This is a genomic window from Mycobacterium gordonae, assembly GCF_001417955.2.
GTDB lineage: Bacteria > Actinomycetota > Actinomycetes > Mycobacteriales > Mycobacteriaceae > Mycobacterium > Mycobacterium gordonae_B.
Map to the genome: position 1 here is coordinate 1 of NZ_LKTM01000343.1, position 40520 is coordinate 40520.

At 68.1% G+C, this 40520-nt stretch carries 41 protein-coding genes, 1 tRNA gene, 1 other RNA gene and 1 pseudogene; 22 read left to right on the plus strand and 22 right to left on the minus strand.

Going from position 1 to position 40520, the window contains the following annotated elements; all coding sequences use genetic code 11:
• The coding region (locus AO501_RS40355) for a glycoside hydrolase family 16 protein (protein ID WP_197419944.1) at nucleotides 1-1108 on the plus strand (1108 nt) is incomplete at its 5' end.
• Here the strand turns inward: AO501_RS40355 and AO501_RS24925 are convergent.
• Nucleotides 1081-2502, minus strand: coding sequence for a wax ester/triacylglycerol synthase family O-acyltransferase (locus AO501_RS24925; RefSeq protein WP_055580290.1), 1422 nt, complete (start codon nucleotides 2500-2502; stop codon nucleotides 1081-1083). The two genes, AO501_RS40355 and AO501_RS24925, sit on opposite strands and share 28 nt — an antisense overlap.
• Nucleotides 2503-2641: 139 nt before the next feature.
• Between AO501_RS24925 and AO501_RS24930 the strand changes: the two genes are divergently transcribed.
• On the plus strand, nucleotides 2642-4888 hold the full coding sequence (locus tag AO501_RS24930; protein WP_231752606.1) for an acyltransferase family protein: 2247 nt from the start codon (nucleotides 2642-2644) through the stop codon (nucleotides 4886-4888).
• On the opposite strand, the gene AO501_RS24935 is transcribed toward AO501_RS24930, so the two are convergent.
• Nucleotides 4878-5501 (minus strand): isochorismatase family cysteine hydrolase, encoded by a 624-nt coding sequence (locus AO501_RS24935; RefSeq protein WP_055580260.1) that lies wholly within the window; start codon nucleotides 5499-5501, stop codon nucleotides 4878-4880. The two genes, AO501_RS24930 and AO501_RS24935, sit on opposite strands and share 11 nt — an antisense overlap.
• Nucleotides 5502-5547: 46 nt before the next feature.
• Between AO501_RS24935 and AO501_RS24940 the strand changes: the two genes are divergently transcribed.
• Nucleotides 5548-8703, plus strand: coding sequence for an adenylate/guanylate cyclase domain-containing protein (locus tag AO501_RS24940; protein WP_055580261.1), 3156 nt, complete (start codon nucleotides 5548-5550; stop codon nucleotides 8701-8703).
• Nucleotides 8700-9479: an SMP-30/gluconolactonase/LRE family protein gene (locus tag AO501_RS36300; protein WP_082658827.1), complete on the plus strand. Its 780-nt coding sequence runs from the start codon at nucleotides 8700-8702 to the stop codon at nucleotides 9477-9479. Before AO501_RS24940 ends, AO501_RS36300 begins: the two co-directional genes overlap by 4 nt.
• Here the strand turns inward: AO501_RS36300 and AO501_RS24950 are convergent.
• A complete protein-coding gene (locus AO501_RS24950; protein WP_055580262.1) occupies nucleotides 9476-10462 on the minus strand; it encodes an SDR family NAD(P)-dependent oxidoreductase in 987 nt (328 codons plus the stop codon). The genes AO501_RS36300 and AO501_RS24950 overlap by 4 nt on opposite strands.
• Nucleotides 10463-10593: 131 nt before the next feature.
• On the opposite strand from AO501_RS24950, the gene AO501_RS24955 reads away from it, so the two are divergent.
• The gene (locus AO501_RS24955) at nucleotides 10594-10980 is read left to right on the plus strand and encodes a PPOX class F420-dependent oxidoreductase (protein ID WP_055580263.1); all 387 of its coding nucleotides are present in this window, start codon (nucleotides 10594-10596) and stop codon (nucleotides 10978-10980) included.
• 18 nt (nucleotides 10981-10998) lie between these two features.
• A complete protein-coding gene (locus AO501_RS37415) occupies nucleotides 10999-11148 on the plus strand; it encodes a hypothetical protein (protein ID WP_156452772.1) in 150 nt (49 codons plus the stop codon).
• On the opposite strand, the gene AO501_RS24960 is transcribed toward AO501_RS37415, so the two are convergent.
• The 6 genes from AO501_RS24960 to AO501_RS24985 form a co-directional block, all read right to left on the minus strand.
• The gene (locus AO501_RS24960) at nucleotides 11143-11841 is read right to left on the minus strand and encodes a cutinase family protein (RefSeq protein WP_055580264.1); all 699 of its coding nucleotides are present in this window, start codon (nucleotides 11839-11841) and stop codon (nucleotides 11143-11145) included. The genes AO501_RS37415 and AO501_RS24960 overlap by 6 nt on opposite strands.
• A 117-nt stretch (nucleotides 11842-11958) precedes the next feature.
• Nucleotides 11959-12132, minus strand: a complete 174-nt coding sequence (locus AO501_RS24965) for a CsbD family protein (RefSeq protein WP_055580265.1) — start codon at nucleotides 12130-12132, stop codon at nucleotides 11959-11961.
• Nucleotides 12133-12201: 69 nt separating this feature from the next.
• Nucleotides 12202-12390 carry a CsbD family protein gene (locus AO501_RS24970; protein ID WP_063892919.1) on the minus strand — a complete coding sequence of 63 codons (189 nt, stop codon included), beginning with the start codon at nucleotides 12388-12390 and terminating at the stop codon, nucleotides 12202-12204.
• Between the two features lie 36 nt (nucleotides 12391-12426).
• A complete protein-coding gene (locus AO501_RS24975; RefSeq protein ID WP_055580267.1) occupies nucleotides 12427-13485 on the minus strand; it encodes a dihydrodipicolinate reductase in 1059 nt (352 codons plus the stop codon).
• Between the two features lie 30 nt (nucleotides 13486-13515).
• A complete protein-coding gene (locus AO501_RS24980) occupies nucleotides 13516-14619 on the minus strand; it encodes a hypothetical protein (RefSeq protein WP_055580268.1) in 1104 nt (367 codons plus the stop codon).
• Nucleotides 14616-15944 carry a hypothetical protein gene (locus AO501_RS24985; protein WP_055580293.1) on the minus strand — a complete coding sequence of 443 codons (1329 nt, stop codon included), beginning with the start codon at nucleotides 15942-15944 and terminating at the stop codon, nucleotides 14616-14618. The genes AO501_RS24980 and AO501_RS24985 overlap by 4 nt, the downstream gene beginning before the upstream one ends.
• 84 nt (nucleotides 15945-16028) lie before the next feature.
• Between AO501_RS24985 and AO501_RS24990 the strand changes: the two genes are divergently transcribed.
• Nucleotides 16029-16403, plus strand: coding sequence for a hypothetical protein (locus AO501_RS24990; protein ID WP_231752607.1), 375 nt, complete (start codon nucleotides 16029-16031; stop codon nucleotides 16401-16403).
• Nucleotides 16404-16405: 2 nt separating this feature from the next.
• Here AO501_RS24990 and AO501_RS24995 read toward each other — a convergent pair whose 3' ends face one another.
• The 3 genes from AO501_RS24995 to AO501_RS25005 all read right to left on the minus strand — a co-directional run bounded on the left by AO501_RS24995 (nucleotide 16406) and on the right by AO501_RS25005 (nucleotide 20099).
• Entirely contained in the window at nucleotides 16406-17776 is a 1371-nt protein-coding gene (locus AO501_RS24995) for a CHAT domain-containing protein (protein ID WP_082658830.1), read from the minus strand.
• A complete protein-coding gene (locus AO501_RS25000; RefSeq protein WP_055580270.1) occupies nucleotides 17773-19518 on the minus strand; it encodes a hypothetical protein in 1746 nt (581 codons plus the stop codon). Before AO501_RS25000 ends, AO501_RS24995 begins: the two co-directional genes overlap by 4 nt.
• Nucleotides 19519-19595: 77 nt before the next feature.
• A complete protein-coding gene (locus tag AO501_RS25005) occupies nucleotides 19596-20099 on the minus strand; it encodes a lipoprotein LpqH (protein WP_197419947.1) in 504 nt (167 codons plus the stop codon).
• Nucleotides 20100-20175: 76 nt separating this feature from the next.
• Between AO501_RS25005 and AO501_RS25010 the strand changes: the two genes are divergently transcribed.
• Nucleotides 20176-20544 carry a hypothetical protein gene (locus tag AO501_RS25010; RefSeq protein ID WP_055580295.1) on the plus strand — a complete coding sequence of 123 codons (369 nt, stop codon included), beginning with the start codon at nucleotides 20176-20178 and terminating at the stop codon, nucleotides 20542-20544.
• An 8-nt stretch (nucleotides 20545-20552) separates the two neighbouring features.
• Here AO501_RS25010 and AO501_RS25015 read toward each other — a convergent pair whose 3' ends face one another.
• Nucleotides 20553-21404 carry a hypothetical protein gene (locus AO501_RS25015; RefSeq protein WP_055580272.1) on the minus strand — a complete coding sequence of 284 codons (852 nt, stop codon included), beginning with the start codon at nucleotides 21402-21404 and terminating at the stop codon, nucleotides 20553-20555.
• 97 nt (nucleotides 21405-21501) lie between these two features.
• A tRNA-Ser gene (locus AO501_RS25020) sits at nucleotides 21502-21587 on the minus strand.
• A 79-nt stretch (nucleotides 21588-21666) separates the two neighbouring features.
• Here AO501_RS25020 and ffs point away from each other — a divergent pair.
• From ffs to AO501_RS25040, 5 genes are all read left to right on the plus strand, one after another.
• An RNA gene (gene ffs / locus AO501_RS34590) (signal recognition particle sRNA small type) lies at nucleotides 21667-21763 on the plus strand.
• Nucleotides 21764-21802: 39 nt separating this feature from the next.
• Nucleotides 21803-23071, plus strand: a complete 1269-nt coding sequence (locus AO501_RS25025) for an aminotransferase class I/II-fold pyridoxal phosphate-dependent enzyme (RefSeq protein ID WP_156452773.1) — start codon at nucleotides 21803-21805, stop codon at nucleotides 23069-23071.
• Between the two features lie 240 nt (nucleotides 23072-23311).
• Nucleotides 23312-25126, plus strand: coding sequence for a DNA polymerase III subunits gamma/tau (locus AO501_RS25030; protein ID WP_055580273.1), 1815 nt, complete (start codon nucleotides 23312-23314; stop codon nucleotides 25124-25126).
• Nucleotides 25127-25296: 170 nt separating this feature from the next.
• The gene (locus AO501_RS25035) at nucleotides 25297-25626 is read left to right on the plus strand and encodes a hypothetical protein (protein WP_055580274.1); all 330 of its coding nucleotides are present in this window, start codon (nucleotides 25297-25299) and stop codon (nucleotides 25624-25626) included.
• Between the two features lie 71 nt (nucleotides 25627-25697).
• Nucleotides 25698-26135, plus strand: coding sequence for an SRPBCC family protein (locus AO501_RS25040; RefSeq protein ID WP_055580275.1), 438 nt, complete (start codon nucleotides 25698-25700; stop codon nucleotides 26133-26135).
• Here AO501_RS25040 and AO501_RS25045 read toward each other — a convergent pair.
• The gene (locus AO501_RS25045) at nucleotides 26132-26857 is read right to left on the minus strand and encodes an Rv3717 family N-acetylmuramoyl-L-alanine amidase (protein WP_055580276.1); all 726 of its coding nucleotides are present in this window, start codon (nucleotides 26855-26857) and stop codon (nucleotides 26132-26134) included. The genes AO501_RS25040 and AO501_RS25045 overlap by 4 nt on opposite strands.
• A 134-nt stretch (nucleotides 26858-26991) precedes the next feature.
• Between AO501_RS25045 and AO501_RS25050 the strand changes: the two genes are divergently transcribed.
• The gene (locus tag AO501_RS25050) at nucleotides 26992-27339 is read left to right on the plus strand and encodes a YbaB/EbfC family nucleoid-associated protein (protein WP_082658828.1); all 348 of its coding nucleotides are present in this window, start codon (nucleotides 26992-26994) and stop codon (nucleotides 27337-27339) included.
• Between the two features lie 8 nt (nucleotides 27340-27347).
• The gene (gene recR, locus AO501_RS25055) at nucleotides 27348-27959 is read left to right on the plus strand and encodes a recombination mediator RecR (protein ID WP_055580278.1); all 612 of its coding nucleotides are present in this window, start codon (nucleotides 27348-27350) and stop codon (nucleotides 27957-27959) included.
• 7 nt (nucleotides 27960-27966) lie between these two features.
• On the opposite strand, the gene AO501_RS25060 is transcribed toward recR, so the two are convergent.
• Entirely contained in the window at nucleotides 27967-28596 is a 630-nt protein-coding gene (locus AO501_RS25060) for a C39 family peptidase (protein WP_063892918.1), read from the minus strand.
• Between the two features lie 133 nt (nucleotides 28597-28729).
• Between AO501_RS25060 and AO501_RS40360 the strand changes: the two genes are divergently transcribed.
• The gene (locus AO501_RS40360) at nucleotides 28730-29194 is read left to right on the plus strand and encodes a PE family protein (protein WP_082658831.1); all 465 of its coding nucleotides are present in this window, start codon (nucleotides 28730-28732) and stop codon (nucleotides 29192-29194) included.
• Here the strand turns inward: AO501_RS40360 and AO501_RS25070 are convergent.
• Nucleotides 29191-29880, minus strand: a complete 690-nt coding sequence (locus AO501_RS25070) for a type 1 glutamine amidotransferase (RefSeq protein ID WP_082658832.1) — start codon at nucleotides 29878-29880, stop codon at nucleotides 29191-29193. The genes AO501_RS40360 and AO501_RS25070 overlap by 4 nt on opposite strands.
• A 16-nt stretch (nucleotides 29881-29896) precedes the next feature.
• Nucleotides 29897-31126: a Mur ligase family protein gene (locus tag AO501_RS25075; RefSeq protein ID WP_055580281.1), complete on the minus strand. Its 1230-nt coding sequence runs from the start codon at nucleotides 31124-31126 to the stop codon at nucleotides 29897-29899.
• Nucleotides 31127-31198: 72 nt separating this feature from the next.
• Between AO501_RS25075 and AO501_RS25080 the strand changes: the two genes are divergently transcribed.
• Nucleotides 31199-32191 (plus strand): DEDDh family exonuclease, encoded by a 993-nt coding sequence (locus AO501_RS25080; protein WP_371934989.1) that lies wholly within the window; start codon nucleotides 31199-31201, stop codon nucleotides 32189-32191.
• Nucleotides 32192-32209: 18 nt separating this feature from the next.
• Here AO501_RS25080 and AO501_RS25085 read toward each other — a convergent pair whose 3' ends face one another.
• Complete coding sequence (locus AO501_RS25085) at nucleotides 32210-32878, minus strand: LuxR C-terminal-related transcriptional regulator (RefSeq protein ID WP_055580282.1); 669 nt, start codon at nucleotides 32876-32878, stop codon at nucleotides 32210-32212.
• Nucleotides 32879-33044: 166 nt separating this feature from the next.
• Between AO501_RS25085 and AO501_RS25090 the strand changes: the two genes are divergently transcribed.
• Both AO501_RS25090 and AO501_RS25095 read left to right on the plus strand, forming a co-directional pair.
• Nucleotides 33045-33605, plus strand: a complete 561-nt coding sequence (locus tag AO501_RS25090; RefSeq protein ID WP_055580283.1) for a hypothetical protein — start codon at nucleotides 33045-33047, stop codon at nucleotides 33603-33605.
• Nucleotides 33602-34000, plus strand: coding sequence for a hypothetical protein (locus tag AO501_RS25095; protein ID WP_055580284.1), 399 nt, complete (start codon nucleotides 33602-33604; stop codon nucleotides 33998-34000). Before AO501_RS25090 ends, AO501_RS25095 begins: the two co-directional genes overlap by 4 nt.
• Before the next feature lie 58 nt (nucleotides 34001-34058).
• Here AO501_RS25095 and leuA read toward each other — a convergent pair whose 3' ends face one another.
• Nucleotides 34059-35861 carry a 2-isopropylmalate synthase gene (gene leuA, locus AO501_RS25100; RefSeq protein ID WP_055580285.1) on the minus strand — a complete coding sequence of 601 codons (1803 nt, stop codon included), beginning with the start codon at nucleotides 35859-35861 and terminating at the stop codon, nucleotides 34059-34061.
• Between the two features lie 319 nt (nucleotides 35862-36180).
• On the opposite strand from leuA, the gene AO501_RS25105 reads away from it, so the two are divergent.
• From AO501_RS25105 to AO501_RS25115, 3 genes are read left to right on the plus strand one after another with little or no spacing between them, the layout of a single operon-like run.
• Nucleotides 36181-37446: an aspartate kinase gene (locus tag AO501_RS25105; RefSeq protein ID WP_055580286.1), complete on the plus strand. Its 1266-nt coding sequence runs from the start codon at nucleotides 36181-36183 to the stop codon at nucleotides 37444-37446.
• 2 nt (nucleotides 37447-37448) lie between these two features.
• Nucleotides 37449-38483 (plus strand): aspartate-semialdehyde dehydrogenase, encoded by a 1035-nt coding sequence (locus tag AO501_RS25110; RefSeq protein ID WP_055580287.1) that lies wholly within the window; start codon nucleotides 37449-37451, stop codon nucleotides 38481-38483.
• Between the two features lie 7 nt (nucleotides 38484-38490).
• The gene (locus AO501_RS25115; RefSeq protein WP_055580288.1) at nucleotides 38491-39624 is read left to right on the plus strand and encodes a DUF4185 domain-containing protein; all 1134 of its coding nucleotides are present in this window, start codon (nucleotides 38491-38493) and stop codon (nucleotides 39622-39624) included.
• Here AO501_RS25115 and AO501_RS25120 read toward each other — a convergent pair.
• Nucleotides 39621-39932: a hypothetical protein gene (locus AO501_RS25120; RefSeq protein ID WP_156452774.1), complete on the minus strand. Its 312-nt coding sequence runs from the start codon at nucleotides 39930-39932 to the stop codon at nucleotides 39621-39623. The two genes, AO501_RS25115 and AO501_RS25120, sit on opposite strands and share 4 nt — an antisense overlap.
• A gap of 100 nt (nucleotides 39933-40032) precedes the next feature.
• A pseudogene (locus AO501_RS40365) lies at nucleotides 40033-40520 on the minus strand (PE family protein); the annotation flags it as partial.

The following is a 40520-nucleotide window of genomic DNA, read 5'->3' on the forward strand; positions in this document are numbered from 1 at the left end:
GAGCGGCGGTACCGGCGGCACCGGCGGAGCTGGTGGGGCCGGCGGTCGCGGTGGGCTGTTGTTCGGCAACGGTGGGACGGGCGGCTCCGGCGGAGTCGGGGGCACCGGTGGGCTTGCGGGCCCGGCCGACGGCTCAGGGGCGGTTGGTGCCGGCGGCAAGGGCGGCACTGGCGGCCTCGGCGGCGCGGGTGGCGCGGCGGGCCTGTTCGGCACCGCCGGTCCAGCGGGCGTCAGCGGGAACACCGGTGCCACCGGTGGCGGCACGGGCGGCGGTACCGGTACCGCCGGCTTCACTGAAATCTTCCGCGACGATTTCACTGGGGCCGCGGGTTCGACCGTCAACCGCTCGAACTGGATCTACGACCTCGGCACGCAGTATGGATTCGGCAACTCAGCGCCCCAATGGGGCACCTGGGAGATCGAGACAATGACCGACAGCACCCAGAACGTCTACCTCGACGGCAACGGCCACCTCGCGATCAGCCCGATCAGGGACCCCGCCGGGCATTGGACATCGGGCCGGATCGAGACGGTGCGCACCGACTTTGCCGCACCGACGGGCGGGGTGATGCGCATCGAGGCGTCGATTCAGCAGCCCAATGTCAACCCCACCAACGGTCAGGGCTACTGGCCGGCGTTCTGGGCGCTCGGCGAGGCGGCGCGGCCCGTTGGTGCCACGAACTGGCCATCGATCGGCGAGATCGACATCATGGAGGCCATCAACGGCCGCGGCTCGGTGTGGTCGACGCTGCACGGCAACATCTGGGCAGGCGGGCCGCCGTTCAACGAGCCCACCGGAATCAGCTCCGGCGAACACGCCGTGCCGAACGCGGGCACGAGTTTCCATACCTACGCGGTCGAATTGGACCGCAGTACGAGCGTTGAGCAGTTGCGCTACTACCTGGACGGCAACAACTACTTCACCATCAACTCCAGCCAGGTCTCCGCGACCGACTGGAACAACGCCACCCACCACGGGTTCTTCCTCATCCTGGACGTGGCGATGGGCGGCTCCTTCCCGAACGCGTTCGGCGGTGGTCCCACCGGCGCAACGGTTTCCGGGCAGCCGATGCTCGTCGATTACGTGTCGGTGTCCACCAAAGGCTGATCCTGCCGAGGTGTTATCGACATACTCTGTGCAGACTTCTTCAGCTCCTCGTAGGCCTGCAGCGTGTAGTGGGCCAACCGCGACATGTCGTCGATCGCCGCGGCGTTGCCGATGAAGCCGAAGTCCATGCTGTCGTGGTACGACGCCAGCGTGGCGTTGAGCCCGATCGAGGCGGCCAGGGCGGATACCGGGTAGATGCCCAGCAGGCGTGCGCCGTTGAGATACCTGGTCTCCCTGGCGCCTGCGACGTTGGAGATCACCAGGTTGCAGGCGGGATGGCCGACCCGGTCCAGGTGCGTGGACGCGCCCAGACCCGCGAGCGCGACGAGTCCCACCGCGTAGGTCATCGCCGCCTCCGTCGACATGGCGGCCAACTCCTTCTTGGCGGCGGCCACCGACGACGCCACCTGCCCGATCCGGTCCGTCATCTCGGCTTCGGGTTCACCCAGTCGTACGAACAGCGCCGAGACCCGGGTCCCGATCGCCGTGTCATCGCCGCCCCGCAGCGACACCGGACACATCGCGATGAAGGGATGCCCGAAGGCGCGTCCGGTCTCCCGCAGGTAGGTGTGCAACCCGGCGTCGACGATGCTGACCGCGACGTCGTTGAGGGTGGCCCCGAAGTGCCGCCCGACGTCATGCATCTCCTCGAGCGGCAGCGACAGTGTGGCGAAGCTGCGCCCGATCTTGAGTGGTTCGTTGGTGGGGGCGTGGTGCGCCGCGAACGGCAGGCTGCCCTCGAGGTGAGACCGGAACATACCGGCGAACACCTTGCGCAACGCGGTGACCGACACCTGGTTGAGCGCCCCGACCTGGGTGAGCGCGCCCCGGATCGAGTCGGTGATGCGCCCGAGGAGCGGTGTCGGCGGGTGCGGCGCGGACGCCGGCACGTCGAGCGCGAAGGCGGGCTTGGGGATGGTCGGCTCGTCGGAGAGGTTCAGGCCGTCGTACAGCCGCCTGAGCCCGGACTCGCCGTCGATGATGCAGTGGTGGGTCTTGGTGTAGATCGCGAACATCCGGTCCGGCAGGCCATCGATGATCCAGCAGCGGAACAGCGGCCGGCTGCGGTCGAGTTGCGTCTCATGCAGGTCGGCAACCAGTCGCAGCAGGTCGTCATAACTGGATCCGGCAGGCAGCGCGAGGTGCTCGACGTGGTAGTGCGGGTCCCAGTTGTCCACTTCGCGGAAATGGGGGCCGCCGCGGCCCAGCAACTCGGGAACGTAATTGAACGGGGGCGCCGGCGAGCAGGCCCGGTAGAAGTCCACGATCTCGCGCACCAGCGACTCGCTGTCGGACGGCTTCTGGAACAGCAGCATCGCGCCGACGTGGGTAGTGCTGCCCGGCGACTCGATCAGCAGCCATGAAAGGTCGAGCGGCGGAATCGGTTTGGTCATCACGCATCTCCTGTCCAGGGGAGATGCTGCGCTGTGCCCGTCTTTGCCGGGAGGGCATTTGGGCCCCGTTCGGGCACCCTTTAGTCACTTGCCGCCGTTCAGGCTTGTATTCGCGCCCACTTATATACAGTGGGGGATCGTGCGTCAGTCCGAGAACGTGAGCTCCGCTCGTAGCGTGCTGCCGTCGCCGGACGCGCAGGCGAAGCACACGCCGCAGAGCGGATTCCGCGACGACATCGAGGGCCTGCGCGGATTCACCCTGTTGGCCATCGTCGGCTGGCACATCTCCATGCCCGGTGTCAGCGGTGGCTTCGTCGGCCCGGACATCTTCTTCGAGATCTCCGGCTTCGTCATCACCGGCCAGCTCTGGAAACAGGTGAGCACCACCGGCACCGTCGGGCTGAAGAAGTTCTACGGGGCGCGGTCGCGGCGCCTGCTGCCGGTGTCGGCGACGATCGGCGTCATCACCGCGATCGCCGCGGCATTCCTGCTGCCCGTGGTGCAGGCCCAGAGCGCACTGAAGGACGCCATCGCGTGCGCGCTGTACGTCCCCAACTTCTGGTTCATCGTCCAGCAGGTCGACTATTTCGCCGGCGGCGCGCCTTCGCCGTTCCAGCACTACTGGACCCTGGGCGTGGAAGAACAGTTCTACCTGCTGTGGCCGCCGATGATCGTCGGCTTGGCATGGCTGATCCGGCGGTTGCGCCGACGCCGCAACACCGATGCGGGGTCCGCAAGAATCCCGTCCAAGACCCCGTTCCTGGTGCTCGTCACGTTCATCGCGGTTTCCTCGTTCTTGCTGTCGCTGCTGGTCACCTACGTGATGCCGCTCGCGGCATACTTCTCCCTGTTCACCAGGGCCTGGCAGCTGGCTCTGGGCGCCCTGGTGGCGCTCACGGCCAACCAGTGGAGCAGGCTCCCGGAGCGGGCCGCGGTGACCATCGGCTGGATCGGCACGGCCATGGTGCTCGCGGCCTGCGTCTTCTACACCCCCGACATTCCCTACCCGGGCACCGCGGCGCTGTTGCCAGTCCTGGGCACCGCACTGTTGCTCGGCGCCGGCTGCTCCACACCAAATCAGGGCGCCGGGCGCATGCTGGGCTGGTCACCGATGCGGGCGATCGGTCGTTTGTCCTATTCGTGGTACCTGTGGCACTGGCCGGTGCTGGTGTTCGCCCCGATCGTGGTGGGCCACCCGCTGGGGTTGCTCGGCAAGTTCATCGCGGCGGTGGTGGTCTCCGGCGGGCTGGGATGGCTCACCCTGCGCTATATCGAGAACCCACTGCGCTACGCCACTGTGCTGCACAAGTCGCCGATGAAGAGCCTGGCCGTCGGCGGGTTCGCCACCACGCTCGCGGCGCTGGTGGGCGTGGCGTTGCTGATGTACGTGTCGTCGATCCCGATGCCCGTTGCGGTCGCGCGCGGCGCGGTGGCCGCGCCGCTGACCATCAAGCCGCCGCCAGCGCCCACCGGGGACGACATCGCGGCCTACGACGCGGCGGTACAGAACGTGTTCGGACAGGTGCAGGCGGCGGTCGCGGCATCAGCCGAATTGAAGGACGTGCCCTCTAACCTGAGCCCGTCGCTGGCGGACGCGGCCGGCGAAGTCGGCCAGATGATGTTCGACGGCTGTCTGCGCCTGCCGATTCAGGCCGGACAACCCGAGTGCGCGATGGGCGACAAAGCGTCCAAGACGACGGTGGCCGTCATCGGTGACTCGCATGCCTCGATGTGGATCCCCGCGCTGCGGGAGGTCGGCAAGCAACGGCCCTGGCGAATCGAAGCGATGGCCAAGGCGGCCTGCCCGATGATGGATCTGCCCATCGCCAACCGCTTCGTCGCCCCCATCGTCGAGTACCTCCAGCACTGCGAGCAGTGGCGCGGCGAGATCATGTCCCGGCTGCGGGCCGAACACCCGAAGCTGGTGGTGGTCAGCGTGTTCCGGGGTTACACCGCCACCCACAGCAACGGATTTCTCTCGGGCTTCTCCTCGTACGACGGAGCCTGGGTCAACGGCCTCAAGAAACTGACCGAGCAGCTGCGCGGCATCGGCGCCAAGGTGATGGTGCTCGGGCCGCTGCCGCATCTGAATGCCGCGGTGCCGGGCTGCCTGTCCGAGCACCTGACCGACGCGACCCTGTGTTCGCCGCCGATGTCGTTCGCGTTCGACCGGGACGGCATGGCGGCCGAGGCCGCAGCCGTCAAGGCCGGCGGGGGGCAGTACGTCGACCTCACCGATCTGTTCTGCACCAAGCAGCACTGCCCCGTCATCATCGGCAACACCCTGGTCTACGTCGACGCGGGTCATCTGACGCTGGAATATTCCAGGCTGCTGGCGCCGGCTCTCGCGGCACTGTCCGACCGCGCGCTCGTCGCTAACGGATGATCGAGGCGACCACGTCGTCGGTGGTCACAATCGCGTCCGCGTAGTTGGGAATGTTGACGTCCAGCGCCGCGTGCATCTCCACCTCCGAGTAGTCCGCGGTCGCGTCTTTGACCATCGTCACCGCGTAGCCCAGTTCGGCGGCGAAACGGACGGTGGCCTCTACGCAGGTGTGCGCGATGAGTCCCATGACGATCAGCCGCTGGATACCGTGCCGTTTGAGCAGCAGATCCAGGTCGGTGTTGGCGAAGCCGCTGGAGCACCAATGTTCTTGTGCGACAACGTCACCCGGCATCGGCACGAAGTCGGGGTGCAGCTCGCCGCCCCAGCTGCCGAATTCGAACGTGCGACGTTGCCACGCCGCCCGTTGCACGGGCGCGACGGACCGCCAATTCTCGTAGTCGCCGGCGCGGTACCGGCGGTGCAGCGCATAGAAGACGCGGATCTGTGCCTCGCGCGCCGCGTCCAGCACCCGCTTCATGTGCGGGACGCAATCGTTGGCTTCGATGACGCCTTTCAAGCGGTCCCAGACCTTGCCACCGGGGGAGATGAAATCGTTGTAGGGATCGATCACCAGCAATCCTGTGGTGTCCCCGCGGTGGGTCGCGTCGTTCATTTCCTGGTCCCCCAACAACAGTTCGATTGCACTAATCTGACAAGCCGTGGCGGCCTGTAGCAAGTGCGGCACCGAACTGCTGGCAAACGCACGGTTCTGTCACGGGTGTGGCGCGCCGGTCTCGTCGGCCGATTCGCAGGCCGAGTACAAGCAGGTGACCGTGTTGTTCGCCGACGTGGTGCATTCGATGGACATCGCGGCGGCGGTCGGCCCGGAACGTCTGCGCGAGATCATGACTCAACTGGTCACCCGGGCGTCGGCGGTGGTGCAGCGCTACGGCGGCACGGTGGACAAGTTCACCGGCGACGGCATCATGGCCCTGTTCGGCGCGCCTGCCGCGCTGGAGGACCATGCGCTGCGGGCGTGCCTGACCGCGCTCGGAATCCAGGACGCAACCCGACGATTGGCGGCCGAACTCGACGGCGATGTGGCGCTGCAGCTGCGCATCGGCCTGAATTCCGGCGAGGTGATCGCCGGTGAAATCGGTTCCGGCGCTTTGGGTTACACCGCGGTAGGCGAGCAGGTGGGAATCGCCCAGCGGATGGAGTCGGTGGCTGCGCCGGGTGGGGTGATGGTCAGCGAATCCACGGCACGACTGGTCGAGGGTGCCACGGTGCTGGGTGAGCCGCAGCGGGTTCACGTCAAAGGCGCCGACGACGCGCTGACCGGTCGGCAGTTGCTCAGCGTCGCCACGCCCGAGGAACGCGCCGACGTCCCGGTGTCGACACTGGTCGGGCGCGACTGGGAAGTCGCGGCACTGGCGGCCATGCTGGATCGTTCGGCAGCGGGCCGCGGGTCGGTGGTCGGCATCAGCGGTCCGGCCGGCATCGGAAAGACCCGGTTGGTGCGCGAGACCGTCCGGCTGGCGCAGGACCGCGGCCTGGAGGTCTTCAGCAGCTTCTGCGAATCGCACGCCACCGATGTCCCGTTCCGGGTGATGGAGCGTCTGCTGCGATCGGTCAGCCAGACGAACGGGCTGGCCGACGAGGCGGCGCGTCAGCGAGTTCGGGAGGGCATGCCCGACGCCGATCCGCAGGACCTGTGGTTGCTGTGCGATCTGCTGGGTGTCGCGGATCCCGAGGTGAAACTGCCCAAGATCGACCCGGATGCGCGACGGCGCCGGCTAACTGCGCTGTTCAACGCATATCTGCTCGCGCGGACCCAGCCGGCCATCTTCCTCGTCGAGGATGTGCACTGGATCGACGACGCCAGCGAATCCATGCTCGCGGATCTGCTGACGGTGGTCACCCAGACTCCCTCGATCGTGCTTTTCACCTACCGCCCCGACTACCAGGGCGCCCTGCAGCTCGTCCCCGGCGCCCAGACGTTCGCGCTGGCACCGCTCACCGATTCCGAGGCCTCGGTGCTGGTCTCCGAGTTGCTGGGCCGCGATCCCTCCGTCGCACCGATCGGTGACGTGATCGCCGCGCGCGCGGCGGGCAACCCGCTGTTCGCCGAGGAGATCACCCGCGAACTCGCCGAGCGGGGCGTGCTCGGCGGCGAGCGCGGCGACTACGTCTGCCGTACCGACGTCGCCGACGTACGCGTGCCGCCCACCCTGCAGGCGACGATCGCCGCCCGCATCGACCGGCTCAGCCCCGCGGCCAAACACACCCTCAGCGCCGCGGCGATCATCGGGTCCCGGTTCTCCACCGACCTGCTCGCCAGCCTCGGCGTCGATCCCAAGATCGACGAACTCCTGGCGGCCGAACTGGTGCACCAGGTGCGGTTCACCGCCGACCCGGCCTACGCATTCCGCCATCCGCTCATCCGGACCGTGGCCTACGAAGCCCAGCTGAAAGCCGACCGGGCCCGGTTGCACCGGCGACTGGCCGAGGCCATCGAAGCGCGGGAGCCGCAAACGGTCGATCAACGTGCGGTGCTGATCGCCGAGCACCTCGAAGCGGCCGGAGACGGGTTCGCCGCCTACGGCTGGCACATGCGGGCGGCGAACTGGGCAACCAATCGCGATATCGCGTCGGCGCTGCTGAGTTGGGAACGCGCGCAGAAGATCGCCGATGCGTTGCCCGCGGATGTGCCGCACCGCGCGGCGCTGCGCATTGCGCCGCGCACCATGCTGTGCGGGGTCGCGTGGCGGGTGCACGCCGATGCCGGCGGCCGGTTCGAGGAATTGCGCCAGTTGTGCAGTGTTGCGGGCGACAAGGCGTCGCTGGCAATCGCCATGGCCGGGATGGTGATCGGACTGGCGTATCAGGCGCGTATCCGAGAGGCGTCACGGCTGGCGTCCGAGGCGATGACACTGATCGAGGCGGTCGGCGATCCGACGCTGACGGTGGGGCTTTCGTTCGCGCCGATCTACGCCAAAGGTGAGAGCGCCGAGTGGTCCCAGGTGTTGCAGTGGTCTGAGCGGGTGATCGACCTGGCCGACGGCGATCCGGCCCGCGGCAACTTCATCATCGGGTCGCCGCTGGCCATCGCCCACACGACGCGGGCGATCGCCTGTTACTGCCTGGGCCGCGCCGGCTGGCGGGACGACCTGCGACAGGGTCTGGACATGGCCCGCCGGGCCGACCCGTTGTCTTACGCCAGAGCCGTTGCCTACGTTTACTTTCCGGCGATACCGGCCGGTGTGCTGAGGCCCGACGTCCGCGCGGTCCGCGAAATCGAGGGCGCACTGCGCATCGCCGAGCGATCGGGTGACAACTTCGCGTTGGCCTTCGCGCGGCTGACGCTGGGCGTCGCTCTGGTGCACCGCGAGACCGCCGAGCAGCATGACCGCGGCGAGCTGTTGCTCACTGAGGTCACCGAACTGTTCCAGCGGCAGGGGCACAATCTCTCCGAGCTGCCCATCGTCAACGTCTACTCGGCGCGGGACCGGGCGCGACGGGGGGACCGCGACGACGCGATCGCCGAATTGCGGGCGGTCGTCGAGCATCTGGTCCGCGAAGGACAGTTGCTGACCTGGGGGATCCCCGCCACCGCGGTCCTGGTTGAGACGCTGCTCGATCGGGGCACCGACAGCGATGTCGCCGAAGCCGAGGCCGCGATCAAGACCGTCGCCGAGCAACGCCACGAGCAGGACCTGCCGGTCCGCGACATCTGGTTGCTGCGGATGCGGGCGATGCTGGCCCGCACGAACGGTCACACCGACGAATACGCGGACCTGGCCAACCGCTACCTCGAGATGGCGGTGGCGCTGGGTTTCGAGGGACACATCGTCTGGGCAGAGTCGATGCCATGACCGAAGTCCTGTGGGAATCGGACGGACTTCTGGAGGCGCCCCGGCCGCTGCCCGACGGCTCGGTGCTGTTCGCCAACACCACGGCCGGCGGCGTCTACCGGTGGTCGGACGAGGGCGTGTCGACAATAGTGGAGAAGCGGCGCGGCATCGGCGGCATCGCGGTGCATGCCGGCGGCGGATTGCTGGTCAGCGGGCGAGATCTCGCCTACGCCGGACCCGCGGGGCTGCGAACCGTGTGGGCGGCCGACGACGCCACCGGACTCAACGATCTGACCGTGGCTCCGGACGGGTCGGTGGTCGTCGGCGTCCTGCGCCATCAGCCCGCGCGGGGTGAGATGGCCGGACCCTCCGAACTGGTGCAGATCTCGCCCGCCGGCGCAACCCGGCTCCTCGTGTCAGACCTGTTGTGGCCCAACGGCGTTGGGTATGCACCGGACGGCACTCGATTGTACGTGTGCGAATACGCGGCGGCGCGGGTGCGCGTCATCGGGCCGCGGGGTGCGTCGGTATTCGCCGGGGCCCCCCGCGGGGAGTGTGACGGGCTGGCGGTGGACGTCGAGGGCGGCGTCTGGGTGGCGCTCGGGAGTGGCTGCGGCATTGCGCGTTTCGACTCCGCCGGCAGCCTTGACGAGGTCATCGAGGTGCCCGGACGGTTCGTGTCCTCGCTCGCCTTCGCGGGCAGCCTGGTTTATGTCACCACGATCGGTGCGCTGCTCCGGATCGACGTGGGGGTGCGGGGAGTGCCGATCCCCGCCGCCGCAATCCCAGTCGGCTAGTTTGCTGGATCATCAAGCGCAGCAACAGTATCCGCGAGCGTCGTGCGGGCGTCGCGGAAGTGGATGCCGAGTTCACGCTCGGCCGGCGAGTCGTCGGATTCCGGCATCTGTGTGTAGTACTGCATGCCCGCGGCGGTGATCGGGTTGTCAAACGGGAGGTAGGGTCCCACGAAGTCGAAGATCGATCCTGCGGCCCGCAGGGCGGTGTCAGGTACCGGAACGGGCACCATCGTGGTGCCGCTGACCTCGCCGAGTGTTCTCGCCAGATCGGCGACCGGGAGCCGGTGGCCGCCGGCCATGTATCGGCGTGGCCCGCGTCCGGGTTCCAGCAGCGCCGCGTGCAGCGCGGCCACATCGCGGACGTCGACCACCATCCAGGCCGCGCCGCGTCCGGGGATCGCGTGCATCTGCAAGGCGGCCTTGACTCCTTCGCCGGCCTCGCCGAACTGGTCTCCGACCGGCGGGCCCAGCACCATTCCCGGGTAGGTGATGTTGACCGGTGCGCCGGCGTCCTGCAGGCCGCGGGCGTAGATCTCGACCTGCGCCTTGGACGTTCCGTACCCATCCGTCCCGCCGACCACGGGTAGGTCCGCGGTCAACGTTTCGAGATTCGGGTGGAACAGGGCGGTGAAGCTCGAGACGTGCACGACCGGGTCGAGTCCGAGTTGGACGGCCTGGCCCAGCACGTTGCGGGCGCCCTCCATATTGGTGGCGAGCATCTGGGCGGTCTGGCGCGGATCCGTCGCGACCAGCGCTGCGCTGTGCACCACCGCGTCGCAGCCCTGCAGTGCCTGACGAACGGAGTCGCGGTCCGTGATGTCACCGACCGCGAAGTCCGATGTGTCGACACCCAGCGCGGCAACCGACGTCTGCAGACGTTCCGGCTTTCGCACCAGGAACCGGACGTCGTGTCCGGCGTCAGCGATGGCCTTGGCGGTCCAGCCGCCGACGAAACCCGTGCCTCCGGTAACCAGAACGTGCATGGTGGCATTCTGCAACCGTCGACTGGGGCCCCGCTCGGTGGGGTGGTGGTGCGCCGCATCACAGCGTGCGGCGGTTTCTGCGCCCGGCGCATGGGGTATTTACCTGGTCAAATTTGAGCCAGGAGGCAGATGTGGCCGTCGGATTCGCAGATGTCATCAAGTCCAAGTACTTGTTGCTGACCACCTTCACCAAGGACGGTCGCCCCAAGCCGACCGCGATCTGGGGCGTGCCCGACGGCGACCGGTTGCTGATCATCACCGACGACGAATCGTGGAAGGTCAAGCGGATTCGCAACACCTCCCGGGTGACGATCGCCAAGAGCGGGTCGCTGGGCAAGCCCAAGAGCGAGGATGTGGAAGGGGTGGCCCGCGTCCTGCCGAAGTCGGAGACCCGGCAGGTCTACAACGCGGTACTGCGGCGCTACTGGTACCACGCCTGGTGGTTCCTGCCGCACTCGATCGTGCGCGGCGGCATCGACAAGGTGCACGTCGGCCTCGAGGTGAAGCCCGCCGCCTGAGCCTGTCACGATGGTGTGGTGACCACCGCAATCATCGTCGTGGCGCTGGTGCTGCTGGGTCTCGCCATCGTGATCAACGGGCTGCTCCGGCTGCGTGACTGGCTGAAGACGTCGCCGCCGCTGCCGACCCCGGAGACCGATGACGAGGACGACCGGGACGAGCTATAGCTTGCCCGCGGCGAAGTCGGCCGCCTGCCCGGTCATTCCGTTCACCGGATAGGTGGTGTGCGCGAAGGTCGGGGTGGTGCCGCCACCATTGCAGATGGTGTCGCCGTCGGCGCACAACTCGATCGTCTTGGGCTGGTAGAGCGGGCCGATGGCGATCTGCGGGGCGTTGTACTGGCTCAGGAATTGTGGTGACGGCGTGCCGAACAGCGCAACCGCGGCAACATGATTCGCGGTTTCCGGCGCCAGCGGCTGCGGAACGGCGGCGGCGGGCACCCCGGCCGGCACGGCCGCCGAGGTGACGAAGCCGGCCACCGCCGCGCCCTGGGAGTAGCCGCCCAGCACCTCTCTGGTGTTGGGGCAACTCGATGCCATGGACTGGATGTGTGACCCGGCGTCGCGGATGCCGTCGATCACGGTCAGCGGGAAGTCGCTGCTGCCGAAGTCGGTGCTGGCGGGGTAGTTGACCGCATACACGCCAAGCGATTTCGGCCCGATGTCGGATCGCAGCGAGTCCACGAACGACTGGCCCACGCCGCCCACGCCCGGGGGTTCACCACTGCCGCGGGCGAATACGACCTCGACATCAGGACAAGGCGCGGCGGCGGCCACCGGTACCGGCCCGCCGATCAACAGGGAACCGCTCATCGCCACCAGTGCGCCGGCAACGGCCAGCGGACGTCTCGAACAAACCATGGGTAAGGGATAGCCAGAAATCGCCGGCTCAATCAATGAAGCTGCCCCACGCGGATTCGGCCGATCCGCGCGGGGCAGCTTTATGCGACTGTCGAACAACGCCTTTCGGCGAGCACGCTACTTCTTGAAGGCGTCCTTCACCTTCTCGCCGGCGTCCTTCAGGCTGGACTTGGCCTGGTCGAACTTGCCCTCGTTCTCGGTGCTGCGGTCGCCGGTGGCCTTGCCGACGCCTTCTTTGGCCTTACCACCCAGGTCCTCGATCTTGTTCTTGATCTTGTCTTCGGCGCTCATGCGCGGCTCCTTCTTCGCTTATTGGCTGACTGCAGGGATGTACCCGAATGTGCCGGGTTCCGAAACCCCTCAGTACCGGGCCCGGCGCCGCCGGAATGCGTTTCTGATGTCCAGACCGGTGTCCTTGACGTTGGCCTTGGCCTGGTCAAGCTTGCCTTCGTACTGGGTGCGCCGGTTGCCGGAGAGTCGGCCGAGGGTCTCCTTGGCCCTGCCGCCCCAGTACTGCGCTGTGTTGCTCAATCGATTGTTGGTAGCCATGTGCACTGGGATACCCGCTGACCGGCGGCTTTATGCTCAACCGGTCGGCACCGTGCCGCGCGGCAGAGTCAGCGGAAGATCCGCGTAGGTGACGATGCCGGGGGCCGCCGCGACCACCGCGGGGATCGCGTTGATCGCGGGCATCGCCGTCATGATGTGACCGAGTGTCATGAACTCGGCCAGCGTCGTGGCCTCGAAATACGGAGGCGGCAGGAAGCCGACCTTGGTGGTCACCGTCGGCTGCCCGTCGATCTGGATCACCCAGCCGTCCTGGTCGATTTTCCAGTCTGGGTCGAGCGTCTGGCCCTTGCGCCACCGCACGTTGAGGTCGATGATGCTGCGGCCGTCGACGATGCCCTGCCAGCTGATGTAGACGCCCGCGACGCACCCTGCCGCGATGGTCCACGACGCCATCTCGAGATCGGCTGTGGTCTGGGCGAATTCGGGAACGCACCGGATCTCGTCGAGCTCGACTCCGAGCGCGTCGGCGACCAGCCGGACCGCCTCGCCGAAAATCGCGGTGCCCTTCTCGGCCATCTGCGCCAACTCGGGATGGTCGATCGGCTGGCCGAAGCCCACGGGGCGTTCGGTGTCCGGCGAGTCGTAGAACGTGGTGTCGGCGGCCTCGTTGACGGTGACCTTGTCGACGCGGTTGCACACCATCGCCGACACGATGGCCAGCAACTCGGCGAATCCCGGGCTGACCCCGGAACCGAACATGGACGAGCCGCCCTGCCGGCAGGCCTGGTCGAGGCGGTCACGACCGTCGCCCAGGTTGTGCCCGGTGATGAAGGACGCCGTGGTCACCACGTTCACACCCGCGGACAGGATGCGGACCAGTTCGTCGACGTCGATCCACATCGGGTTGTAGACCACGCAGTCCGGCTTCAGGGCCAGCAGCGCGTCGATGTCGTTGGTGGCGACCACGCCGGTGGGCTCGATGCCGGCCAGTTCGCCGGCGTCGCGTCCGGCTTTGTCCGGCGACCACGCATAACAGCCCACCAGCTCGAACTGCGGGTTGGTGACGACCGACTGCAGCGAGCTCTTGCCGACGTTTCCGGTGGTCCACTGCACGACGCGATAAGTGTTGGGCACTCGCTCAGCATAGGGAAGCGGAGGCAACTCTCAATAGGAAGACTCACTCGCCAACACTTCGGCCAGGTAGGCGTCGGGCGGTGGTTGGTCCAGGCGTGCCCGCACCCAGGCGCGAATCCGGTCCCGGGCCTCCCGCGGTTCACTCGTCTCGGTCATCGGCGCGCCGATGATCACCGCCGTCGTCGGCCAATCGTGGTTCCAGGCGGCCGATTCCGTCAGCCCGCTGTGCTGCCCGTCGACCAAGGGGACCGTGGCCCGGCCGCCGGCGTCCAGGGCGCCGGCGCCGGTGATGTCGCCGGAGCGGACCCGGACCGCCACATCGGTGGCCGGGTCGGGGCCGATGACGGCCGCGCGTACCACGGCGACGACGGCCGGGCCGGCCGCCTCGATGCTCCAGTCGACGGTGTCCTCGGCGGCGTCGAAGATGCCCGGCGGCACCGCGCCCCAGTTGATGGATGCGACGCCCCGTCCGATCGCCGCGCCCGGGCCGGGGCCCGGCTGCGAACCGGCCGCCAGCGCGTAGTCGTCACGGAAACCGGTAGGCATGGTCAGTGCCGTCGCCGAATCCTCCACTGCGACCGACAGCTCCGCCCAGTCCTCGCCTTCCAGACCGACCTCGTCGGCCAGCTCGGCACCGGCGCGGACCATTTCGCGCACTCGCGAATCGTCGGAATGAGCGTGGCCTGTCAGAGCCGCGGCGTGCGGAGCGAGCAGTTGGGACACATCCGAATCCAGGGTGTCGTCGGTGAAATAGCCCTGGGCGCCGGCTGTCAGCAGGGCCACCTCGGCATCGAGCAGGGCCCGGTCCAGGGCGGGGATGCCGTCGCGTTGGCTGGCCGGCCACCAGCGCCGCAGCCAGTGCCCCAGGGCCAGGCGGTGCAGCAGAGCCAGTGCTCCCGGGGCGATGTCGAGGCTGCCGGTCTCCTGCGCTTCCCCGGCGGACGACAGCAGGGCGACGTGGCCCGACGCGCCGACCACCTGCCACAGCCAGTCGGCGCGGGCGGCGTCGGTGAAGTCGATCTGGGCGGCGTCAGCCCCGGCCGGATCGTCGACGACCCACGTCAGCACCGCGCCGCTGACTTCCAGCACCGCCACCAGCGGCAGCGGCTGCTCCACGGACCCCACCAGTCTCATCCGGCCACCTGCAGTTCCAGCATGGACTTGATGCGTTGCCGATGGTCGAGGCTGACGGACCTGGCCACACCCTCCAGCAGCGACCGCACGTCGTCGACGTCCTCGCAGGGCTCCTGCCACACATCGCGTCCGTGCAGCCGCGCCCACAGCCGGCTCAGATACGGCTGCCGATACCTGGCCAGGTCGTCGACCACCTGCTGTTGCCGCGGATGGATCGGCCCGCCCTCGGCCAGATAGCGCCGCGCATGCAACACGTAAGCCTCCTTGCGCAGCCGCGCCTGGATCTGTGCGGCCAGCGCATAACGGCTGGTGACCGACCGGTCCAGGGGCGCGAGCTCGCCGGCGACCTCGATGCCCGCCACCAGCGTTGCCTGCTTGTCCTCGGCCAGCAGCCCCCACGGCGCGCAGGCCCGGTCGACCTCCTCTTCGCACAGCAACGGGACGTCCGGCAACGCGTCGCGGTCCAGGGCCCGCCGCAGTGTGGAGCGCACCCGGTCCACCACCGTGCGATCCAGCGGCCGGTCACTGTCGGAGCCGCCGGCCACCGGCGGTTGTCGTTGCGGTGCAACGGAACTCAGGCCGAGTTCGACGATCGACCACGGCAGTTCGGCCCCGTCCACCCGGACCAGCGCGCCCAGGTTGTACGGCGTGGCATCAGCGACCACCGAAGACCACACCCGTTGGCGAGCCGTGGCCGCGGTGTGGCTGCGGGCCGGGCCGAGCACCGTGCTGAGCGCCGCCAGGAACGATTCCAGTACCGCCGCCTCGGCCCGGACGTCGCCCCAGCTGGCCTCCAGTTGGGCCGCCAGGGCGGCGACGACGCCCGGGTCGGCGACGTAGTCGTTGAGCACCTCGATCGCGGTGCGGTCCCGGCCCTGGTGCACCTCGTGCAGGACCGCGGCGGCGGCCTCGCGATCTTGTGGCGTGGGTGCGCCTTTGGTCACCGCCAGTTCGAAGCACACCGGGAAGTACAGTTCCTGGGCGTTGCCGCTGCGAATCCGCAGCCTGCGACGCTCGAGTTTGAGCACCTCGAACCAGGCTGCGGCGAAACGCAATTGAGCGCCGTTGTTGACGATCAGGTCGTGCATCTCGGCGGCCGTGTCGGTACCGACGGCGGGTGTGGAGAACTGCGGGTTGGCCCGCAGGCGCAGGACCAGGGGGTCGATGATGCGTTTGACGGTGCGGGTCAGCGGGCCGCCGTCATCGCTGCTGAGCACCTCGACGCCGGGACCGATTGCGCGCCAGGCCCGGTCGATCACCGCGCGGCGGGGTTGACCCGCCACACGGCTGTCGGCGGCAGGCTGGGCCTGCGGATCGGCGCTCATGACCACAGAATAGGGGCACCGGCAGAAGTTCCGGTACTCGAAAAGTTGGGTTCGGTAGCCCTCGGGCGGCTCGAAGCTGGTCGCATGAACAGCAACCAGTTGTGGACAGCAGTGGCCGTTATCGTCGTCGCCGCGATCTCCGCGGTGTGGGCCGCCCGGATCGCCCGCCGGGTGCGGAGCGGCTCGGACAGGCTTGCCGTGGGGGTGGGTACCGTGCGCACGGTCGTCGACGACCAACCGGAAGCCGTTGGCGGAGAGCGCCAGATCTGGATCGAGGTCTCGAGCGTGCACGGCGACACTTTCGTCGGCCGGTTGATGGACCACGAATCCGGAGCGGACCTGTCCACCTTAAGGCCCGGGCTGGTGATGCTTGTCGCTTTCGATCCCGCTGCGCGCGAGGAGCTTTCGCTGCCGGATGACGTGTTGGCTGTCCGGGCATCGGGTCTGGCGCTGGTCTGACGTCATCGCGCACCGTCGACGGCGAAAGTGACCAGCGCGCCCCAGTGCACCGGGCTGGCGGTGACATCCCCGTCCCGCCAGCGGCGCATTTGCGCACGCTGCCAACGATTTACGGCGTACCCGGCATCGGGCTCCTGGTGTGCGGTATCGACCGCGGACACGACATCGGCCATCGGGTCGGGATCGCCGGTGGGCAGCGCGAATTGGCGGTACGCCGCGGTAGTGGGCAGCGACCAGAGCGTGGCGGTCACCAGCTGCGCCCCGCCCAGGATCATGGCGGCGACCAGTCCGGTCGCCTCGTCGAACTGGTAGTCGCCGCCTGAGGCGCAGGCCAGCAGCGCCACCCGGGGCGGCATCGGCAGGCGCAGCGACATCAGATCCGACGCGGTCAGGGGCCGGTGGTTGCCGATGGCCGCCGCGTCGCCGGGTACGGCCGCGGTACACGCCAGATGCAGCGCCGCCCGATCGGCCCGGCCCGACTCGCCGTCGGCGGAGCTGGCATGTCCGACGTAGACCAGCCGGCTCGGCTTCTCCAGCAGCAACTCTGCCAGCCACCTACGGTCAGCGTCCTGGCGGCGGAAGAGCTCAACCGAACTTTCCGCGCGGGGTAACACCGCGCGCCGCTGCATCAGCTCGGCGAAGTGCCGCGCCAATGGTGTGTGCTCCGAGGGCCTGCCGAGCACCGAGCCCAGGGCCGAGTCCGGCCGCTGCCCCGGCACGCGGGGATCCAGAATCAGGATCGGAGGGCCGTCCCGCCTGTCGTCCCAGCGCGCGGCCGTGCGCGGCGCGTGAACGATGTTCTGCGGCACCGCCAACAGCACCTCGGCCAGCTCCATCAACCGGTGCCCGTCGGTGTGGTCTCTGACACCTTGGCCACCGAAGGCAAGTTGCCAGGGAATCCGGGCGGCGACCCGGCCGCTGGCGGTAATGGCATCCTGGCGGGCCCGCACCAGTTCCTCTTTGCTCGGACCGGATTTCGGCAGCGCCAACAGCCCCCAGGGCACCCGGGCCAGCCGGGCGCTGGGGGAGACGAACAGCGTCGGACGCTTCGACTCGGCACACTCCGCCAGCAGTTGCCATCCGGCGGCACCGATCAACAGCACCCCGAGAATGTAGGCCGCCGTCAACTCGGTATCCGGTGTTGCGAAGGCACCGTGCGACAGCGCCCTCTCGATGGCGTCCCGACGGGATTCGCCGCCGTGCGGCTCGGGTAGGGCGCCGGCCAGTTCTTCCAAGGCAGCCAACAGGATTGGCTCCTCCACCACCCAGTTGACGGTTCGCGACGGCTCGCCGACGACCCACAGGCTCGCGTAGGTGGCGATCCCCACGTCGGCATACCGCAGTACCAGGGTTTGCCGGTCCGGATCGCTCACGGCCAGGTCGCCCACGCCGGCTCGGGCGCGTTGACCGCACGGCCGTACCGCTGCAGCGCCAATTCGCGATAGTGGCTCATGATGGCCGTCGTCCCGGGTTGCATCTGCAATGGGGGCAACGGTCCCAGCCGGGTCAGCGAATCCCCCTGCGCCCCGGACGGACCCGCGGCCGCGATGGCCGGTGTGAGTTCGTCGCCGGCTTCGATCAACCCCGGCGCAGCGGCGGTCGACTCCCACTCGCCGATCCGGCGCTCCTGGTGTTCGGCGTTGAAAGTCCCGCGCGCACTGTGGTATTCGACCAATTCGCTGATCAGTTGGGTGTTCTCCCATTCCCAGGCGACGGCGAAGGCGCTTGCCAGCACAGGTGCCGAAATGCGTGCCGCCCAGCGTGCTCGTGCATCGGCGTCGGCGATCGAATAACGCACCGAGTCGACCGCCAGTGCGGCGGGCACCTTGAGTTCGGCGGCCTGTTCCAGCTTCTTCATCGCGCGCCAATACTCCGGGGTGCCCACCTCGCCGCGCAGGATTCCCAGCGACTCGGCCTGGCGTGCCTCGGTTTCCTGCAACGACTCCTCCGGGTCGCCCGATCCGTCGAATCCCATGTCCGACAACGCATCGGCCCGCCACACCGTGCCGAGGTGGTTGTCGAGCAGTGCGTACTGCAGCCAGCTGCTGCGCGGGGAGGAGTCGAGCAACTCGCGGGCCTGGGCGATCAGCTCGACAGCCTCGGCGAACCGGCCCCAGAAAATCGCAATCCAGCTGCGCTGCAGCAGGATGCGGTGTAGGTACAGGGGCTTGCCCAGTTCGCGCCAATGCTGTTCGGCCTGTTCCCAGCACCGGTCGGCTTCTTCGAGGGCGCCGCTGCCGAGGCGGGTGAGGCCGAGGTAGAGCCAGCAGCGGGATACGTCGTGTGCCCGTGCGTATCCGCTGATCACCTGATAAGCCTCCGAGGCCAATTGCTCGGTCATGACGTGGTCGCCGACCGACCAGCAGGCCGCCGCCCGCTCCAATTTCGTTCGTGCGTCCGCAAGTTGCCATCCTCTGGCCTGGGCACGCGCTCCCGCGCGACGCAACCAGGGCTCGGCTTCCGGTAGACGCCCTGTCTCGATGCAGAATCGTCCGTACCCGGTGGCCGCCAAAACCCAGATGTACTCGCCATATTCGGTGCCGGCGGCGGACGGGTCCAGGACGTCGAGCACCTGTTCCCACATCGGAGCGGACTGCACGTGCAGGTCATCGTCACACAATGCCGTCGCGCACAGGACCCGGGCGTGGGTGATCAGGTTCGCGTGTTCGTCGGCCAGATCGGGGAGATCGGGGCCGGGTTCGCTCAGCAGATCCAGGGCAGCCAGGGCCTGCTCATGGTCGCCCTCGGCCGCGGCCAACCCGATCTGCAGGAACTGCGCGCGTCGCGAGTAGCGGCAGATCATCCGGTCGATCTCGGATTGCGACATGCGCACCTTCTCGGCCGCCTCCGGCAGCGTGCCGGCCCGAATGCCCCGATAGGTCGCCAGGGGCTCCCGGATGCGCTGAATGCATTCGCGCACACCGTCATTGGCTCCCCGTACCAGGTAGACGGCGCCGAGCTGAGCAAAGACTTCCAGCAGCAGATCGTCGCGATCCTCCTGCTCGATCCGCGGCATCAGCGACAGCAGCAGATCCCGGGCCGCGGCCTCGTCGGCCGTAAACGCCAGGCTGTGGGCCTGCTCGAGCGCACGCTCGATGTCGTCGGAGATCGACACGGCTGCATCATAAGTCCTGCGTCCAATCCGGAACGGCGGACGTGCACTGCACGTCCGCCGCTCCGAACCGCCCCTCGTCAGCCGCACGAGACCTTGATGTTGAAGTCCTTGGTGATCATTCCGGCCATCGGGTTCTTCAGGTCAGCGCCCTGAGCCTGACCGGTGATCGTGTAGGTCTTGCCGTCCACCGACACCTTGGCCGAGCCGACCTTGGAACCCATGTTGTCGGCGACCGACAGGGCGTTGCCGTCGACGACCATGGCCAGCGACTCGACAGTGGGCGGGTTGCCGTCGGCCATCACCACCGCCAGCGCCTGCTGGCCGCCGGTGGAACCGCTGCCGATGTTGATCTTGCCGCCCTGCTTGACGCAGGTCACCGAGGAGGGGTTCAGGCCCGGCAGGTCCGAGCCGCCGACCTTGACCTCGGTTCCCGCGCCGCCGTTGGTGGCCACGCTCGCCGAGCCGTTCGACGCCGGGCTGGCACTGTGGCCGCCGCTGGAACATCCGACCAGCGCCGACGCGCAGCCAAGGGTTCCGATCGCCACCGCGATAACACGCTTCACTGGACTTCCTTCCGTCATGCGCCGCCCCGATGGCGTCGTCATGGGAGAAGTGCAGATCGCCGCTGCCGCTACCGATCCCAATTATGGTTGCGGCATGGCAAGCGTGAAGTGGCTGGAAAAGCCGGAGAGTCACGACTTTCCGGCCGCCGCCGACTATCTGGCACTGGTGGCCGACGCGCACACCGTCAACGAGTTGACCGCAGAACTCCGGGCCGGTGACGTTGTGCACAAGAAAGCCAAGGACATACTCCGGGCCGCACAGTTGAGGTTGCTCGACGCGGACAACCCCCATGTGGCGGCGGACCTGGCCAAGATCAGGAAGGGGCAACCGCTGTCGCCCATTCTGCTGATCCGCGGGAACTACGCGACCGGTGTCCCGTTGCAGATCGCGGACGGCTACCACCGGGTGTGCGCGAGCTATCACACCGACGAGAACACCGACATCCCGGTGATTCTGGTGTAGCGGAGGAACTACTCCTCGACGGCGACGCCGCCCCGGGTGCGCCGGCGGCGGTGCGAGGTCTTGCCGGTGGGGCGGCGGTTGCGTAACCGCGCGGACGACTCGACCGTCTTCTCAGACGCCGGTGCCGGCGCTTCGACGGTCTCTGCCGCCGCCTCATCCGGCGCCGATTCCTCGCTCAGTACCGGGGCGGGCGCTTCGACGGTTTCGGCGGCCGCCTCGTCTTCGGTTTCGGCGGTGACGGTTTCCGTGGCATCTTCCTGTTCCGAGGTCTCTTCGGTGTCCTCGGCGTCCTCGGTGTCCCCGGTGTCCTCGTCCTCGGTGTCCTCGTCTTCGGCGTCCTCGTCCTCGGCCACCGCCACGCCGGCCTTCCCGCGCTTCTTCCCGCGGATCCGGCGTTCCTTGACCTTCTTCGGCTTGATCGGTTTCGGCGGCGGGGGTGGCAGCTCAGCGACGAACGACAGATAGAACGCGAAGAACCCGAGCACCCCGATCGCCGCGGCGGCACCGTAGATCGCGAACAACCACTGGCCGGCGGTATCGAGGCTGAACCAGTGCTCACTGATCGCGGTGCCGATGATCAGCACCCCGGCTAGCACATGCGCGACGATCGAGCAGGTTCTGATGGTCAGCGCCAGCTGAGGCACTGCCAGTTCCGGCTTGCGGGTGCGCAACAGCGTGAACACCACTGGCAAGGCGGCCAGGCCGAGCAGCGCACCGGTCACGATGCGCAGCGTCATCCCCGCGCCACTGCTGATGTCGCCCATCAGCTCGAGCCACCGGGGCAGGACGAAATAGAAGTAGAGGACGCCGGCGCCGATCGTGAACAATGCGTGCCACAGGATGGCGACCTTGCGCCCCATACCACTCCCTCAAGCTGGTGAACCCAAGCCGCCGAAAATTGACCGGGCCCGACAGCCGGTTCCGGTATCGGTCCTGGTCAAACGGCAGACCGTACAGCGGAGGATGCGGGATTTGAACCCGCGAGGGCTGTTAACCCAACCCGCGTTCCAGGCGAGCGCCATAGGCCACTAGGCGAATCCTCCGTGGTCATGGTAGCTGCTGATGCGGGCCGGGTGTTCTCGCGGCCGCCGCCGCGCCGAGAAAGCCAGGTACTACACTCGCCGTTGGACCCCGCGCGGCGTCTATCCTGTGAACTCCCCCAGGGCCGGAAGGCAGCAAGGGTCAATGGGCTCTGTCGGGTGCGCGGGGTCCCCTTATGCCCACGCTTGACATGCGGTTTCGATGGGAAGGGTCCCTGGTGTCGTTTGAGTCCCTCAGCCCTGAAGAGCTCTCGGCTCTGCACGCGCGCCACCAGCAGGAGTACGCGGAACTGCAGGCCAAGAAGTTGTCTTTGGACCTGACGCGCGGAAAGCCCTCACCGGAGCAGCTCGACCTCTCCAACCGGTTGTTGACGCTGCCCGGGGACGACTTCCGCGATGCGGAGGGAACCGACACCCGCAACTACGGCGGCCTGCACGGGCTGCCCGGACTGCGCGAGATTTTCGCCGAACTGCTCGGCCTGCCCGTGCAGAACCTGATCGCGGGCAACAACGCCAGCCTGGAATTCATGCACGACGCCGTCGTCTTCTCCATGCTGCACGGCGGGGTGGACTCGCCGCGGCCCTGGAAAGACGAGCCGGCCGTCAAGTTCTTGTGCCCCGTTCCCGGTTACGACCGGCACTTCTCCATCACCGAGACGATGGGGATCGAGATGATCCCCGTTCCGATGGTCGAGGACGGCCCGGACGTCGACCTGATCGAGGAACTGGTCGCGGCCGACCCCGCAATCAAGGGAATGTGGACGGTTCCGGTGTTCGGCAACCCCACCGGCATCACCTACTCGTGGGAGACCGTGCGACGGCTGGTGCAGATGCGCACGGCGGCACCCGACTTCCGGCTGTTCTGGGACAACGCCTACGCGGTGCACACGCTGACGCACGACTTCGTCCGCCAGGTGGACGTGCTGGGCCTGGCCACCAAGGCCGGCAACCCCAACCGGCCGTACATCTTCGCCTCCACCTCGAAGATCACCTTCGCCGGTGCCGGGGTGGCCTTCTTCGGCGGCTCGTTGGGCAACATCGCGTGGTACCTGCAGTACGCCGCGAAAAGGTCGATCGGCCCGGACAAGGTGAACCAGCTGCGGCATCTGCGCTTCTTCGGCGATGCCGACGGGGTGCGGCTGCATATGCAGCGTCACCAGCAGATCCTGGCGCCGAAGTTCGCTCTGGTGGCCGAGATCCTGTCTGAGCGCTTCGGTGACTCCAAGATCGCCTCGTGGACCGACCCCAAGGGCGGCTACTTCGTCAGTCTCGACGTCCTGCCCGGCACGGCGCGCCGCACCGTCGCGCTGGCCAAGGACGCCGGCATCGCGGTCACCGAAGCGGGCGCGTCTTTCCCGTACCGCAAGGACCCGGAGGACAAGAACATCCGGATCGCGCCGTCGTTCCCGTCGCTGCCGGACCTCCGCGACGCGGTCGACGGGCTGTCGACCTGTGCCCTGCTGGCGGCGACGGAGTCCCTGCTCTAGTTGTTGGCTCTGCGGCGCGCATCGTCACCGGGCGCGGCTTGAGTGTGCATCCTCCGCATCGCGTGTGCGTCCACTGCGGCGACACGCCGACGGGTATCGCGGTACGCGCACACTCAGCGCGGGAGTGCACAGGAGAGCGCCCTCCGGGGCGCGCATCGTCACCGGCGCGCCTCGAGGGCCTGCCTCCTCCTCGCGCCCTCCGGGGCGCGCATCGTCACCGGGCGTCGGTAGCCTGCTCACGTGGCTCTCTACCGCAAGTACCGACCGGCAACCTTCGCCGAAGTGGTGGGGCAGGAGCACGTCACCGAGCCGTTGTCCGTCGCCCTGCAGGCGGGCCGGATCAACCACGCCTATCTGTTCTCCGGGCCGCGCGGCTGCGGGAAGACATCCTCGGCGCGCATCCTGGCGCGATCGCTGAACTGTGAGCAGGGCCCGACGCCGACTCCGTGCGGCGTCTGCGACTCCTGTCAGGCGCTGGCGCCCAACGCACCCGGCAGCATCGACGTTGTCGAACTCGACGCGGCCAGCCACGGCGGCGTCGACGACACCCGCGAACTGCGCGACCGCGCCTTCTACGCCCCGGCCCAGTCTCGCTATCGCGTGTTCATCGTCGACGAAGCGCACATGGTCACCACTGCGGGCTTCAACGCGCTGCTCAAGATCGTCGAGGAGCCGCCCGAACACCTCATCTTCATCTTCGCCACCACCGAACCGGAGAAGGTGTTGCCGACCATCCGGTCGCGCACCCACCACTACCCCTTCCGGCTGCTGCCGCCGCGCACGATGCGGGCGCTGATCGGCCGCATCTGCGAACAGGAAGGCGTAGTCGTCGACGAGGCGGTGTATCCGCTCGTCATCCGCGCCGGTGGCGGGTCGCCCCGGGACACCCTGTCGGTACTCGATCAGCTGGTGGCCGGATCCGACGGCGGCCGCGTGCACTACCAGCGGGCCCTGGGCCTGCTCGGCGCCACCGACGTGGCACTGATCGACGACGCCGTCGACGCCCTGGGCGCCGGCGACGCCGCGGCGTTGTTCGGGGCCGTCGAGTCGGTGATCGATGCGGGCCACGACCCGCGGCGGTTCGCCACCGATCTGCTGGAGCGCTTCCGCGACCTCATCGTGCTGCAGGCGGTGCCCGATGCGGTAGCCCGCGGTGTGGTCGATGCGCCCGAGGACATCCTGGATCGGATGCGCGAGCAGGCGGCCCGCATCGGCCCGGCCACCCTGACCCGCTACGCCGAGGTGGTTCAGGCGGGCCTGGGCGAGATGCGCGGCGCGACGGCGCCGCGGCTGCTGCTGGAAGTGGTGTGCGCGCGGCTGCTACTGCCCTCGGCCAGCGACGCCGAGTCGGCGCTGCTGCAACGTGTCGAACGCATCGAGACACGGCTGGCCATGTCCATCCCGGCCACCGATGCCGAACCGGCGGCCACCGCCCCCCCAGCCCGTCCCGCGCCGGTACGCCGCTCGGTCCAGCGTCCAACCGCTCCGCCGCCCGAACCCGCCCCGGCGCCGGAGCCCAAGCCGGAACCGCCGCCACCCACACCCACACCAGCACCGGCGCCCGCGCCGGCCGCCTCAACCCCGGCCCCGGGCGAACTGAACGCGGCCGCGGTACGCAGTATGTGGCCGACGGTGCGCGACAAGGTCCGCGAGCGCAGCCGCACCACCGCCGTCATGCTCTCTGGCGCAACGGTTCTGGCGGTCGAGGACAACACGCTGGTGCTCACCCACGAGGCGGCGCCGCTGGCCAGGAGGCTCTCCGAACAACGCAACGCCGACGTCATCATCGAGGCACTCAAAGACGCCCTCGGGGTGAACTGGCGGGTGCGCTGCGAGACCGGTCCGCCCGCCGCGGCCGATATCAGCGCGGCGCCGGCCAAGGTCGAGGAGCCTGCGCCCGAGCCGGATTTCGCTGCGCGCGACGGCCGCGATGACGAGGAAAGCATGCTCGCCGAAGCCGGCCGCAGCGACCCGTCCCAGCCGCGCCGCGACCCCGAGGAGGTCGCCCTCGAGTTGCTGCAGAGCGAGTTGGGCGCCCGCCGCATCGAGGGCTGACGGCGTCACCGGCATCGCAAGGCCGAAACAGCCTCAACGCCATCACCCGACCCAGGGCCGAAAGACCCTTTTCCGGTGCCGCCGAGGTGGCGCAATATTTCCGGCAGTCGACCTGACATGCATGCCGGGCTGTGCCGAACTGAACGAGAGCGGTCCATGGAGTCACAACGATGACCGAATCCGCGCATCGCCCGAAGAACGGTCTGGGGACGGCTGCGTTGGTGATCGCGGTCATCGCCTGGGCGGTGGACTTAACGGTAATTCCACTGGGGAATGGCTGGCCGATTTTCGGCGGGGCGATCGTGGGCGTCGTGGCGGTGGTGGTCGGGAGTGCTGCCCTGAGCCGTGTCCGGCGCGGCGAGGCCGGCGGTAGCCGCTTCGCGATCGCTGGGATCGTGCTGGGTTGCGCTGCGCTCATCGCTGGAATCGCGCTGGGAGTCCTTGCGCTGATCGGTTTTGCGCTTTTTACCTGGCTGTATGCCTTGATGGAAGGCAATTGATGCAGACCCGCAGCGCCGCCCTACGTATGGTGGTCCACGACAACGGCTACCTAGCAGAGGAGTGACACCTGATGGGACAGGTGAAAGCAACCAGCACCGTCTTGATCCAGGCGGAGCCCGCGAAGGTGCTCGACGCGGTTGCCGACTATAAAACTGTCCGCCCGAAGATCCTCTCGCCGCAGTACAGCGATTACGAGGTGCTCGAGGGCGGCCAGGGGAAGGGCACCGTCGCCAAGTGGCGGCTGCAGGCGACCAAGTCCCGGGTGCGCGACGTGCAGGTGAACGTCGACGTCGCGGGTCACACCGTCATCGAGAAGGACGCCAACTCGTCCATGGTCATCAACTGGACGGTGGCGCCCGCCGGGCCAGGTTCCAGCGTCACCGTGACGACCACCTGGACGGGTGCCGGCGGCGTCAAAGGTTTCTTCGAGAAGACGTTCGCACCGCTTGGGCTGAAGAAGATCCAGGGCGAGGTGCTGGACAACCTGAAGAAGGAACTCGAGAGCTAGCGAGCCTGCCCCTGGGTTGCCAGGAATCCCGCGACGCCGCGCACCAGCGCGTCGGCGTACTTCTGCCGGCCCTCCGCGGACTCCATCAGCGCCGAGTCCGCGGGATTCTTCATGTTGCCGAGCTCAACCAGGACCGACGGGTACTGGGCCAGGTTGAGTCCGGCCAGATCCGCCCGTCCGTACAGGCCGCCCTGGCCGATGTAGTTGGCCGGCGGGATGCCCGATGCCTGCAGCTGGTCACGCATGACGCGGGCGAACTGCACCGACGGCCCCGACTGGGCGGCGTTGAGCGGCGGGGACGAATAGTTGACGTGGAAACCGCGTCCCGACGCCGGGCCGCCGTCGCCGTGCAGGCTGACGATCGCGTTGGGGTGCAGCGCGTTGGCCATGTTGGCGCGTTCGTCGACGCACGGGCCCAGCGCGTTGTCATTGCCGCGTGACATGGCGGTGCGCACTCCCAGCGCATTGAGCGCGGCGCGCAGGCGCAGCGCGGTGTCCCAGGTGAAGGTGTGCTCGGGATATCCGCTGTTGGTCGACGTTCCGCTGGCCTGGCAGTCCTTGGTGCCGCCCCGGCCCGTGGGTACCTGACGGCCGATGGACGCGTCGTTTGCGCCGTTGTGGCCGGGATCGATGAACACCACCATGCCGGCCAGGCTGCCCGGCGCCGCGGCGGCTTTGGGCATCAGCGGCATGACGGCGGCGACGAGCACCCCGACGAGCATGGCTAAACCGACACGCAGGCTTACAGGTACGTCCACTGCGCCAAGGTAACGCGGCGCGGACTACGCTGAATGTTTCAAATCGCCCGACAACCGCAGGCGAAACCAACTCGAGACCAAGATGCGAGGGGACTGTCATGCAACCCGGAGGCGATATGTCGCAACTGCTGGCGCAGGCGCAGCAGATGCAGCAGAAACTATTGGAAGCCCAACAGCAGCTGGCGAACTCCGAGGTGCACGGTCAGGCCGGTGGGGGCCTGGTCAAGGTCGTCGTAAAAGGCAGCGGCGAGGTGGTCGGCGTGACGATCGACCCGAAGGTCGTCAACCCCGACGACATCGAGACTCTGCAGGACCTGATCGTCGGCGCGATGGGCGACGCGTCCCGGCAGGTCACCACGATGGCGCAGGAGCGCCTGGGTGCCCTGGCCGGTGGCATGCGTCCGCCCGCCCCTCCGGGACCGCCGCCCGGTGTGCCGGGGGTCTGAACTTCGGCATGTTTGAGGGACCGGTTCAGGACCTGATCGACGAGCTCGGCAAGCTGCCGGGCATCGGACCCAAGAGCGCGCAACGCATCGCTTTCCATCTGTTGTCGGTGGAGCCGCCGGACATCGATCGGTTGACCGCCGTGCTGGGAAAGGTCCGCGACGGCGTCCGGTTCTGCGCCGTCTGCGGCAATGTGTCCGACGACGAGCGGTGCCGGATCTGTGCCGATCCACGCCGCGACGGCTCGCTGGTGTGCGTGGTCGAGGAGCCCAAAGACATTCAGGCCGTCGAGCGCACCCGCGAGTTCCGCGGTCGGTACCACGTTCTGGGCGGTGCGCTGGATCCGTTGTCGGGAATCGGGCCCGAGCAGTTGCGAATCCGTGAGTTGCTCACCCGCATCGGTCAGCGCGTCGACGACGTCGACATCGCCGAGGTGATCATCGCCACCGACCCCAATACCGAGGGCGAGGCGACCGCCACCTACCTGGTCCGGATGTTGCGCGACATCCCCGGTTTGACCGTGACGCGCATCGCGTCCGGGTTGCCGATGGGCGGCGACTTGGAGTTCGCCGACGAGCTGACGCTGGGTCGCGCGCTCACCGGTCGCCGCGCCATGGTCTGAGCCGGGGTCACCTGGTCACGACGGCGAAATTGCCGCTGGTGGCCCATGCCGCCTCGAAGGTGGCGAGCGAAATCTGTTCGTCGCGCCCGGCCTTGATCCCGCTGTCGTTGACGTGCACCACCCCGGCTCGGGTGTCTATCCCGGTGACGACCACGAAGTGGTTCTCCCGGCTGCGGTCGCCGCCCTCGTCCCACAGGATTCTGTTGTTGACCCCGGCGATCACCTTTCGGCCCTGGTCCAGGGCACGTTCCAGGGCGGCCGTGTCGCTCCTGGTCTCGTCGGACTGGACGCCGTAGTGCGCCAGCAGGACCGGGAGGTCCCGGTTGCTGGTCCTGTTCCCCGGTGTGTAGATCGGTCCGGCATGGGCTGTGCTGGGGATGTTCCCGGCCGCGTCGTCGATCTCCTCCTCGGAGATCTGGTTGCCGGTGATCTGACCGATTACGTCGGCCACGGCCATCTCCCCGCAGTCGCGGTCCTGCTTCTGGTAGCGCCAGTAGGGTGCGGCGGCGCCCGGGTCACCGTGCATCCCGCCGGTGCTCGGATCGGCCTGGGCCGTGCCGGGGAATCCGAGCAGCGAGCAGGTCACGGCCGCGAGACCGACCGCTGCGGCAACGCTCCTTCTTAAACCAGGGGCCATGGCGATCCGTTTCTTCCAGCCCCCGGGGGGATTCTAAATCCGTCGCGCCATTCTGATAACGCTTCGGGCACGGCGGACGACATGCATTACTGAGCCGCCGCGTCGAACCCCGTCGGCGGAAGAAGGGATGGCGATGTCGTTCGTAAGCGCAAGACCGGAATTGCTCGAGGCGGCATCGGCGGACCTGGCGGGGATCGGATCCAACCTTGCGGCGACCAGCGCCGCGGTGGCGGCGCCGACGACCGCCGTGCCGGCACCGGGTGCCGACGGGGTGTCGGCAGCGCTATCGGCGATGTTCGGCTGGCACGGCCAGGCGTACCAGCAATTGAGTGCGCAGGCCGCCGTTTTCCATGACCAGTTCGTGCAGCTGCTGAGGTCCGGTGCGCAGTCCTACTCCACCGTGGACGCCGCCAACCAGGCGGCGTTGCAGGCCGAGACCGTGGTGAGTGGTGGCGCGGGCGCGGCGGGGCCGGTGGCGGCGGAAGCGCAGATCACCCCGGCGGTCGGCCATGCGGTGGCGGCCGACACGCCCCTGTATGCGGCACTGGCAAACAGCCCCGCGTTCGAGGGCCTGGGCGACTGGCTCCAAGCGCTCTAGGCTCCCAGCCGCTCCCGGCGCAGCAGGTCCACCTCGGGTAGCTCCAGGGGCGGCAGCTCGCCCACCACCTGGCTCAGCAGATGGTCGGCAAGCTCCGGATTGCGCGCCAGGCACGGCCCGTGCATGTACGTCGCCACCACGCTGCCCTGCACCACGCCGTCGAAACCGTCGCCGGCCCGGTTGCCCGCGCCCCTGGTGACCGCGGCCAGCGGCGACGCGGCCGGTCCCAGCACCGTCCCCCCGCGGTGGTTCTCGAAACCGGTCAAGCGCTGCGTCAAACCGGGCAGCAGCGGCTTGGACACCAGCTCGCCGATGGTCCGCTTTTCCTGCGGCGACGTCGTCGCGTCCAGCATGCCGACGCCGTCCACCCGCTCACCCGACGACGTCTCGTACCAGTGGCCGAGCACCTGGACCGCTGCACAGATCGCCAGCACCGGGGCACCACGCTCTGCCGCCCGCTGCAGACCCGGGTACTGCAGCAGATGCCGGGTGGCCAACCGCTGGGCATAGTCTTCCGCGCCACCGAGTGTGTAGAGGTCCAGCGAGTCGGGCACCGGATCGGCCAGCGTGATCTCGACGATCTCGGCGGGGATGCCACGCAGCAGCAACCGCTGGCGCAGCACTACGGCGTTGCCACCGTCACCGTAGGTGCCCATGACGTCGGGCAGGACGAGCCCGATCCGGATCGGGTCAGTTCGCAAGTCAGCCACGCCGCGCCAACCTCCGGTTCAGCTGCAGAAAGGCGGTGTAATTGGCGACCACCTCGACCCGCCCGGGCGGGCAGGACTCGATGGCCGCCACCGTGTCGTGCACCAGGGTGTGCTCGACGCCGGCGTACCCGAGTCGCACCGCGAGGTCCATGCCGCGTTCGCCGGCGGCCACCACCCGGGTCTCTTCGAAGTGTTCGAAGCGCACATCCCACAGCCACGACAGGTCTTCGCCGTCGGGAACCTGCCCGTTGACCGCGATCACCACGCCGTCGGCATGCTTGTCCACCATTGACAGCGCTTCCTGCCAGCCGGCCGGGTTCTTGGCCAGCAGGATCCGCGCGTCATGCGTACCGACCCGGACCGTCCGATACCGCCCGGCGACTTCGTCGACCATGCAGACGGCCGCCACCGCCTTGCGCGGGTCGGCGCCCAGCGCGACGGCGGCCGCGACCGCCTGTGCTGCATTGCCGCGGTTCACCGCTCCCGGCAGGGCCAGCCGCATCGGGACGGCGAGGCCCTCGGGTCCGTACAGCGTCTGCTCGTCGAACCACCACTGCGGGCTGGGCCGTTTGAAGTCGGCGCCGGTGGAGTACCAATGGCCCTGCTCGCGCACGATCACCTCGCCGCTGCGCGGACAGCTCACCGAGTCGTTCGACCAGGAGCCGCCCGCGGCCACCCACACCACGTTGGGGCTGTCGTAGGCGGCCGAGGTCATCAGCACGTCGTCACAGTTGGCGACCACGACGGCGTTGGGATGCCGGGCCAGGCCGGCTCGCAGGGTTCGTTCGATGACGTTGATCTCGCCGACCCGGTCCAGCTGGTCGCGCGACAGGTTGAGCAACACGACGGCGGTCGGCTCGACCGCGTCCGACACGTGCGGCACGTGCATCTCGTCGACTTCCAGGGCCGCCAATCCGGCCCGGCGATCCGCCGCCAGCGCCGCCACCAGCCCGGCGTCCATATTGGCGCCCTCCGCGTTGGTGGCCACGGCCCCCAGCGTGCCCAGGGCCGCCGCGGTCATCCGGGTGGTCGTCGACTTGCCGTTGGTGCCGGTGATGATGACAGTGCGCCGGCCCACCCCGAGCTGCCGCAGGATCGACCGGTCCAGAGTCATCGCCACCAGTCCGCCGATCATGGCGCCGGCCCCGCGGCCGGTGACGCGCGACGCCCACCGCGCGCTTGCCCCGGCGGCAAGAGCCAGACGTGCGCGAGTCGTGATCATGCGTGCAGGTTAACCGCCGACACGACGCGGCAGCGACCCAGCGATGTCGGTCGGACGTGCCATTCTCATGGCATGAACCGGATGTCCTGGGGTCGCCCGGCGCGTGAGCCGGACGCGGGATGGGCCGTCATCGACGTCGAGACCTCGGGCTTTCGCCCGGGTCAGGCCAGGATCATCAGCGTCGCGGCGCTGGGCCTGGACGCCGACGGCCGCGTCGAACAGTCATTTGTGAGCTTGCTCAACCCGGGCGTGGATCCCGGTCCCACCCACGTGCACGGGCTCACCGCCGCGATGCTCGAAGATCAGCCACAGTTCGCCGAGATCGTCGAAGACCTGGTTGACGTGCTGCGCGGCCGCACGCTGGTGGCGCACAACGTCGCCTTCGACTACTCGTTCCTGGCCGCCGAAGCCGAGATCGCCGAGGCGGAACTGCCGGTCGATTCCGTGATGTGCACGGTCGAACTGGCCCGGCGCCTGGAACTCGGCGTCGACAATCTCCGGCTGGAGACGCTGGCCGCGCACTGGGGAGTCACCCAGGAACGGCCGCACGACGCGTTTGACGACGCGATGGTGTTGACCGGAATCCTGGCTCCGGCGCTGCAACGGGCGCGGGACCGCGACATCTGGCTGCCGGTGCGGCCGGTGACCCGGCATCGCTGGCCCAACGGCCGGGTGACGCATGACGAGCTGCGGCCCTTGAAGGCGCTGGCTGCCCGGATGCCCTGCCCGTATCTCAACCCCGGCCGCTACGTCCGGGGCAGGCCTTTGGTCCAGGGCATGCGGGTGGCGCTGGCAACCGAGGTGCGACGGACCCACGAGGAACTCGTCGAACGCATGCTGTACGCCGGGCTGGCCTACAGCGACGACGTCGACCGGGAGACCTCCCTGGTGGTGTGCAACGAACCCGCGCCTGAACAGGGCAAGGGCTATCACGCGCTGCAGCTGGGGGTGCCGGTGGTCTCCGACGTGCAGTTCATGGACGGCGTCGGCGCGGTGGTGGGCGGTCGCAGCATGGAGGAGTTCGCGGACACCGCGATGGTCGACGAGCAGTTCGCGCTGTTCTGAGGGTGGCGACCCCGTTTTTCAGGGGCCGCCGCGCCAGTGGTCGATGCGGTGGTGGTCCGGGGTGAACCCGTGATCGACGCCCCACAACACCGCCTGCGTGCGGCTTTCGACTCCGATCTTCCGGTAAATCGTGCGGATGTAGGACTTCACCGTGTTGGGGCTCAGGTAGGTCAGCCGCGCGACGTCGGCGTTGCTTTTGCCCTGGGTGATCAGCGCCAGGATCTCCGCCTCGCGGTCGCTGAGTCCTTCGCAGCGGCCGGGCCAGTCCAGCCCGGGTGCGCTGCGCGCCCGCATTGCCACCTCACTGATCACGACGTCACCGGAATGCACGGCCTCCAGGGCGGCAACCAGTTCACGTGCCGGCAGGGTCTTCGACAGATAGCCGTGCGCCCCGTGCTGTCTTGCACTTTCGACGAGATCGGGGTGAAAGTTCCAGGTGTACACCACAACTCGACGCGCCCGAGGGTTGGCGACCAGGTGGGCGATCTCCTCGTGATCGGACTCCGGCTGAGCGAATGAGTCGTACAGGACGATGTCGACCGTGTCCTGGAGAGGCATGGAGGAATCGAGTTCGGCTATCACGATGCGTTCGCGGTAAGGGTCAAGCATGTTCGCGACACCCTTGACGACGACGTCGTAGTCATCGACGAGCGCGATCGTGATCGGTGTGCCGGATGCTGGCGGCATGCCGGGGAGATTACCCCCTTAGGGGTGTATTAGTACCCCCCGTAAGGGTGGTCGACTGAATTGGTCACTGCCCCAACGTGGCTGCCCGGCATTACTTCTGATTTCGCCATCGACGTTTAGCCCCGGGACAGACGGCTATTCAACACATGTACGAGAGGAGCGCGAAATGTCCACTTGGGAAACGATTTTGATTGCGGTCTTCGCCGTAATCGCCGTCGCCTTACTGATCGGCGCGGTCGGCTACGCCATGAATCGTCGCAGGACACAGCGACTGAGACAGCACTACGGCCCCGAATACGAGCGCCTGGTGTCGGAGACCGGAGGCCAGAAAGCAGCGGAGAAGGAGCTGATCGCGCGGGAACACAAGCACGAGAAGCTCGACATTGTCCCGTTGCCGCCTGCCGCACGGTCGAATTTCACCACCCGCTGGAATCAGGTGCAGACGGCGTTCGTCGACAACCCCACCGCCGCCGTCGGCGTCGCGGATCGGCTGGTGACCGATGTGATGCGTGAAAGGGGCTATCCCGTAGACGATTTCGACCAGCGGGCGGCCGACATTTCGGTGGACCATCCGCAGATCGTTGACAACTACCGCGCTGCGCATGCTGTTCATCTTTCGCAACAGCACGGCGAGGTCAGCACCGAACAGCAGCGAGAAGCGTTCGTCCGTTACCGGGCGTTGTTCGAAAAGCTTTTGGAGACAACATCGCAGGAGGCAAAGAAATGACCACGCACGATCAGCGAACCGACACCAGCGGCGCATACGACGACACCCAGCCGCCCCAGCAGGCACCCGCGGCGCCGGTGCAACCCTCCCACGAGGCGGGCCACGAGACCAGCCGATCATCAACGGAGGAAACACTTTTCGGAGACGCCGACCTCGCGGATCTGCGGGCGCGCTGGGCCGGCGTACAGGCGGCCTTCGTCGACGATCCCAAAGACTGCGTGCAGAAGGCCGACGTGCTGGTCTCCGATCTGGTCGACCAGCTCACCACCGGATTCGCTCATGCGCGTTCGCGTCTGGAGGAACAGTGGTCACGCGGTGAGGAGGCGTCAACCGAAGATCTACGTCTCGCGCTGATGCACTACCGCGAGTTCTTCGAGCGACTGCTCGCCGTCTAACCCCTCAAAGCACGGGCCCGGCCTCCCTGCCCCGGCGGGGCCGGGCCCGCCCCTGTCGCTAGCGCGACGCCCGGTTGACGGCCGACACCACGGCGCGCAGCGACGCGGTGGTGATCGACGGCGCGATGCCGACTCCCCAGACGGTCCTGCCGGCCACCGAAGCCTCCACATAGGCAGCCGCCTGCGCGTCGTCGCCGGCGCTCATCGCGTGCTCGGAGTAGTCCAGCACGGCGACGTCGAACCCGACCGTGCCCAGCGCGTCGACGAACGCGGCCAGCGGGCCGTTGCCGGTGCCGCTGATCTCGGTCTCCGTCCCGTCGATCTTCACGGTGGCGGTGATGCTGGTGGTGCCGGTGTCTTCTTCGGACGCGTCTACCCGCTGCTTGATGCGTTCCAGCGGCAGGATCGGGGCCAGGTACTCCTCGGAGAATGCCTCCCACATCTCCTTGGGCGACACCTCACCGCCCTCGCCGTCCGCCATTTTCTGGATGACCTGCGAGAACTCGATCTGCAACCGGCGCGGCAGGGCCAGTCCGTGGTCAGCCTTCATGATGTAGGCCACCCCGCCCTTACCGGACTGGGAGTTGACCCGGATCACCGCTTCATAGGTGCGCCCGACGTCCTTGGGGTCGATCGGCAGATACGGCACCTGCCACAGCATGTCTTCGACATCGCTGTCGGCGGCATCGGCGTCGAACTTCATCTGGTCCAGACCCTTGTTGATGGCGTCCTGGTGGCTGCCGGAGAACGCGGTGTACACCAGGTCGCCGCCGTAGGGGTGACGCTCGTGGACCGGCAGCTGGTTGCAGTACTCGACCGTGCGACGGATCTCGTCGATGTTGGAGAAGTCGATCTGCGGGTCGACGCCGCGGGAGAACAGGTTGAGCCCCAGTGTGACCAGGCAGACGTTGCCGGTGCGCTCACCGTTGCCGAACAGGCAGCCCTCGATCCGGTCGGCGCCGGCCTGATAGCCCAATTCGGCCGCGGCAACCGCCGTTCCGCGGTCGTTGTGCGGGTGCAGGCTCAAAATGACGGAGTCACGGCGGGCCAGGTTGCGGCTCATCCACTCGATCGAGTCGGCATAGACGTTGGGTGTGGCCATCTCGACGGTGGCCGGCAGGTTGAAGATGATCGGGTTGTCCGGAGTCGGCTGGATCACCTCACCGACGGCGTCGCACACCTGCTTGGCGTACTCCAGCTCGGTCCCGGTGTAGGACTCCGGCGAGTACTCGAACCGCCAGCGGGTGCCCGGGTACTTCGCCGCCTCCTCGACACACTTGCGTGCGCCGGCGGTGGCGATCTCCTGCACGGCGCCCCGGTCGGCGCGAAAGACGACGCGGCGCTGCAGGATCGAGGTGGAGTTGTAGAAGTGCACGATGACGTTCGCCGCGCCCTCACACGCCAGGAAGGTGCGCTCGATCAACTCGGGCCGGCACTGGGTCAGCACCTGAATGGTGACGTCGTCCGGAATGGCGCCGTCGGTGATGATGTCACGGACGAAGTCGAAGTCGGTCTGGCTGGCCGAGGGGAATCCGACCTCGATCTCCTTGTAGCCCATGCGGACCAGCAGGTCGAACATGCGGCGCTTGCGCGCCGGGCTCATCGGGTCGATCAGTGCCTGGTTGCCGTCGCGCAGGTCGACGGCGCACCACAGCGGTGCGTTCTCGATGACGCGGTCAGGCCAGGTGCGGTCGGCCACCCGGATGGGCTCCACCTCGTCGGCGAACGGGCGGTACCGGTGGACCGGCATCGCGGTACCGCGTTGCGGATTCCACGCCGGCTGGCCAGGCCTGGGCGGGCCGGCGGGTTTGTGGATGGTGCGCGCTGAAACGTAAGCGTCGGGTGAATCGGGATTGGTCACGGTCGTTGCTCCAGGGATGTTTGAGAAGGAACCTCAGACCGGCGCATCGCGAACACCCGCGACGGGAAGCCGGTCTGGATCAGACCCCGTCGCGGCGTCCGAGAAGGAGCACCCGCTGCACGGTGTGAACTCTACCGCGCCCGGCCCATCGGCCAAAATGTGAGTCATGCACCCCCGCGGGGCGCGATTCGCCAGGGGCCTCGAGGATGACGACGGGGCAGGGTGGTTGTGATCCTCGGCGCCGCGTAAATCAAGATGCGCCGCCACGTATTCTGTTGTGGACTTAACGCAGGCCCGTCCCAGACAGGAAAAGATTTCAGTGGCGCTCGTCGTGCAGAAGTACGGCGGATCCTCGGTGTCCGACGCCGACCGTATCCGCCGAGTTGCCGAGCGGATCGTGGAGACCAAGAAGCAGGGCAACGACGTCGTGGTCGTGGTCTCGGCAATGGGCGACACCACCGACGAACTGCTGGACCTGGCCCAACAGGTGTGCCCGGTGCCGCCGCCGCGGGAACTCGACATGCTGCTGACCGCCGGCGAGCGAATCTCCAACGCGCTGGTCGCCATGGCGATCGAATCGTTGGGCGCCCAGGCTCGGTCGTTCACCGGCTCTCAGGCCGGTGTCATCACCACCGGCACGCACGGTAACGCCAAGATCATCGAGGTGACCCCGGGACGGCTGCAGGCCGCCCTCGACGAGGGCCGGATCGTGTTGGTCGCCGGGTTCCAGGGGGTCAGCCAGGACACCCGCGATGTCACTACCTTGGGCCGCGGTGGCTCGGACACCACCGCCGTCGCGCTGGCCTCCGCGCTGGGCGCCGACGTGTGCGAGATCTACACCGACGTCGACGGCATCTTCAGTGCCGACCCGCGCATCGTGCCCAACGCCCGCAAGCTGGACACGGTCACTTTCGAGGAAATGCTCGAGATGGCGGCCTGCGGAGCCAAGGTGTTGATGCTGCGCTGCGTCGAATACGCCCGCCGTTACAACCTTCCCGTGCACGTACGGTCCTCCTACTCGGACAAGCCGGGCACCGTCGTCGTCGGATCGATCAAGGACATAGCCATGGAAGACCCCATCCTGACCGGCGTTGCCCACGACCGCAGCGAGGCGAAGGTGACCATCGTCGGGATCCCCGACATCCCCGGATACGCCGCCAAGGTGTTCCGGGCGGTTGCCGACGCCGACGTGAACATCGACATGGTGCTGCAGAACGTGTCGAAGGTCGAGGACGGCAAGACCGACATCACCTTCACCTGTTCGCGCGACAGCGGACCGGTCGCGGTGGCCAAGCTGGACTCGCTCAAAGAAGAGATCGGCTTCCTGCAACTGTTGTATGACGACCACATCGGCAAGGTCTCGCTGATCGGCGCCGGTATGCGCAGCCACCCCGGCGTCACGGCCACCTTCTGTGAGGCGCTGGCCGCCGTCGGCGTCAACATCGAGCTGATCTCCACCTCCGAGATCCGCATCTCGGTCCTCTGCCGCGACACTGAACTAGATAAGGCCGTCGTTGCGTTGCACGAGGCGTTCGGGCTCGGCGGCGACGAGGAGGCGACGGTGTACGCAGGGACGGGTCGGTAACGATGGTTGCCGTAGGTGTTGTGGGTGCCACCGGGCAGGTGGGCCAGGTGATGCGCACGTTGCTCGACGAGCGCGACTTCCCGGCGACCAGTGTCCGGTTCTTCGCCTCGGCCCGCTCGCAGGGCCGCAAGCTGGCTTTCCGTGGCCAGGAGATCGAGGTCGAGGACGCCGAGACGGCCGATCCGGCCGGGCTGGACATCGCGTTGTTCTCCGCCGGGGGAGCGATGTCGAAGGTGCAGGCGCCGCGGTTCGCCGCCGCCGGCGTCACCGTGATCGACAACTCGTCGGCGTGGCGCAAAGACCCGGACGTGCCGCTGGTGGTCTCCGAGGTCAACTTCACCCGAGACGCACACCGGCGGCCCAAAGGCATCATCGCCAACCCGAACTGCACCACCATGGCGGCAATGCCGGTGCTCAAGGTGCTGCACGACGAGGCGGGCCTGACCCGCTTCATCGCCTCGTCCTATCAGGCAGTGTCGGGCAGCGGCCTGGCCGGTGTCGAGGAGCTGGCGACTCAGGCACGCGCGGTCATCGACAACGCCGAGCAACTCGTGCACGACGGCAGTGCCGTCGACTTCCCGCCACCGAGCAAGTACGTCGCGCCGATCGCGTTCAACGTGGTGCCGCTGGCCGGATCGTTGGTCGACGACGGCTCGGGTGAGACGGACGAGGACCAGAAGTTGCGCTCGGAGAGCCGCAAGATTCTCGGCATTCCGGACCTCCTGGTCAGCGGTACCTGCGTGCGGGTTCCGGTGTTCACCGGCCACTCGCTGTCCATCAACGCCGAATTCGCCCGGCCGCTCTCGCCGGAGCGGGCCCGCGAGCTGTTGGCCGTTGCGCCCGGGGTGAAGCTGGTCGACGTGCCGACACCGCTGGCCGCCGCCGGCGTCGACGAATCACTGGTCGGCCGCATCCGGCAGGATCCGGGAGTGCCCGACGGCCGTGGCCTGGCGCTGTTCGTCTCGGGCGACAACCTGCGCAAGGGCGCGGCGCTCAACACGATTCAGATCGCCGAACTGCTGGCCGCCGAGCTGTAGTCGACGGGTGCGCTCCGCCCTGCTCGCGCGGTGCGCTCTGGTCTTGTATTGCGTTGCTTCGCAAGGAGTTTGGCCCGCGCGCGCCGATCCGCCGGCCCCGGCCCCGCAGCCGGTGCTGCAGCCGCTGGCGCCTGGTCAGGTGTTGCGGATGGGTCCGGCGGCCGGCACCGGAACGCCCACCGCCGATTACGGCATCGGCGCGACCGACCTGTGTGAGTTCGTCGAATTCCCCAGCCAGCTGCTGCAGGTGTGCGGCGACAGCTTCGCCGGGCAGGGTGTGGGATACGGCGGCTGGTATGCGCCGGTCGCCTTGCGCGTCGACACCGCGTCCGTCGACGACCCCGACGGCGTTCGCTACACGGGCGTGACCGGCATCAGCCGACCGTTGCTCGCCGACCCCACACCGCCCGGGGCATCGCAGCTGCCCGCCGGAGTGGTGCAGATCAACCGGCGCAACTACCTGATGGTGGCTACGACGAAGAACCTGGACCCGCTGAACTCGCGGCTGGTCCGGGTCGACCCCGCCCGGGGTGGCTGGGAGACCGTTCCCGGTTCGGTGCGCACCGCGCCCTTCCAAGGCGGTCGGCAGACGCAGATCAGCGGTTACTACGACCCGATTCCCCGGGTGGACTCACCGACCGGGTGGGTGTACATCGTGGCCAACAGCTTCACCCGCCGACAGCCGGTGGTGTTGTATCGGGCCACCCCGGAGGCGTTCACCGACCGGTCCCGCTGGCAGGGCTGGTCGGCCGGGCCGGGTGGCGGGTGGAACAAGACGCCGACACCGCTGTGGCCCGACCTGGTCGGCGAGATGAGCATCAAGCAGATCGACGGCATGACGGTGCTGTCGTACTTCAATGCCACCACCGGTGACATGGAGGTCCGGGTGGCCGCGGACCCAACCTCGCTGGGATCTGCGCCAGTGACCACGGTGGTGCAGCACGATGACGAATGGCCCGACCCGCCCGAAAGTCTTCCGCCGCCGTACGACAACCGGCTCTCACAGCCCTACGGCGGCTACATCTCACCCGGGTCCACCATCGACGAACTGCGGATCTTCGTCAGCCAGTGGGACACCGAGGCGCGACAGGATGCGCCGTACCGGGTGATTCAGTACGCGGTCAATCCCTTCAAGGGCTAGCGCCAGCCCGGCGGCAGGTCGGCCGCGTGGTTGGGGCAGTTGTCGCGCGTGGCATTGAAAAGCACGTGCGCCGCGTTTTCGGGCGGCAACTTGGTGGAGAGGACCGCATAGGCGTATTGCATGGTTGAGCTGCCGTAACCGAAGTGGACTGCGCTGGCGCTGTCGTCCATCAGCGCGCAGGCTTCTCGCTCGTGGTTGTCATCGGCGTGGGCGATGCCGGATGCGCCGCACCACGCGACCAGGCTTACTCCGGCGATAACCGTGGCGGACCGAAGGCGGTGTTTCCCGGCGTGCTGGCGCGTGTGCAATTTCCTGGCGTACATGTTGAGCTATACCCAGGTTCGGCGGGGTGTTAATCCTGGTGCCTAAATTCGGCCCAAAGCCCGGGCGAGAACGCCGTGGCCGGTGCTAAACGGATTGGCCGGCCCTGCCGTTGCTGAAGATGCCGGTGTTCACCAGACCCAGGCCGCCGGCGCCGCCCGCGCCGGCAGTGCCTCCCGCACCGCCCTTGTTGCCCAAAGCGTTGCCGGCGGCACCGGGGCCACCCGCCCCACCGGTAGCACCGTCGTCGCCGTCACCACCGTTTCCGGGTGCGCCGGTGTTGGCGATGGCGCCGCCGCCGCCGCCACCGCCGGTGCTGACGTCGCCTGTCCCACCGCCACCGCCGGTGAACGCCGATACAGGGCTGGTGCCGCTGGCGTCGCCGCCGCTGCCACCATTGCCGGCGGCATTGCCGGCCGCGCCGGGCGCCCCGCCACCGCCGCCACCGCCGCCGAAAGCGGTGTTGGCCTGAGCGGCGCCGCCCGCGCCGCCACCGCCGCCCGCGCCGCCAGTTCCGCCTGTGCCGCCAGCGGCGGGTGCACCGGCGCCACCGCCGCCTCCACCTCCACCATGTC

What these genes read in the sequence shown, in the direction of transcription:
- AO501_RS25075 (WP_055580281.1), bottom strand. Translation starts at nt 31,126, where the DNA reads ATGATCACGACTCGCGCACGTCTGGCTCTTGCCGCCGGGGCAAGCGCG.
- AO501_RS24925 (WP_055580290.1), bottom strand. Translation starts at nt 2,502, where the DNA reads ATGACCAAACCGATTCCGCCGCTCGACCTTTCATGGCTGCTGATCGAG.
- AO501_RS25085 (WP_055580282.1), bottom strand. Translation starts at nt 32,878, where the DNA reads ATGCCGCCAGCATCCGGCACACCGATCACGATCGCGCTCGTCGATGAC.
- AO501_RS25095 (WP_055580284.1), top strand. Translation starts at nt 33,602, where the DNA reads ATGACCACGCACGATCAGCGAACCGACACCAGCGGCGCATACGACGAC.
- AO501_RS24985 (WP_055580293.1), bottom strand. Translation starts at nt 15,944, where the DNA reads ATGAGCGCCGATCCGCAGGCCCAGCCTGCCGCCGACAGCCGTGTGGCG.
- AO501_RS25010 (WP_055580295.1), top strand. Translation starts at nt 20,176, where the DNA reads ATGGCAAGCGTGAAGTGGCTGGAAAAGCCGGAGAGTCACGACTTTCCG.
- AO501_RS24935 (WP_055580260.1), bottom strand. Translation starts at nt 5,501, where the DNA reads ATGAACGACGCGACCCACCGCGGGGACACCACAGGATTGCTGGTGATC.
- AO501_RS25015 (WP_055580272.1), bottom strand. Translation starts at nt 21,404, where the DNA reads ATGGGGCGCAAGGTCGCCATCCTGTGGCACGCATTGTTCACGATCGGC.
- recR (WP_055580278.1), top strand. Translation starts at nt 27,348, where the DNA reads ATGTTTGAGGGACCGGTTCAGGACCTGATCGACGAGCTCGGCAAGCTG.
- AO501_RS36300 (WP_082658827.1), top strand. Translation starts at nt 8,700, where the DNA reads ATGACCGAAGTCCTGTGGGAATCGGACGGACTTCTGGAGGCGCCCCGG.
- AO501_RS25045 (WP_055580276.1), bottom strand. Translation starts at nt 26,857, where the DNA reads ATGCTCGTCGGGGTGCTCGTCGCCGCCGTCATGCCGCTGATGCCCAAA.
- AO501_RS24965 (WP_055580265.1), bottom strand. Translation starts at nt 12,132, where the DNA reads ATGAGCGCCGAAGACAAGATCAAGAACAAGATCGAGGACCTGGGTGGT.
- AO501_RS24990 (WP_231752607.1), top strand. Translation starts at nt 16,029, where the DNA reads ATGAACAGCAACCAGTTGTGGACAGCAGTGGCCGTTATCGTCGTCGCC.
- AO501_RS25040 (WP_055580275.1), top strand. Translation starts at nt 25,698, where the DNA reads ATGGGACAGGTGAAAGCAACCAGCACCGTCTTGATCCAGGCGGAGCCC.
- AO501_RS25090 (WP_055580283.1), top strand. Translation starts at nt 33,045, where the DNA reads ATGTCCACTTGGGAAACGATTTTGATTGCGGTCTTCGCCGTAATCGCC.
- AO501_RS24960 (WP_055580264.1), bottom strand. Translation starts at nt 11,841, where the DNA reads ATGGTTTGTTCGAGACGTCCGCTGGCCGTTGCCGGCGCACTGGTGGCG.
- AO501_RS24950 (WP_055580262.1), bottom strand. Translation starts at nt 10,462, where the DNA reads ATGCACGTTCTGGTTACCGGAGGCACGGGTTTCGTCGGCGGCTGGACC.
- AO501_RS25080 (WP_371934989.1), top strand. Translation starts at nt 31,199, where the DNA reads ATGAACCGGATGTCCTGGGGTCGCCCGGCGCGTGAGCCGGACGCGGGA.
- AO501_RS24980 (WP_055580268.1), bottom strand. Translation starts at nt 14,619, where the DNA reads ATGAGACTGGTGGGGTCCGTGGAGCAGCCGCTGCCGCTGGTGGCGGTG.
- AO501_RS40360 (WP_082658831.1), top strand. Translation starts at nt 28,730, where the DNA reads ATGTCGTTCGTAAGCGCAAGACCGGAATTGCTCGAGGCGGCATCGGCG.
- AO501_RS25110 (WP_055580287.1), top strand. Translation starts at nt 37,449, where the DNA reads ATGGTTGCCGTAGGTGTTGTGGGTGCCACCGGGCAGGTGGGCCAGGTG.
- AO501_RS25035 (WP_055580274.1), top strand. Translation starts at nt 25,297, where the DNA reads ATGACCGAATCCGCGCATCGCCCGAAGAACGGTCTGGGGACGGCTGCG.
- AO501_RS24970 (WP_063892919.1), bottom strand. Translation starts at nt 12,390, where the DNA reads ATGGCTACCAACAATCGATTGAGCAACACAGCGCAGTACTGGGGCGGC.
- AO501_RS25050 (WP_082658828.1), top strand. Translation starts at nt 26,992, where the DNA reads ATGCAACCCGGAGGCGATATGTCGCAACTGCTGGCGCAGGCGCAGCAG.
- AO501_RS25005 (WP_197419947.1), bottom strand. Translation starts at nt 20,099, where the DNA reads ATGACGGAAGGAAGTCCAGTGAAGCGTGTTATCGCGGTGGCGATCGGA.
- AO501_RS25060 (WP_063892918.1), bottom strand. Translation starts at nt 28,596, where the DNA reads ATGGCCCCTGGTTTAAGAAGGAGCGTTGCCGCAGCGGTCGGTCTCGCG.